This is a genomic window from Nostoc sp. JL31 (genome assembly GCF_017114965.1).
Classification (GTDB): domain Bacteria; phylum Cyanobacteriota; class Cyanobacteriia; order Cyanobacteriales; family Nostocaceae; genus Nostoc; species Nostoc punctiforme_A.
In genome coordinates this window covers 1-57424 of the sequence record NZ_JABXKO010000047.1, presented here as the reverse complement: position 1 = coordinate 57424, position 57424 = coordinate 1, and the positions used below count along the sequence as shown (strand labels likewise).

Annotated in this window: 58 protein-coding genes and 3 pseudogenes (1 of these 61 cut by a window edge); 28 read left to right on the top strand and 33 right to left on the bottom strand. The window is 41.0% G+C overall.

Translation table 11 applies throughout. From position 1 onward, the window contains the following. Together HWQ43_RS11475 and HWQ43_RS11470 are read left to right on the top strand one after the other, a co-directional pair. A protein-coding gene (locus HWQ43_RS11475; RefSeq protein ID WP_292733127.1) for a chlorophyll a/b-binding protein crosses the window boundary here: on the top strand, window positions 1–41 show its end. 175 nt of this gene lie to the left of the window's left edge; only the last 41 of its 216 coding nucleotides appear in the window; its start codon lies off the left edge, out of view; the stop codon is at window positions 39–41. A 146-nt stretch (window positions 42–187) separates the two neighbouring features. Further along, window positions 188–769: a thioredoxin family protein gene (locus HWQ43_RS11470; RefSeq protein ID WP_292733126.1), complete on the top strand. Its 582-nt coding sequence runs from the start codon at window positions 188–190 to the stop codon at window positions 767–769. Between the two features lie 87 nt (window positions 770–856). Here HWQ43_RS11470 and HWQ43_RS11465 read toward each other — a convergent pair whose 3' ends face one another. Further along, entirely contained in the window at window positions 857–1369 is a 513-nt protein-coding gene (locus HWQ43_RS11465; RefSeq protein WP_099101900.1) for a hypothetical protein, read from the bottom strand. Between the two features lie 899 nt (window positions 1370–2268). Here HWQ43_RS11465 and HWQ43_RS11460 point away from each other — a divergent pair. Beyond that, complete coding sequence (locus HWQ43_RS11460; protein WP_292733123.1) at window positions 2269–3480, top strand: type I restriction endonuclease; 1212 nt, start codon at window positions 2269–2271, stop codon at window positions 3478–3480. 179 nt (window positions 3481–3659) lie between these two features. On the opposite strand, the gene acsF is transcribed toward HWQ43_RS11460, so the two are convergent. Then, on the bottom strand, window positions 3660–4736 hold the full coding sequence (gene acsF, locus HWQ43_RS11455) for a magnesium-protoporphyrin IX monomethyl ester (oxidative) cyclase (protein ID WP_292733121.1): 1077 nt from the start codon (window positions 4734–4736) through the stop codon (window positions 3660–3662). Window positions 4737–5481: 745 nt separating this feature from the next. Here acsF and HWQ43_RS11450 point away from each other — a divergent pair. Further along, window positions 5482–5979: an NINE protein gene (locus tag HWQ43_RS11450; protein ID WP_292733119.1), complete on the top strand. Its 498-nt coding sequence runs from the start codon at window positions 5482–5484 to the stop codon at window positions 5977–5979. 77 nt (window positions 5980–6056) lie between these two features. Here HWQ43_RS11450 and HWQ43_RS11445 read toward each other — a convergent pair whose 3' ends face one another. Both HWQ43_RS11445 and HWQ43_RS11440 read right to left on the bottom strand, forming a co-directional pair. Beyond that, window positions 6057–6749 (bottom strand): DUF2996 domain-containing protein, encoded by a 693-nt coding sequence (locus HWQ43_RS11445; RefSeq protein ID WP_292733117.1) that lies wholly within the window; start codon window positions 6747–6749, stop codon window positions 6057–6059. 283 nt (window positions 6750–7032) lie between these two features. Beyond that, entirely contained in the window at window positions 7033–8097 is a 1065-nt protein-coding gene (locus tag HWQ43_RS11440; RefSeq protein WP_292733115.1) for a DMT family transporter, read from the bottom strand. A 256-nt stretch (window positions 8098–8353) separates the two neighbouring features. Between HWQ43_RS11440 and HWQ43_RS11435 the strand changes: the two genes are divergently transcribed. Beyond that, window positions 8354–8716: a hypothetical protein gene (locus tag HWQ43_RS11435; protein ID WP_099101191.1), complete on the top strand. Its 363-nt coding sequence runs from the start codon at window positions 8354–8356 to the stop codon at window positions 8714–8716. A 299-nt stretch (window positions 8717–9015) separates the two neighbouring features. Here the strand turns inward: HWQ43_RS11435 and HWQ43_RS11430 are convergent, their stop codons facing one another. Together HWQ43_RS11430 and HWQ43_RS11425 are read right to left on the bottom strand one after the other, a co-directional pair. Next, the gene (locus HWQ43_RS11430; protein WP_292733112.1) at window positions 9016–9162 is read right to left on the bottom strand and encodes a hypothetical protein; all 147 of its coding nucleotides are present in this window, start codon (window positions 9160–9162) and stop codon (window positions 9016–9018) included. Between the two features lie 63 nt (window positions 9163–9225). Beyond that, complete coding sequence (locus HWQ43_RS11425; protein ID WP_292733110.1) at window positions 9226–10098, bottom strand: D-alanyl-D-alanine carboxypeptidase family protein; 873 nt, start codon at window positions 10096–10098, stop codon at window positions 9226–9228. Window positions 10099–10483: 385 nt separating this feature from the next. Here HWQ43_RS11425 and mnmG point away from each other — a divergent pair, with 385 nt between their 5' ends. The 3 genes from mnmG to HWQ43_RS11410 all read left to right on the top strand — a co-directional run bounded on the left by mnmG (window position 10484) and on the right by HWQ43_RS11410 (window position 14205). Further along, window positions 10484–12406, top strand: a complete 1923-nt coding sequence (gene mnmG, locus HWQ43_RS11420; RefSeq protein ID WP_292733627.1) for a tRNA uridine-5-carboxymethylaminomethyl(34) synthesis enzyme MnmG — start codon at window positions 10484–10486, stop codon at window positions 12404–12406. A gap of 47 nt (window positions 12407–12453) precedes the next feature. Next, window positions 12454–12597 carry a hypothetical protein gene (locus HWQ43_RS11415; RefSeq protein ID WP_292733108.1) on the top strand — a complete coding sequence of 48 codons (144 nt, stop codon included), beginning with the start codon at window positions 12454–12456 and terminating at the stop codon, window positions 12595–12597. 246 nt (window positions 12598–12843) lie between these two features. Further along, window positions 12844–14205 carry a hypothetical protein gene (locus tag HWQ43_RS11410; RefSeq protein WP_292733106.1) on the top strand — a complete coding sequence of 454 codons (1362 nt, stop codon included), beginning with the start codon at window positions 12844–12846 and terminating at the stop codon, window positions 14203–14205. A gap of 5 nt (window positions 14206–14210) precedes the next feature. On the opposite strand, the gene HWQ43_RS11405 is transcribed toward HWQ43_RS11410, so the two are convergent. Beyond that, the gene (locus HWQ43_RS11405; protein WP_292733104.1) at window positions 14211–14339 is read right to left on the bottom strand and encodes a hypothetical protein; all 129 of its coding nucleotides are present in this window, start codon (window positions 14337–14339) and stop codon (window positions 14211–14213) included. 904 nt (window positions 14340–15243) lie between these two features. Here HWQ43_RS11405 and HWQ43_RS11400 point away from each other — a divergent pair. Next, window positions 15244–16221 carry a bestrophin family protein gene (locus HWQ43_RS11400; RefSeq protein WP_094348262.1) on the top strand — a complete coding sequence of 326 codons (978 nt, stop codon included), beginning with the start codon at window positions 15244–15246 and terminating at the stop codon, window positions 16219–16221. Between the two features lie 96 nt (window positions 16222–16317). Here HWQ43_RS11400 and HWQ43_RS11395 read toward each other — a convergent pair whose 3' ends face one another. The 4 genes from HWQ43_RS11395 to HWQ43_RS11380 form a co-directional block, all read right to left on the bottom strand. Continuing rightward, on the bottom strand, window positions 16318–16938 hold the full coding sequence (locus tag HWQ43_RS11395; RefSeq protein WP_292733100.1) for a hypothetical protein: 621 nt from the start codon (window positions 16936–16938) through the stop codon (window positions 16318–16320). Window positions 16939–16967: 29 nt separating this feature from the next. Then, complete coding sequence (gene miaB / locus HWQ43_RS11390; protein WP_292733098.1) at window positions 16968–18332, bottom strand: tRNA (N6-isopentenyl adenosine(37)-C2)-methylthiotransferase MiaB; 1365 nt, start codon at window positions 18330–18332, stop codon at window positions 16968–16970. A gap of 149 nt (window positions 18333–18481) precedes the next feature. Further along, window positions 18482–19045 carry a retropepsin-like aspartic protease gene (locus HWQ43_RS11385; protein WP_292733095.1) on the bottom strand — a complete coding sequence of 188 codons (564 nt, stop codon included), beginning with the start codon at window positions 19043–19045 and terminating at the stop codon, window positions 18482–18484. Between the two features lie 365 nt (window positions 19046–19410). Next, on the bottom strand, window positions 19411–20184 hold the full coding sequence (locus HWQ43_RS11380; RefSeq protein ID WP_292733093.1) for a nucleoside phosphorylase: 774 nt from the start codon (window positions 20182–20184) through the stop codon (window positions 19411–19413). A gap of 113 nt (window positions 20185–20297) precedes the next feature. On the opposite strand from HWQ43_RS11380, the gene HWQ43_RS11375 reads away from it, so the two are divergent. Together HWQ43_RS11375 and HWQ43_RS11370 are read left to right on the top strand one after the other, a co-directional pair. After that, window positions 20298–20603, top strand: a complete 306-nt coding sequence (locus tag HWQ43_RS11375) for a hypothetical protein (protein ID WP_292733091.1) — start codon at window positions 20298–20300, stop codon at window positions 20601–20603. A gap of 15 nt (window positions 20604–20618) precedes the next feature. Continuing rightward, window positions 20619–21245: pseudogene (locus HWQ43_RS11370) on the top strand (protein rep); the annotation flags it as partial. 170 nt (window positions 21246–21415) lie between these two features. On the opposite strand, the gene HWQ43_RS11365 reads toward HWQ43_RS11370, so the two are convergent. After that, the gene (locus HWQ43_RS11365) at window positions 21416–21787 is read right to left on the bottom strand and encodes a hypothetical protein (protein WP_292733089.1); all 372 of its coding nucleotides are present in this window, start codon (window positions 21785–21787) and stop codon (window positions 21416–21418) included. Window positions 21788–22189: 402 nt separating this feature from the next. Continuing rightward, a complete protein-coding gene (locus tag HWQ43_RS11360; protein WP_292733087.1) occupies window positions 22190–22789 on the bottom strand; it encodes a macro domain-containing protein in 600 nt (199 codons plus the stop codon). A gap of 165 nt (window positions 22790–22954) precedes the next feature. Here HWQ43_RS11360 and fusA point away from each other — a divergent pair. The 4 genes and pseudogenes from fusA to HWQ43_RS11340 all read left to right on the top strand — a co-directional run bounded on the left by fusA (window position 22955) and on the right by HWQ43_RS11340 (window position 27752). Further along, window positions 22955–24960: pseudogene (gene fusA / locus HWQ43_RS11355) on the top strand (elongation factor G). A gap of 64 nt (window positions 24961–25024) precedes the next feature. Beyond that, complete coding sequence (locus HWQ43_RS11350; protein WP_292733085.1) at window positions 25025–25897, top strand: GNAT family N-acetyltransferase; 873 nt, start codon at window positions 25025–25027, stop codon at window positions 25895–25897. Between the two features lie 128 nt (window positions 25898–26025). Then, window positions 26026–26901 carry a GNAT family N-acetyltransferase gene (locus tag HWQ43_RS11345; protein WP_292733083.1) on the top strand — a complete coding sequence of 292 codons (876 nt, stop codon included), beginning with the start codon at window positions 26026–26028 and terminating at the stop codon, window positions 26899–26901. Between the two features lie 62 nt (window positions 26902–26963). Further along, a complete protein-coding gene (locus tag HWQ43_RS11340) occupies window positions 26964–27752 on the top strand; it encodes a Uma2 family endonuclease (RefSeq protein WP_292733624.1) in 789 nt (262 codons plus the stop codon). Window positions 27753–27765: 13 nt separating this feature from the next. Here the strand turns inward: HWQ43_RS11340 and HWQ43_RS11335 are convergent, their stop codons facing one another. The 3 genes from HWQ43_RS11335 to rplU form a co-directional block, all read right to left on the bottom strand. Further along, window positions 27766–28485 (bottom strand): molybdopterin-dependent oxidoreductase, encoded by a 720-nt coding sequence (locus tag HWQ43_RS11335; protein ID WP_292733081.1) that lies wholly within the window; start codon window positions 28483–28485, stop codon window positions 27766–27768. Window positions 28486–28855: 370 nt separating this feature from the next. After that, window positions 28856–29152, bottom strand: a complete 297-nt coding sequence (rpmA, locus tag HWQ43_RS11330; RefSeq protein WP_292733079.1) for a 50S ribosomal protein L27 — start codon at window positions 29150–29152, stop codon at window positions 28856–28858. A 29-nt stretch (window positions 29153–29181) separates the two neighbouring features. After that, window positions 29182–29589 carry a 50S ribosomal protein L21 gene (gene rplU, locus HWQ43_RS11325; protein WP_292733077.1) on the bottom strand — a complete coding sequence of 136 codons (408 nt, stop codon included), beginning with the start codon at window positions 29587–29589 and terminating at the stop codon, window positions 29182–29184. Window positions 29590–30145: 556 nt separating this feature from the next. On the opposite strand from rplU, the gene HWQ43_RS11320 reads away from it, so the two are divergent. Next, window positions 30146–30379 carry a Nif11-like leader peptide family natural product precursor gene (locus HWQ43_RS11320; protein WP_099099327.1) on the top strand — a complete coding sequence of 78 codons (234 nt, stop codon included), beginning with the start codon at window positions 30146–30148 and terminating at the stop codon, window positions 30377–30379. A gap of 317 nt (window positions 30380–30696) precedes the next feature. After that, window positions 30697–31791: a nucleotidyltransferase domain-containing protein gene (locus HWQ43_RS11315; protein WP_292733074.1), complete on the top strand. Its 1095-nt coding sequence runs from the start codon at window positions 30697–30699 to the stop codon at window positions 31789–31791. A gap of 68 nt (window positions 31792–31859) precedes the next feature. On the opposite strand, the gene HWQ43_RS11310 is transcribed toward HWQ43_RS11315, so the two are convergent. Next, complete coding sequence (locus HWQ43_RS11310; RefSeq protein WP_292733072.1) at window positions 31860–32156, bottom strand: hypothetical protein; 297 nt, start codon at window positions 32154–32156, stop codon at window positions 31860–31862. A 176-nt stretch (window positions 32157–32332) separates the two neighbouring features. Further along, complete coding sequence (bchI, locus tag HWQ43_RS11305; RefSeq protein ID WP_292733070.1) at window positions 32333–33457, bottom strand: magnesium chelatase ATPase subunit I; 1125 nt, start codon at window positions 33455–33457, stop codon at window positions 32333–32335. Window positions 33458–33839: 382 nt separating this feature from the next. On the opposite strand from bchI, the gene HWQ43_RS11300 reads away from it, so the two are divergent. Then, window positions 33840–35105, top strand: a complete 1266-nt coding sequence (locus HWQ43_RS11300; RefSeq protein WP_292733068.1) for a glycoside hydrolase family 10 protein — start codon at window positions 33840–33842, stop codon at window positions 35103–35105. Window positions 35106–35216: 111 nt separating this feature from the next. On the opposite strand, the gene HWQ43_RS11295 is transcribed toward HWQ43_RS11300, so the two are convergent. Beyond that, window positions 35217–35900: an ATP-dependent Zn protease gene (locus tag HWQ43_RS11295; protein ID WP_292733066.1), complete on the bottom strand. Its 684-nt coding sequence runs from the start codon at window positions 35898–35900 to the stop codon at window positions 35217–35219. A gap of 245 nt (window positions 35901–36145) precedes the next feature. Between HWQ43_RS11295 and HWQ43_RS11290 the strand changes: the two genes are divergently transcribed. The 3 genes from HWQ43_RS11290 (at window position 36146) to HWQ43_RS11280 (ending at window position 37508) form a co-directional block, all read left to right on the top strand. Beyond that, window positions 36146–36361: a DUF2945 domain-containing protein gene (locus tag HWQ43_RS11290; protein ID WP_094348753.1), complete on the top strand. Its 216-nt coding sequence runs from the start codon at window positions 36146–36148 to the stop codon at window positions 36359–36361. 9 nt (window positions 36362–36370) lie between these two features. Beyond that, entirely contained in the window at window positions 36371–36697 is a 327-nt protein-coding gene (locus HWQ43_RS11285; protein WP_292733063.1) for a DUF3140 domain-containing protein, read from the top strand. A gap of 238 nt (window positions 36698–36935) precedes the next feature. After that, window positions 36936–37508, top strand: coding sequence for a hypothetical protein (locus HWQ43_RS11280; RefSeq protein ID WP_292733061.1), 573 nt, complete (start codon window positions 36936–36938; stop codon window positions 37506–37508). A 403-nt stretch (window positions 37509–37911) separates the two neighbouring features. Here HWQ43_RS11280 and purU read toward each other — a convergent pair whose 3' ends face one another. From purU to HWQ43_RS11265, 3 genes are all read right to left on the bottom strand, one after another. Further along, window positions 37912–38766: a formyltetrahydrofolate deformylase gene (gene purU / locus HWQ43_RS11275; RefSeq protein WP_292733059.1), complete on the bottom strand. Its 855-nt coding sequence runs from the start codon at window positions 38764–38766 to the stop codon at window positions 37912–37914. Window positions 38767–38862: 96 nt separating this feature from the next. Beyond that, complete coding sequence (locus tag HWQ43_RS11270; protein ID WP_292733057.1) at window positions 38863–39489, bottom strand: DUF4340 domain-containing protein; 627 nt, start codon at window positions 39487–39489, stop codon at window positions 38863–38865. A 93-nt stretch (window positions 39490–39582) separates the two neighbouring features. Beyond that, on the bottom strand, window positions 39583–41229 hold the full coding sequence (locus HWQ43_RS11265) for a Gldg family protein (RefSeq protein ID WP_292733055.1): 1647 nt from the start codon (window positions 41227–41229) through the stop codon (window positions 39583–39585). Between the two features lie 133 nt (window positions 41230–41362). Between HWQ43_RS11265 and HWQ43_RS11260 the strand changes: the two genes are divergently transcribed. Then, window positions 41363–41737, top strand: coding sequence for a four helix bundle protein (locus tag HWQ43_RS11260; protein WP_292733053.1), 375 nt, complete (start codon window positions 41363–41365; stop codon window positions 41735–41737). A gap of 32 nt (window positions 41738–41769) precedes the next feature. On the opposite strand, the gene HWQ43_RS11255 is transcribed toward HWQ43_RS11260, so the two are convergent. Together HWQ43_RS11255 and HWQ43_RS11250 are read right to left on the bottom strand one after the other, a co-directional pair. Next, complete coding sequence (locus HWQ43_RS11255; RefSeq protein ID WP_292733051.1) at window positions 41770–42582, bottom strand: ABC transporter permease; 813 nt, start codon at window positions 42580–42582, stop codon at window positions 41770–41772. Beyond that, a complete protein-coding gene (locus HWQ43_RS11250) occupies window positions 42583–43587 on the bottom strand; it encodes an ABC transporter ATP-binding protein (protein WP_292733049.1) in 1005 nt (334 codons plus the stop codon). It abuts the gene before it with no gap. 290 nt (window positions 43588–43877) lie between these two features. On the opposite strand from HWQ43_RS11250, the gene HWQ43_RS11245 reads away from it, so the two are divergent. Together HWQ43_RS11245 and HWQ43_RS11240 are read left to right on the top strand one after the other, a co-directional pair. Further along, window positions 43878–44018, top strand: coding sequence for a hypothetical protein (locus HWQ43_RS11245; protein ID WP_292733047.1), 141 nt, complete (start codon window positions 43878–43880; stop codon window positions 44016–44018). A 316-nt stretch (window positions 44019–44334) separates the two neighbouring features. Continuing rightward, window positions 44335–45462, top strand: coding sequence for a succinylglutamate desuccinylase/aspartoacylase family protein (locus HWQ43_RS11240; protein ID WP_292733045.1), 1128 nt, complete (start codon window positions 44335–44337; stop codon window positions 45460–45462). Between the two features lie 255 nt (window positions 45463–45717). Here the strand turns inward: HWQ43_RS11240 and HWQ43_RS11235 are convergent, their stop codons facing one another. After that, the gene (locus HWQ43_RS11235; RefSeq protein ID WP_292733621.1) at window positions 45718–46800 is read right to left on the bottom strand and encodes an ATP-dependent 6-phosphofructokinase; all 1083 of its coding nucleotides are present in this window, start codon (window positions 46798–46800) and stop codon (window positions 45718–45720) included. A gap of 429 nt (window positions 46801–47229) precedes the next feature. On the opposite strand from HWQ43_RS11235, the gene era reads away from it, so the two are divergent. Further along, a complete protein-coding gene (gene era / locus HWQ43_RS11230; RefSeq protein ID WP_292733043.1) occupies window positions 47230–48204 on the top strand; it encodes a GTPase Era in 975 nt (324 codons plus the stop codon). Between the two features lie 104 nt (window positions 48205–48308). Then, the gene (locus HWQ43_RS11225; RefSeq protein ID WP_292733041.1) at window positions 48309–48986 is read left to right on the top strand and encodes a response regulator transcription factor; all 678 of its coding nucleotides are present in this window, start codon (window positions 48309–48311) and stop codon (window positions 48984–48986) included. A 152-nt stretch (window positions 48987–49138) separates the two neighbouring features. Here HWQ43_RS11225 and HWQ43_RS11220 read toward each other — a convergent pair whose 3' ends face one another. The 7 genes from HWQ43_RS11220 to HWQ43_RS11190 form a co-directional block, all read right to left on the bottom strand. Further along, complete coding sequence (locus HWQ43_RS11220; protein ID WP_292733039.1) at window positions 49139–49378, bottom strand: hypothetical protein; 240 nt, start codon at window positions 49376–49378, stop codon at window positions 49139–49141. A 98-nt stretch (window positions 49379–49476) separates the two neighbouring features. Next, entirely contained in the window at window positions 49477–49611 is a 135-nt protein-coding gene (locus HWQ43_RS11215) for a hypothetical protein (RefSeq protein WP_292733037.1), read from the bottom strand. Window positions 49612–49709: 98 nt separating this feature from the next. Further along, the gene (locus tag HWQ43_RS11210; protein WP_292733035.1) at window positions 49710–50450 is read right to left on the bottom strand and encodes a DUF3891 family protein; all 741 of its coding nucleotides are present in this window, start codon (window positions 50448–50450) and stop codon (window positions 49710–49712) included. Window positions 50451–50779: 329 nt separating this feature from the next. Continuing rightward, window positions 50780–51472 carry a manganese catalase family protein gene (locus HWQ43_RS11205; RefSeq protein ID WP_094349865.1) on the bottom strand — a complete coding sequence of 231 codons (693 nt, stop codon included), beginning with the start codon at window positions 51470–51472 and terminating at the stop codon, window positions 50780–50782. 165 nt (window positions 51473–51637) lie between these two features. Next, complete coding sequence (locus HWQ43_RS11200) at window positions 51638–51916, bottom strand: GlsB/YeaQ/YmgE family stress response membrane protein (RefSeq protein WP_094349864.1); 279 nt, start codon at window positions 51914–51916, stop codon at window positions 51638–51640. A gap of 578 nt (window positions 51917–52494) precedes the next feature. Further along, window positions 52495–53877: an oxygen-independent coproporphyrinogen III oxidase gene (gene hemN, locus HWQ43_RS11195; RefSeq protein ID WP_292733033.1), complete on the bottom strand. Its 1383-nt coding sequence runs from the start codon at window positions 53875–53877 to the stop codon at window positions 52495–52497. A 177-nt stretch (window positions 53878–54054) separates the two neighbouring features. Continuing rightward, window positions 54055–54771, bottom strand: a complete 717-nt coding sequence (locus HWQ43_RS11190) for a heme oxygenase (biliverdin-producing) (protein WP_292733031.1) — start codon at window positions 54769–54771, stop codon at window positions 54055–54057. Between the two features lie 1102 nt (window positions 54772–55873). Between HWQ43_RS11190 and HWQ43_RS11185 the strand changes: the two genes are divergently transcribed. Both HWQ43_RS11185 and HWQ43_RS11180 read left to right on the top strand, forming a co-directional pair. After that, window positions 55874–56338, top strand: coding sequence for a CBM20 domain-containing protein (locus HWQ43_RS11185; RefSeq protein ID WP_292733029.1), 465 nt, complete (start codon window positions 55874–55876; stop codon window positions 56336–56338). Beyond that, complete coding sequence (locus tag HWQ43_RS11180) at window positions 56317–57000, top strand: hypothetical protein (protein WP_292733027.1); 684 nt, start codon at window positions 56317–56319, stop codon at window positions 56998–57000. The genes HWQ43_RS11185 and HWQ43_RS11180 overlap by 22 nt, the downstream gene beginning before the upstream one ends. Here the strand turns inward: HWQ43_RS11180 and HWQ43_RS11175 are convergent. Continuing rightward, window positions 56950–57393 (bottom strand): annotated as a pseudogene (locus tag HWQ43_RS11175) (IS701 family transposase); the annotation flags it as partial. The gene HWQ43_RS11180 and the pseudogene HWQ43_RS11175 overlap by 51 nt on opposite strands. Window positions 57394–57424: the final 31 nt, after the last annotated feature.

The window sequence follows — 57424 nt, the reverse complement described above, 5'->3', positions numbered from 1 at the left end:
TCACAGGACACGGTATTGTTGGTGTTTTGGCAAGTCTGTAAAAACTAATTTATTTAAAATAAATCACAAAAAATGTCAGAGATGGTAAATTTGCCATCTCTTATTTTTATGGAAAACTTAGTGCTAGAGTGAAAATATACTGATAACAAAAGCCGTTAGTTATCAGCGTAAAAATATTGGGTGAACTATGGCTTTAGCTACTTCAACTATGTTGCCACTAGGCACTAAAGCGCCAGATTTTAATCTACCAGAAGTAGTATCTGGAAAGGCAACTTCACTTTCTACCTTTGCAGATAAAAAAGCACTATTGGTAATGTTTATTTGTCGGCATTGCCCGTTTGTAAAACACGTCCAAAACGAATTAGTGCAGTTAGGAAGAGATTATTTTACAAGTGATTTAGCGATCGTTGCTATTAGTGCTAACGATGCAAAAAATTACCCAGATGATGCGCCAGAGTCGTTACAAGCATTTTCCACAGAACAAGGGTTAAATTTTACCTTATGTTACGACGAGAGCCAGGAAACGGCAAAGGCTTACACAGCAGCTTGTACACCAGATTTTTTTGTATTTGACGATCAACGCCAACTTGTTTATCGGGGACAATTAGATGATAGCCGCCCCAGTAACGGTAAACCTGTAACAGGTGCAGATTTACGCGCAGCCATTGAAGCAGTGCTAGCGGGTAAACCTGTTACAAGTGAGCAAAAGCCTAGTGTTGGTTGCAATATTAAATGGAAACCTGGAAACCAACCCAGTTATTTTGGTTAAGAAGGATTGGGGATTGGGCATTGGGCATTGGGCATTGGGCATTGGGCATTGTAAAAACTTTTCCCTACTCCCTACTGCCCACATCTATCAATGTTTAATTTCCAAATTCAGTATGTAGCATCCTAATTGGACTTTTTCTGCCCACAATTCATATTCCAGTCGCAAATTTTCCGGCAAGGGATGTCCGTTGAGAGTTAGGCTACGAGTAAAATTTCGTAATCGAATGGGATCGTTAGGTTGCAATGACTCAGTTGGCAACCAATAGCGACTAATGCCATAAACACCCTGTTCCCAAAAGTGACGGTAACTCACTTGAGCGTTACCTTGCATAGTCATGATGACTCGGTAAGGGGAAATCTCCAGCCACAAAATTCTAGGACTGTTAGGGGCATAAGCTTTGCTCTTAGTTTGAGGAAGTGTGTCTTCTGGACTTATGACACTCTCTACTTCGCAGCTAATTAGGGGTGGTGCGGTCATCAGTAAATGGAATCGATCGGTATCTTTTTGATACAATGTCGCGGCAGTTTCGACAACAGACCAGATGGGTAGGTCAGTGGAAATAAGTGATAAGCACACGGGCTTGCGGTGATGGGTCAGCATGGGAGCGATAAGGGCTAAAAGCTATTGAACAAAGTGAAATGAACACTCTAGCTGTCTAATAAGTCGGGTTAAGAAACTAAATAGTAAAGCAGGCTTAATATTAATGAATCCGTTGATTTGTTAATAAGCTACACAAATCTGGATGAAACAGGTAGAATTTCAGCTTACACAGCAAAAACGGTACTTTTATCTAGAGAGTGCTAATTCGTAAGTAAAGCTTGTAAATATTCTAAGGCTATAGCCTCAAAACAGTGGCAGTCGTTTTAGATGCTAAAAACCTTCTTCAGGGAGACTTACCGTAGATTGGAGTAAGTTTCATACAGCCAAAAGCAATAGGATACTAGCAAGGAAGTCACCAGAAGCGACAAACTAAGTCGCTGATGAACTTCCGGTGTATTCAAAAGCCAGTGTATCCTAATGTCGGCTTCTGTTATATCCGTAGAAACTCACGAAAACCTTTCTCAACAAAATATTGCTGAGTAAAAAATAAAATTCATTGACTCAGCAATATTTTGGTCTGCCCATTGCGCGTCTCGCGGAAAAGAAAGAGCAAAGATTTCCATTTCAAAGCAGCAACGGCAAGTTAGCTTGTATTAAAAAGCCCACGGATGAATTCGTGGGCTTTATAGCTTGAGCATTTTTTTGAGAATCGCTATAGGCTGAAGCTTCATAAAAAATCATTCTGATTTATTTTTATTCATTACCGATGCCATTGCACCTGTGAACAAGTCATGAGTGTTACAGGCTGGTACTTATTTGGGAATACTTTTATAGGAGTGATAAAAAAGGCGATTGCACTAACGCTTGCAATTCAAATGTACTACGTCACCTTATAATCACTCTTATTTTACAAAAAAAAAGACCTATCAATACTTACTAATCTACCAGGAGCAAACAAGATGGGATTCGCTGAAGATATTGCTAAGGTGTCTGAACAAGTGCGTAAGCGAGCTGACCAAGTTGTTGGTGAAGAAGCTGCTAAGATGGCACTAATTGTTCCTTTTTTGAGTGCTGTTGGGTACGATGTCTATGACCCTAGTGAAGTAATTCCCGAATACGTAGCGGATTTTGCTACTAGAAAAGCAGGGCAGTTTGAAAAAGTAGATTACGCTTTAGCTATTAACAATAATATAGTCATGCTCGTAGAGGCAAAAGCTCGTGGACAAAAAGCTGATGCACACGATGGGCAATTAAGAAAATATTTTAATGCACTTTTGACAGCAAAAGTAGCTGTCGTCACTAATGGTATTGAATACCGTTTTTTTACTGACTTACGTCACCAAAATATCATGGACAAGGAGCCATTTTTCATTTTTAACATCCTTGAATATGATTCTAAAGATATTGAGAACCTTAAAGTATTCCACCGTGACACTTTTGATGTGGCAGCTATTACTCACCATGCAGAGGAAATGGTATATGTAAAAGGCATGACTCAGCTTGTAGGAAATCTTCTGCGCTCTCCTTCTGAAAAATTTATTCATTTTTTAGTATCTGAACTTCGTGCTTCTGACTCCAAGTATGAATTCTCAGGTAATATTAATACTAAAGTTGTTAATAAATTCAACCCAATTATTAAAAAGTCAATTCAGGAAAGTTTACTAGACTTAATGACAAGCTCACTTAGCAGAGAAATGTCTCAACCTGTCAAAGTTGAAGTAGAACCAGAAATTGAAGAAGAGGAACAACCCCAAGACCCTCAAGAATCCAGAATATTAACAACTGCTGAAGAAATAGCAGCTTTTGAAAAAATTAAAGCGATTACGCAAACTTCAAAGAGCTACAGTTTTGAACTTAAGTACAGAGATACTACTTCATACTTTGGTATCAATCTTGGCAAAACTACTTGGTGGTTTCTGCGGTTATATCTGTCTTCGCAGAAAAAAAGTTTTATTGTTCGGCTAAGTGTAGATGAAGTAAAATCCCTAGCTTCAAACTTTGAAGTGCAGGAAGTATCAGCTTCTCTGGGGGATGCCGCATCAAAAGTAATTATTTCCTCTGTTAGTGATTTAGATAAACTGACATCACTGATTCTCAGATGTTACGAGGCAGAAGCAGCCAAGCATCAAACATTGACTCCAGACTTAATCAGAATGGAAAAATCAGCTTAACTCAAGGTATCTACTACAAACTACACCTAAGCAACTATCTCCGATTTTTGCCTACTAACAAATTAGCGATCGCACTACTAATTGTTTGACATATCAATAATCATTGGCTTGGAAAAAGGACAAAAAAAGTGGCTCTGCAACCAGCAGAACCACCAAAGTTTTCACAAACCTTTTATAAATTAACGAACTGCCCCTTGAGCAGAAACAGTATCAATCGGTTTCATCAGGTACAGCCGCAATAACTGCCAGCCGTTGGAGATGTAAAGCGGCAGTTTTTGGAAGATTTGCAGGAATTTGGGAGTGCTGGAGTTAGCGATCGCACCCAACTTCTCGTTATTGCTTATACAAACATCCAACCGCTCATAAAACTCTGGATTCTCTACATCCAGCATCAGCGGGAACACCCGACCTGCGTTTTCGTTGGTCTTCTTAATTACATGGATATCGTATTCTCGCGCATCCAATCCAAGGGTGGCATAAAAGTCCTTGCGTTGGATGTCATTGAGGTACATGGTCGCAAACACTGATAATAGGAAGAACCGACTCCATAGCCGTGCTTTCCAATCATTCAACATTTGCGGCTGAGATTTCATGATCGCATCAAAGAAATCGCCGTGACGGTTTTCATCCTGACACCAGTTCTCAAAGAACCGGAAGATTGGATAAACCCGATCTTCGGGATGTGTTTCTAAATGGCGATAAATGGTAATATAGCGCCAATAACCGATCTTCTCAGAAAGATAAGTAGCGTAGAAGATGAATTTCGGTTTAAAGAAGGTATAACTGCGACTCTTAGTCAAAAACCCTAAATCTAGGGACATATTAAAGTCGGACAAAGCTTTGTTCAAAAAGCCAGCGTGACGCGCTTCATCCCTTGACATCAGGTTAAAACACTCTGCCAAAACAGGGCTTTTTCCTTTCAAGCGACGACCAAGTTCTTTATACAGCAAAAAGCCGGAAAACTCTGCTGTACAGGAACGTTCTAGAAATTCAACGAACAATCGGCGAGTTTCCCCGTCAATATGATCCCAGGATTGTTCAAACTCGGCATCTCGAACAAAGTGGTGGCGGTTGTAGTCAGTGCGGAACTCTTCGAGAATGGCTTGTAACTCGTCTTCGTTGACGGAGATATCCATCCGTGCCATTTCATCAAAATCGGTAGTATAAAACCGAGGTGTTAACAGGGTTTCTTTTGCCGGGGCTTTAATCCCTGGCCGGATTTCTTCAAAGCCTGGTTTTTTGAGGGAATCTACCATGTCTTGATTTCTCTTTCGTCTTTATTATCTTAAGTAGACCTTTCGGGTGACGCTCTTACGTCCCTACCGCCACGGTAACGGCAGTTCCTCATGGGGAGCCACTGCGGTCTTGGGGTCTCCCCAAGTGGAGCAAGTGGCGTGGAAAACCCTGTTGGTGTGAGCCTCTCCCTTTGGGAGAAGACCGGACTGCTTCACCAGAAATGCTCTGGCAAACCGTAACAGCCCACAATAACCCAATTGTATAAAGTTCAGTCTACCAAGGTGCGGGTGAGAAATTTATAAGCAAAACATTAAGAGTTGCAACAATCATTCAATATTTACGGAATCAAAAATCGCGGATTGGTAGTCAAATAAATATAGTTCAGCAAGCAGCATTATCTCGTTTAAGTGGAGTAGCACTCACCTCTTGATTCTCAAAGCACTACTATCTCAGTAATTTTCTGTGGTTGTTACTACAATAAATTCATGGGGTTCTATTAATACGTTGGGCATCTTAAAATTAACAATCCATGACTAGCATAATTACTGAATAAATCTAAGTACTTTAGTTATTTTTTGCATCTTTATCAATAACTATAGATTAGACAATGCCGACAACTTCAAATAATAACGCATTGTTTATTACGAAAATTGTTAGAAAGCAACTGGTGCAAGAAGTAAGTCTAGTTATTAGAACTTGGTATAAAAAATAGTCCGAAAAAACCATTTTAAACAACAAGAGTAAATCCAAAAGGTTGAAAACAAGATGAATCTTGAAAACAATCAGCAGCATAAAGACCGACTTCTTGTCTCTTATATCTTGTGTGCAGTCGGATTTATGGGGGTGGGAGGATTGCAGCGTTTCTACAATGGCAAGATCGGAACTGGTTTGTTATGGCTGTTGACTGGTGGCGTGTTTGGTATAGGGCAGTTTGTGGATTTGTTCTTTATCCCCAATATGGTTGACGAATACGAACATAACCTGAGATTAAAAGCGGGTGTATCTCCCTTTGGTGTGCCGTTGAATCAAGCAGTAGTTGCTTCTCAAGTCCATCGTCCAACAGGCAACCAACTCATGATGAAACTGATTGAAGCAGCGGAAAGCAAGGGTGGTATTTTAACTGTCACTCAAGGGGTGAAGTTTACAGGAGCCAGCTTTGCTGAAGTGGAAGCTACTCTCAAAGAGATGTACAAATCAGGTTATGTGAAAATTGATAACGACCCCAATACTGGAGCCGTTACCTACCATTTTCACGAACTTTAATTATTAGTCATTTGTCCTTTGTCCTTTGTCATTAGTCATTTGTCCTTTGTTAAAAACTAATGACTAATGACTAATGACTAATTTCTACCTAACCACTTTTGGCCGTCCAAGCGCTGAACTAAGCCAAATACCAACAAATCGAGTGTAATTTTGCGCTCATCGATTAAGAATGACTCAAGAGTGCTAGGTTTTTTGCCTTCATTACAAGAAAATCCCTTTTTTCCTTGAATATCTTCATCGGGGAAATACAGGTTAAATTGACGCTTACCAATTTCTGACCAACTGCCGATAATTTGCCAGCATTCTTCGGCAGATTCAAAACCAGTGATTGGCAACTTCTGCTTGGCAAAAGACACCTGTAAATCTTGCACGCCTTTTTGAGCGATCGCTTTTTGTAAAGCTGGCAAGTAGTCTTGCTCAATGAACTCTACAAATGGCTTATCTTCAACAGATGGGGCTTTTTCCTTTTTGGCGGCTTTAGCTGCGGCGGGTTTTTCTGCTGTTTCGTCGGCGGCGGGTTTTTCTCCTGTTGCGGCTTTAGCTGCGGCTGCGGGTTTTTCTCGCTTGGGTGGTACAGCAGTTGGTTTAGCAGCTTTGGGACTATCTTCGGAGTTTGCAGCTTTAGGATCTGGCGCGTTGGCAGTAGGAATATCTGTGGCTTCGGGTGAGTCTGTACTAGGAGCGTGTTCTTCAGCCACACTGGGAGCTTGCTTGTCAACAGTGCTGGGAGCTACTTCTCCCGCTTGATTGTGATTGGTTGGGTCTGCCATTGCTCAGGTCAATCCTTTAATCTAGCTTTGGGAGCGATCGCTCACCTTGATGTATCGGGTATTTTTATTTTGACATACTACTACCGCTGTGCAGAATTTGTAATTTGTATTTGTAATTTGTAATTTATATACCGCAAGGGTTTCATTTATTTGGGATGGGTGGTTTACTTGCAATACTGTTCGGTTAAGGTAAGAGACGCGATGAATCGCCGTCTCTACAATATTCAGTCTTTTGTCTTGACGGCGATAAATCACATCTTTAGCGATCTAGAATTTTCATCCTTCAAATCCCTTTGAATCCCATACCAGTTTCTACCTGTTGCTGTGCTGGAGTAGAATTTACCTTGCCGCTAGAAGTCTGACGCCTGGTACCAACTTGACTCAAGAATATACCTCCTAAAATCAAGCTACCGCCAATATATTGAGGTCGGGTAGGGGCTTCACCCAAAATTAAATAGGCTGCTATAATTCCCACAATTGGGCCAAATGAGCTAATTAGGGAAGCTGTAGATACAGTGGAAGTTTTCAAGCCTTTAACCCAAAAAGACTGACCTACCACCACAATCAACCCGCCATAAAGAAACATCCACTGCCACAAGAATGGTGAGAGAACATCAGCAAAATGATCCTTGCCATAGAGAACTAAAGCAATGAAGAAAAAGATTACAGTCCCAAGTGCAGTCCGAAAAATGCTATAGATTCCCAAAGGAATCTGCGAAAGGTGTTTCTTACTAATAATCGTAGAAGCGGCTATGGCTACAGATGCTACTGCGGCCAAAAATTCCCCTATGCCTAAACCGAAACCTCCCATATTCATCATGGTTTCTGTTGAAGGCTGAAGGATAATAGTTAGGATAACGCCAACAAAAGCTGCGATCGCACCGATAAATTCCCAAATATTTACCCGTTCTCTTAATAACCAGACTGATAAAGCCAAAGTTAGAGGCGGTTCCAAGCGTCCCACTAAGATGACATTGTTCACCCCTGTGAGTGCCAGTGCCTGGAAAATTAAACCAGGGGCTAATGCTCCTGATAAAATAGCCACTGCTGTGAGACTGACCCAATCCTTCCTTGAGAGTTGCTTCAAAGTAGCTTTGTTCCATTGCCGCCCATAGATTAGGATCAGAAGTATCAAAGCGCAAAGGTTTCCCACAAATAAAACATTACACAAAGAAATCGGATTGCGTAGCTTGCCGCCGTAGGCATTGCTGATAAAATGTTGAGCACCAATTTCTGTTAGTTTTCGGGTAACAGCGCTAGATGCTCCAAAAATTAGCATTGCTAGCCAAAGATATGTTTGTCCTGAAATTCTATAGATTTGGCGATGTGGTCTTTTGGGTCTAGTCACAATAACATCACTGCAATGAAAGCATTGCTCATCATATTAAGTTCCCCTCACGCACTTCAAAATGAGGTTTTGTTGAGAAAATACTTAAATTATCCTGTGACTTTGGGCAGCCATGATTAGCTGAGAAAATGCTGAGAATTAACTAAATTTTCTCCAAGGATAAATTCATGAAAATAGTGGCTTAGTTTCAATAAGCTCTCACTGCCACCTGAGATGCTTGGGATGTTCAGGATAAAACAAAGAAGAGAAATAACAAATGAAACTTGCACCCTTACTTACAAGCGTAGCCTTGGTTGGTTTTTTCACAGTTTGGGACGTACCATTAAAGGCGATCAATCCTTCATTAGTGCAGGCATCAGCAGCCGAAGAAATGTCTGTAGCACAAAAACTAGACTTGCTTACTAAGAGTAAGGGTCAGATTGGTAGTGGCGATCAACTACGTCGTTTCTTCTTTGCTGACTTGGAACCAATCGGTATCCAGGTAGGTGGTGCAGGTCACGTAGTTAACCTTTATAACAAAGCCAATGATGTCACATTTGCTTACTGTTCGCATTATGATGTGATTGTTGCTATTAAGAAAGGTAAGGTAACTAAATTTGAACCTAGCGAAGTGAAGTAATACGTAAATCAACTTTCTAATTAATATTTTGCTAAAACCAGAGGAGCAATTTGATTGCATCTAGGTTGCAATATATAACGACAATACCGGAGCAACAGAAACCTCTCCGGCTTTGTGCTGTGTGTCTACGCCATAGGAAAATTTGGATTTAATCCTCCATAAAAAGTTATTAAGTTTCTGGCATATAACGATGTGCAGTTGAGTGAGATACAAAAACTTTGCTGAAATGATTTTACAGCAAGGACTTTGGTGTTCTCATCCAATCGATAACCGCTATAATTAGGTTAAAGATAAAAATATTAAATATTTCGCAGCATTAAAGCTAAATCATCGTTGAGTTTACTTAAGTTATGTTGCATAATTAGATATACTTCCTGATTTTGATAAGTAGCTCTTAATAAATCAATTAGGAAGTTTTGCTCCTGGTTAGCAGCTTCATTTGGCATAGCTAAATTCCTGACAATACATCTTTTAGGTTAGTATTTCCAAGTTTTCATCCTATTGAAAAATCAAAGTGGCGTCATCCAATAAGTAATGCCTCGAATAGCTTGTTTTTTAAAACCAAACAAAGGTAAATTCTCTTCAGATAGACCGACATAAGTCCAATGTGGAACATCGTTTTCTACAGTTTGAAACCAACCATTTTGATTAAGAGCTTTTCTCTGCTCTTTACTACCTACGCGTAAATCAATGGCTAATCCCCAGAGATGTTGTGAAGTTCCGGGGGGTGCAACTAAACCGAGAATTTTTGTCTCTTTACCTTGTTGAACTTTTGCTAAAACTCGATCGTTAGCATACTTGTGCCAAAATCTTAAATTCGTGTTGAAAGTGCGAGTACAATCACCAGAACCATAACCAGATTTTAGCGGAATTTGTTGCTGAATTCGTGCTTTGTTTAAAGCATCAGCCGCCGATTTTTGTAAATAACAGTCGTTAGTGCCATCAACATGACCCATTGTTAAAGTAGCTTGAAACTCTTCGGTTTCTTGTTCATTAGCAAAGATATCTTTTGGCGGTAGTTTAATCCCAATGTCGGGATTTACGAATACTGCGCCATAGCTTCGCAGCAAAGTATATTCATAAGTACCAGGCTGGGGAATTGTGGGTAATTTTCTAGCGATCGCAGATAAAAAACGCTGTTGAGCATTTAATTTTGGGTCGGGAATAAATGGTTCTGATGTTGTATTTTTAGAGGTATTTATACAAGGTAATGAATTATTACTCAAGCATCCTTGTAAAGGTTGAGCAGTTATAGCAACTTTGTGGTGGGTAATCTCATTACTAGCTACTAATATAAAAATCATCAATATAACTATACTGATGAAACTTGTTTTTCTAATAAATCTAGTAATGTCTTTTTGATTCTTGAGGGTAAATTTCATTTTTAAATAATAGTTTAGTGATTCAAAAATAAAATTAAGAAGATTTTGGAAAATATCTATTATTAATGAATTAAACTCACAGATGAGTTATGGGTGTTGAGCTATAGTTTCATCCAAGTTAGAGATAATATCTACTACATACGATCTCATAAACTAATTTCTGTTGGCTAACGATATGAACAATAGCTGCAATTGACAAACCGGAATGTTGTCACAAATTTTAAAAGAATGATATTTTTCACTTACTAGTAAATTTAAAAAATATAACCTTGCCTTTAATTGAGTACTAGTAATTTTGATAACTTTTTTATCAGAAAGTTACATCCATGAAACCACTGGAACAGTTAAAATTGAAAAGAACTCTAAGCTTGCCGATCCTGTAAGTATGACCATGCACAATTCCGTTGAATTCCAAGACGCTTTTGATGTCATAGTCGTCGGTGCAGGTCACTCCGGTTGCGAAGCAGCTCTCGCCTCTGCACGCCTCGGTTGTCGTACCCTGTTATTGACGCTCAATTTGGATAAAATTGCTTGGCAACCTTGTAACCCAGCAGTAGGTGGCCCAGCCAAATCCCAGTTGACCCATGAGGTAGACGCACTTGGTGGAGAAATTGGTAAAGTAGCAGACCGCACCTACTTGCAAAAACGCATCCTCAACTCTTCACGGGGGCCTGCTGTTTGGGCATTACGCGCCCAGACTGATAAGCGCGAATATGCAGCGGTGATGAAAAATATTGTTGAGAATCAAGAAAACTTGACAATCCGCGAAAGTATGGCAACAGACTTGGTACTGGGTGCTAACGGTGAAGTCATCGGTGTTGAAACTTATTTTGGTGTAGGGTTCCAATGTAAAGCAGTCATCTTAACAACCGGCACCTTCCTGGGAGGCAAAATTTGGGTTGGTAACAAATCAATGCCAGCCGGACGTGCTGGAGAATTTGCAGCGGAAGGATTGACACAAACCCTAAATCGCCTGGGATTTGAAACCGGCAGACTTAAAACTGGAACTCCAGCACGGGTAGACAAGCGATCGGTAGATTACAGTAAAATGCTCATCCAGCCAGGGGATGAAGATGTGCGCTGGTTTAGCTTTGACCCAGATGTGTGGGTAAAACGGGAACAGATGCCTTGCTACATCACTCGCACAACCACAGAAACCCATCGCCTAATTCAAGAAAATTTGCACCTGTCACCAGTTTATGGCGGTTGGGTGGAAGCCAAGGGGCCGCGTTATTGTCCCAGTATTGAAGATAAGATTGTGCGCTTTGCCGATAAGGAAAGCCATCAAATCTTTATTGAACCGGAAGGAAGGGATATACCCGAACTTTATATTCAAGGATTTTCTACAGGGTTGCCAGAAAATTTGCAGTTGCAAATGTTGCGGACTCTCCCCGGTTTGGAAAAATGTGTGATGCTGCGTCCCGCCTATGCAGTGGAATATGACTATTTACCAGCAACTCAGTGTTACCCCACACTGATGACTAAAAAGATTGCGGGGCTGTTTTGTGCTGGGCAAATTAACGGCACTACAGGTTATGAAGAAGCTGCTGCTCAAGGGCTGGTGGCAGGAATTAACGCCGCTCGATTTGTTCGCTCTCAAGAAATGATTGTGTTTGCTCGCGAGCAAAGTTACATTGGGACGCTAATTGATGACCTGTGTACAAAAGACCTACGGGAACCTTACCGGATGCTCACTAGTAGGTCAGAGTACCGATTGCTATTGCGTTCTGACAATGCCGACCAACGCCTGACGCCCTTGGGACGGGAAATTGGTTTAATTGACGATCGCCGCTGGGATATGTTTACTCAAAAACAGGGTAATATCACCACAGAAAAGCAAAGATTGCAAGCCACACGAGTTAAAGAACATGATGAAATTGGAATAGCGATCGCATCTGATACCCAACAAGCAATTAAAGGTTCAATTACCCTCAATGACTTGTTGCGGCGTCCAGGATTACATTACGTTGATCTCGACAGGTTCGGACTGGGAAACCCCAACCTCAACCGGGCTGAGAAAGAAGGCGCAGAAATTGACATCAAGTATTCTGGCTATCTCGCTAGGCAACAAAATCAAATTGACCAAATTGCCCGCCAAGCTCACCGCCAGTTACCTGGCGATTTAGACTACACAACAATTGATACTCTTTCTAAAGAGGCACGGGAAAAGCTGACTCACATAAAACCACTCACCCTTGGTCAAGCTGCACGTATAGGTGGTGTAAACCCAGCGGATATTAACGCCTTATTATTATATCTAGAATTGCGTAGAAGCAAGATCCAGTCAGAGTTTCCAGCGTTAACTTAACACAAGCTTGATAAAGACTGAGTATAGTAGTAGGGAGAGAGATTGGTATGATAGATGACATAACTATTAGTACTGGCATCATCAACAATCCTCAGATGAAAGTTGAGTTTAATACCAACACTCAATCAACTTATCTCAATCAGATGGGGGATTGGATGTTTCATTATTCAGGAGGCAGGAGGCAGGAGTAACCCACGCACAACTGCATAGGATTAAGGCAAGACCGGATGCGGAGTGGCTCCTCTGTTTGGATCTTGCCCGATACATCTCAATACAATTCTTCTTTTTAAACAGGGTAATTACCCAGGACTAAAGTTTTTATTCATACTTATTTCTTTCAGTAAAAACTGCCCTCTACCTGCTGCCTTCTCTGATAATCCTAATTTCCAGGCAGTAGGGGTGGCGTTTCCTCGTCCAAGCAACAACCCAGAACGTCTATGTTACAAGAAGCCAGCACCCGTCTCATAGTACCAGAACCATCAGAAGACTTAATCACCAACGAGCCTTGGTCGATAGAAAACTATGCTGATGGCCTAATGGATGAACTCTTTGCCGATATCGACTACATTCTGGATGCTAGTGGTAATCTCCCTTCTCAAACTGTTAGGCACAGTAATCAGAACAGATCGAGCCACTCTGTTGCTGGAGTTTACACCCAAGGTCAACGCCAATCGCCTCCAGAATACGTACCTCTGCAAACTGTTACGATACCACAGATTATCTTACCGAACACCCTGAATCAACCAGTACAGTCAGTTGCTCAAGATCGCCACAAGCAATTGAGTACCGTTGTATTTGACACCGCCACCGTTAAACCAATTAGTAGAAAGCGTCAGAAAACTAGTTCGGTTTTGGGCAAACTGCTGATTGTAGGAACAACTTTAGGCATGGCGATCGCTAGCACGATCTACTTGGTGCAGTCTGGAGTCGTATATCTTTTAAATACCAAATTGCCCGAATCAGCGCTTCTATTGCCGCAATCGCAGTCACGGTTGCCAGTAAAAACAGAAATAGAGGCAGAGTTAGTTGACTATATGCTCCAAGCGCTGGCTGTTATAGATAAGCAAGGAGCAAAAAGCAATCAAAAATCTTTCAATCCAGGATTCTCCAGTCAGGCAAATACTAACCAAATAGCCCTTGGTCGTGAGCAAGCAACTGGTAATCTACCAGCACTTCCACTTTTAGCTAACAATACACTACCAACCCCCAATCGTTCTGGAAGCGTTGTTGAGCGCATCTACGTCCCCGTTTATCAAGCGCCGTCACCAATGCGTTACGCCCTTCCAGCCATTCCGGGGAATCCCACACTTTTACCACAAGTTGCCAGTGCGTTACGGGTATCTCAACCTAATGTTGTCAAAACTGCCCTGAATACAGTGCGACAAGCTGCCAAGCCTGTAACTGTTAATATGTTAGCTGCGGCTGTACGAGCCGAACTCAAACCGGTGGCAGCAAAAACTGCACCAATTACCGTGCGCCAAACACCCAAACCTTTGCCTGCATTACCAGTAGTTCCATTGCGTGCTGCACTCGCACCAGAGTCAGAACCAACTATTACCCAGGAACAAGTATATCCGGCAACTGCGATCGCAGAAGCTCCGAGTAATACCTTAGAGGGATTACTAGAGTTGGGCAACAAATCTGCCGCTTTATTTAAAATTGATGGTGTGACTCGCCGCATCAATATGGGTGAAAGTATCGGCTCAAGCGGTTGGACACTAGTAGATGTCAGTAATGGCGAAGCAGTCATCCGACGTAATGGCGAAGTGCGATCGATTTATGCAGGCCAGAAATTATAAATTTTTTAACCCAATGCCTGGTTGAGGAGAGTTTGAAGATTAAACTCATCTATCACCATTAATAGTACTGCGATCAGCAATAATTGATTGAAATAATTTGATCGCGTCAAATAGTTCTCTGTCTCTGTCTGCACTGTTAGGATTGCCTGCTGATATAGCAATCCTATTTGAGTTGTGAAAATTAACGAACCGCCAAGACGCCTTCGCGAAGCGTCTCGAAGAGAAGAGCGCCAAGAAAAGAAAGAGAAGTTTTCACAAATGATTTAGGACTGCTATATGTAGCCTAGCTAATGCGATCGCGCCTTAATAGTTTTAATATTATCAGCTTTATTGATAGCAAGATCGCTTTTACCTCCAATAGACTCTAGTAACTATTGAGCGATGATTACTTTTTTGAGAATTTGCCGATTGATTTCGGTAACTTTCATACTTTCAATACAAACTTGTGTAAATACTGTTGCTAAATCTTTATTAAAATAAGTTTAGACTAAATCATCTAGTAATGATATAGTTTTGTCCTTTTAAAAAGTAATTTGCATAACCCTTCACTCAATAATAGTTTTTCTCAAAACGGACAGCTAAAATTGGGTAACTCTCTGGCTTAATATCAAATTTCATTGGGTTTATCTCCTTTTTTAACTTGAGAGTTACGCATTCGCTACACTGTTATTAACCCAAATGCTTAGGTGTAGTCCGTCGTAGACATCGCTCTGTCGGTAAGAAAAAATAAATATTTACTGTAAATAGCTGGAAATTTTGTCTAACTATCTCATAAATCGGTGAAAGACCACAAAGTTTAATCAATATAAGCAGAAAATCAGGTTTGTGGTGAAGAATTGGAAGACAGTATTGAATTTCCCTACCTAAAGATGGTTCACAGAAATAAATTTCAATGTTACAACTATAACTTGTGTTTATTATAGTTACACTATAGTGACTATTTGGAAACCTAGATTTTGCATATATCTTGCTTAAGCAAGATATATTTAGCTAAAACAGTTAGTTTGCTAATTGATGTAATCCTCAAATCTTACCAATATGAAACAACCTAACTATTTTCAAAATAATTCTAAAAACTCTTTAAGAGACAAGTATCATCTTTACAAAGGCGAAAAGCTGAACTGGCTTCAAGTAACTCTTCGGCTTGAAAGGTCAATTATCTCTATTATTCTTCCTTGGGTAATTTTTTGTACTATATATGGTACTTTCATATCATTTTTAGCTCATTTAGGATTACCAATCGCATTTTCAGATTCCAGCAATATTCTTACCAATGCTGTTTTAAGCTTTAATATTGGCTTCACATTACTATTAGTTTTTCGGACGAATACAGCCCATGATAGATTTTGGGAAGGTCGTCAACTATGGGGAGCTTTAGTCAATACATCGCGTAACTTAACTCGTGGAATTGCGATAATAGTTAAAGAGAAAACACCACAAGATAAATTAGAAAAGGAAGCAATGCTTCGGTTAGTAACTGCTTTTGCAGTTGCAATGAAGTTACATCTAAGATCGGTGCCTTTAGACACTCAGTTGGCATCATTAATGTCTGAAAAACAATATTTACACCTCCAAGATAGCGATCATCCTCCACTACAAATTGCTTATTGGATAGGAGATTACTTACAGTATCAGCATGACCGAAATTGTCTAAATGTCTATCAATTAACTACTCTGCATAATTGTGTAGATGATTTAGTCGATATTTTAGGTGGTTGCGAACGCATTTTAAAAACGCCGCTGCCTTTGATATATACTATTAAACTCAGACAACTGTTATTAATTTTTTGTCTTATATTACCTTTGGAAATTGTGAGCTTTTTAAATTGGTGGACTGGTATAGTAATGGCTTTTGTAAGTTTTACATTATTAAGCATTGAACAAATTGGCTCAGAAATCGAAGAACCTTTTGGGTTTGATCCTAATGACTTACCTTTAAATACTATTTGCAATACAATCTCCAACAATGTTGAAGAATTAATCAGGCTTACTTCTAACAATGTTCGTTCTTATTAAATCTATAAATAAGTTTTTCCAGTCAATTTTTGATGAGAACGGAAATGTTTTTTCTTTATTAAACATAGAAAATACTTGGCTGAAAAATGCGATCGCTTAATAAATAGTTCGCCAAGCTTTCACCGTCCCTTTACCAATTTCGCTATCAACAGTTTGACCTCCTTCTAAGACTAGTCTGATATCTAAATTCTCATCGGGAGCATTTTTCAAAGCGGTGGCTAATTCTTTACTGACAGCAAACGTGCCGGTTGAACCGTCTAATTGAAAAACTTTTTCTCTGACCTTGAGTAAAAGCTTATCGACTTTTTTAGTCGTGACAAATCTAAGATAGTCAGGTCTGGGATACACACGACCTGCGGTGTAGAAAGAAGACCTTGCTTGACCCGAATTTACTGTTACGAGTACTCGAATACTCGAAGGTGTCCACAAACTAATAACTTGCGTTGAACCCTCACGGAATAAATAGCCACCTAAAGAATTGCGGTCGAAAACTCCAACAAACTCTCCTTCAAAGGGGTCTACAATTTTTACGGCTTTCGACCAAGGCACATCCATATCGGGGGACAGTCCAGCCGATTTGACCATTGGCAAATCGCTTGATGCTTGAGCAAGAATAGCTATTTCTTGAACAGTGAAAGCAGCACAAAGTTGAGGCGAAATTACAGCCAAGCTAGCCCCAAAAAGAAAAACTGGAATCGTTTGCGGTAACTTCATCATAAGTCAGGGGTATAATCTTCAAATGCTTCTTACTGCAAAACAGTTTGCCTTACTTCAACTGGTTCACCCGTCAAGCTAAAAGGACGAACTTCGGTAATTTTTACCTTTACTAACTGCCCTTTGAGTTCTTTGATGTCACCGCTAAAAAAGGTCAAACGATTACCGCCAGTGCGTCCCATTACCTGGGTTGGATCTTTAGGATTTTGGTCTTCTACTAAAACTTCTTCAATGCGTCCAAAGTAACGTTGCGATCGCTCTGCTACTTTCAAGTTTCCCAGATGATTCAGTCGTTGCAGGCGATCGCTTTTAATTTCTTCACTCAGCTGATTGTCCCACAAAGCTGCGGGTGTCCCTGGACGCGGCGAATATGCTGCTGTATTCAACATATCAAAGCCAATATCTTCTACCAGTTTCAGGGTATTTTCAAACTGTGCTTCTGTTTCCCCAGGAAAACCGACTATTACATCGGCACTGATGGAGGCATCTGGCATATATCGGCGAATGGTATCGATAATCCGGCGATATTTCTCATGGGTATAACCCCGCGCCATCGCCTTTAAAAGTTCGTTATCCCCAGATTGAAAGGGAATGTGGAAATGTTCGCACACTTTGGGTAACTCAGCACAAGCCTGAATTAATCTCTCGGTAAAATAACGAGGATGGCTAGTAGCAAATCTTAATCTTTCAATTCCCGGCACATTATGCACGTAATAAAGCAAATCTGTAAAGTTGTGCAGATGCCGACCTTCTGCTGTCACTCCAGGTAAATCTCTGCCATAAGCATCAATATTTTGACCGAGTAGAGTAATTTCTTTGTAACCTTGCCGTCCTAATTCTTCCATTTCAGCCCGGATAGCTGACGGCGTGCGAGATTGTTCGACACCGCGCACATTAGGAACCACGCAATAGGTGCAGCGTTCGTTACAGCCGTAAATCACATTTACCCAAGCTGTCACTGTACTATCTCGTCGCGGCTGGGTGATATCTTCAATAATGTGAACTGCCTCGGTTGCGACAACTTGGTTGCCTTCAAACACTGACTCCAACAAATCTTTCAGACGGTTGGCGTGTTGTGGCCCCATTACCAAATCTAATTCTGGCACTCGCCGCAACAGTGCTTCTCCTTCTTGTTGGGCAACACAACCAGCAACGATGAGGGTTAAATCAGGCTGCTCATGTTTACGCTTTGCTTGTCTGCCAAGATAGGAATATACCTTTTGTTCAGCATTATCCCGAATTGTGCAGGTATTGTAGAGAATCACATCTGCATGATTCGGATCTTCACACCACTCAAAGCCCATGTCTTCCAAAACGCCAGCCATGCGCTCTGAGTCAGCTTTATTCATCTGACAACCGAAAGTAGTAATGTGGTATTGGCGTTTAGAAGTGGTCATGGGCAATTCTGCTGAATCAGCGTAATGTATGTAAGGTTTATTTCTATTCTATAACGCTCTTAAGCTGCTTCAGGAGTACTGAGTATCTTCCCTCAGATTCCTTTTGATATTTCCATATAAAAACCTCAAGAAGTTACAAGCTGCAAGCATTAGCGGTGATGAAATTCAACCTCTTTCTCCAAAATCTTGATGTCATAGTTGCCAAAGAAATCGTGACCTAGTAGCCCGATGCTTGCTTTTGGTGCGATCGCTACCTGAAGATTATTGGCTGTAACTCCACCTACTGCAATAGATTTTACCTTACTGGTTGAAAATTTTACTTCACTGCCATCAGCAATTTGGGCTTGCATTGTACCTGTAGCCTGTAGTTTCAGTGTATTCGCCATATCTTGAGTGATAATGGTTCCACTAGCACCTGTATCTACAATCATTTCAAAAGTTTTTTTGTCGTTGAAGGTGACATCAATCACAGGAGTTCCGCCAAAACGGCGTTTGATTGAGACTCGAAAAACTTTATTGTCTGAAGGTGCGGCTATGATATTGCCACAAATCCTTCCCAATCCAACGGTTTTCCCAGAGGAAGTTATCATGTAACACGCTCCTGGATCGTCTGCTGTGGCCTGATGAGAGAATGCTAAAAATATCAGCGTCGGCATTAGTGCGATTGCAGCTAGGTTAACGGTCGTCATCCAACGCTTCCAAGCATTCTTCATGTTATACTGCTCTCCAAATTTTGTGATTACTCTTAATAGCTAAACTCGTTATTTCGGTTGTAAAACATGATATTAAAAGCACGGATTTATAATAATATAAAAACTCAGCATTTATTAATTAAAAAATAAAAAGTCAAATTTTTTCTGCTTAAAACGAGATATCTTTAGCCAGTTTTTGTAGTTTTAAGTTAGCTGATAAAGTTATATATATAGCGTTTAAATAAAGATGAATTTGCATTTTACTCAATACATTTTACCTAAAATTACTGATTGATAAATTAAAGATTAGGTAAAGACATGATAAAAATACTTAGAGCAGATTAAATCTGACATACTAAGACATTGGATAAAATAAATTTGTTAGCTTACTCAATGCTTGCGGCTGCATTTATAGCAATTGCGATCGCATTTTTAACAGCAACATCTCTTTGTTCTAAAATGATATTTTCACTATCAGTCCGCGAAGCAACTACACCGCAAATAGCCGCAGCCGCAAAATTATACACTCCTGCCATTTTGAATAATGTGCCGCATTCCATCTCGTAATTCAAGATATTCAAGCGCCGATATTCTTCTGTAATGCCATGCAGCGATCGCATTAAATTTGGATTCGCGGAATCAGTGCGTTCTTGTCCTTCGTAAAAAGTATCAACTGATGCCGTAATTCCTATGTAATATTCAACCTCTAATTCTCGTGCTGCTTTAACTAAAGCGACTGTCAGAAAAGGATCGGCTGCGGCTGGATACTCCACAGGTGCAATATCATTAGCTGCACCTTGGCGACATAATGCTGCACTGCTAATAACAACGCTACCGACTGGTATATAAGGTTGAATGGAACCGCAAGTTCCAATGCGAATAATTTGCCGGATTCCTATTTGTACCAACTCATTGACAACAATACTTAATGAAGGCGCACCCATACCACTAGTAGCTGATAGGATAGTGCGACCATTAGATAAGTATCCTACATAGCTATTGAGTCCGCGATTTTCTGACAACACGCGTACATCTTGTAAATAAGTTTGGGCAATTAAGCGCGATCGCTCTGGGTCGCCAGATAATAGAGCAATGCTGGGAGGCGATGAACCTAAATCATCTTGCCCAAAGCCAATGTGATAAAAGCGTTTATTTGGCATAGGGTGAAAAATTAGCGATCGCTCTAAATATTTACCTAAATACTTTTACTGAGGTTTTACCGTATAAATTACGTTAATTTGGGACGTTGATACCAAACTGACTCAGTGATTCTGTGTTCGCTAAAGCCTTAAAGTCCCAACAAAATCAAAATGTACAAAGCTTATCCGAAGTTTCGCCTATAGGTAAAATCTGGGACAAACATAGAGCTAATACTGATAAAGTTTTCCATTATTACGATAAAGCAGACGAACATTGCTTTCAGCAGTATGCTTGGCGAGTGAGAATGTGTTCCGAGTTGCTGAAGTTTCAATTAGTGCCAGACGACGCGGAAGGTATTCTCAAGTTAAAGCTATTAGATGCCCGATTTTGTAGGGTTCGTCACTGTCCGATTTGTCAGTGGCGGCGATCGCTTATGTGAAAAGCAAGAGCTTATAAAATTCTCCCACAGGTTGTCACTGATTACCCCAAGTACCGTTGGCTATTTGTTACTTTGACTGTAAGGAATTGCCAGATTGAGGAACTCAGGGAAAACTTGGATTCGATGAATAAAGCTTTTAAGCGATTCACTGAATTGAAAGCATGGCCTGCGAAAGGTTGGGTGAAGTCCACAGAAGTAACTAAAGGTAGAGATGGAGTCTCAGCACATCCGCATTTACATATTTTGGCAATGGTGCCACCTTCGTATTTCAGTCATGCCTATCTTTCTCATGCCAAATGGGTAGCGTTCTGGCAGCAGTGCTTACGAATTGATTACCAGCCAATTATTCATACTAGCGCGATCGCTAAACATCATAACCCATCACTACTTATCCCAGAAATTCTCAAGTATCAGGTGAAAGAGTCAGATTTGGTGGGTGATAGAAAATGGTTTTTAGAGTTAACCCGTCAGCTACATAAAAGTAGAGCGATCGCTGTTGGGGGTATACTCAGGCAATATATGCGCGAATTAGAGGAGAAAAACCAAGACCTCATTGATGAAAGTGAAGAGACAGGTGAGGTGAATGGAGAAAGTTTGTATTTCCGATGGGAGCGCAAGTTACAAAGATTTAATATAGAGTGACACCAGCGATATAGGAACAGCCTTATAATCCTTACATGAAAAGGACTACATAAGTTTAGAACCGTAGAGACTGTGACTTAATCCGGCGAAAGGACAAAGACCAGCGATCAGATACAACCGGAATTAGTTCATGGAGAATACTAGAATCAAACTGGATAACCTGACCATCTTCAAGGTGATATTCGTCTTTCCCGATGCGTAAAGTAGCACGTCCAATATTGACTAATCCTACCAGAGTGTTCAAAAACGGGGTGGTCACGGTGTTCTATCATGCCACCACCTGGACGATAATGGCAGAGTAAGGCACAATCCCATCCTGGAAGAATGCGATCGCCAAGTCGATTAACCCTCTCATCCCAATGTCCTTTCTTGATTTTCGCATTAGACTTTAGTAGTATGACCTCGTATCCAAACCATTTATGAGTTCGAGCAAAAGCAACCCGACTAGAAGACATTGACTTCATGCCAAATTGATGATTAGTCCAGTCATGAAGACTTTGAAGATCGGTACGAACGTGTCCAACAGTTTCAACTAAATTCATTATTAACTCCTGAAAATTTTAACTCTGCAAATCAAACTAGTTACACCACCCCTCATACGAAGTGTTAATAAAAAAATATTTAAAGTCTATTCCACTCCACAACTAGTAGAGTAAAACTCTTTATTTATTTTCTTCGTACTTCATATATTTGTAGGCGTTAGCCTATTAACCAATCCTTTCTCTAACTTAAAAATCACAAAAAAATAAATACCAGTCACCTGAAAAGCAGATGGCTGGTATTTATAAATTGCCTTTACTTGAAGCTAGTAAATAACTTCGATAATTAAGTTATTTACTAGCTTTTTACGAATCATTTAAGATTTATCTAGAAGTGTTTAACTGTCATCCAGTTGGAGTAGCGATCGCCCCAGCAATATAATACGCTAGGGCGTTTTTTAAACTTTACCTAAAATCTCCTCCTTCCCATATCTGAAGTTGTCTTTCAGCCGCAACTATGCAATTGAGATGCTTGGGTGGATAGAGAAAATGATTGTAAGCTAATGCCATCTGTCTAGCAGCTTCAGTATATGGCACTCGTCCTATTCCCGTACCCAATCCAGGACAGGCAATGGTGTTAATTTTTTGCCTAGCCTGTTGGTTATGGTGGCGAACTGCCAGCAGCATCGCCCACATCGCAATATAAGGAATATCTGTCCCAGCAATAATCATGGGAACTCGCATCGTAGGTGTATGAGCCAAAAAAGGATGCTTGTGATGATCTGTTTCCACAATCATTGATGTTCCCACAGGCTGTTCACCCAAATAATCCTCAAGAATGCGCTGCTGGACTCTTGCCATTAACGAACGACCGAAAAAACGGATAATTGCCGCATCTATGCCACCATCCATCATTCCGAAAGAGTTAGCAGGGCTGACCATACAATCAAAATCTGGCAACCACTCGAAATAGTTATTCACTATTTCTACATTGGGTAAATAATTAAAATGCTGTTCAAAGGCTGCACACAACAAAGAGTCGGGAGCTACCAATATCAATTTCAAGCTTTCATTTCCTCCGCTTGAATACCTATTTTAAACGTCAGCTAGGGCAAATATCAACGGTTTTTCTTTATTATCAGCCTTGTCTTTTTTTGTAACACATATATAATACAAAATATATCACCACTCAGGTGGTGACTATTTGTCGCTTGAACAAAAGGAAATTTTATGATTCCCCGAACACGCATCCGAAATATTGGTATCTCTGCCCACATCGACTCTGGTAAAACTACGCTGTCAGAGCGAATTCTCTTCTATACGGGCAGAATCCACGCTATTGAGTAAGTGCGGGGAGGCGGTAAGGGTGCAACGATGGATTTTATGCCAGAAGAAAAGCTGCATGGTATAACCATCACTTCCGCTGCTACCACCTGCCAGTGGCACGATACTCAAATTAACCTGATTGATACAGCTGGACACGTAGATTTCACAATTGAAGTGGAACGTGCCCTGTGGGTATTGGATGGGGCAGTGATGGTGCTGTGTGCTGTGGCGGGTGTGCAATCCCAGTCCATTACGGTGGATCGGCAAATGAAGCGCTACCGTGTGCCGCGTTTGGCGTTCATCAACAAAATGGATCGGACGGGGGCAGATCCATTTCGTGTAGTACAGGGAATACGCGATCGCTTGCAACTAAATGCGGTATTGCTCCAGTATCCTATCGGCAGTGAAGACCAATTCCAGGGAGTGATTGACCTGGTAGAAATGACTGCTGACTACTTTGAGGGTGAAAACGGGGAAAACTGGGTGAAAAAGTCAATTCCCGAACCTCTTAGGGATGAGGCGCAACAGGCACGCGACAAACTGCTAGATACTTTGTCGCTGTTCTCAGAACCGATGACCGAGATGCTACTGGCGGGTGAGGAAATTCCTAAAGAGTTAATTTGGGAAACCATCCGACAGGCAACCTTGAGTCTAGAATTCACGCCTGTACTGCTGGGTTCGGCATTAAAAAATAAAGGAGTGCAAAACTTATTGGATGCAGTTGCACTCTATCTACCATCTCCCGTAGATAGAGAAGTGGTCAAAACCGTAGAGTCAGTGAGTGTCTACCCTAACCCCGATGCTTCCTTGGTGGCATTGGCATTTAAGCTCACCGTTGAGTCCTTTGGGCAGTTGACCTATACCCGGATTTACTCTGGGACGATCAAACCCGGCGATACCGTTTACAACTCGCGGACTGAACAGCGAGTGCAAATCGGTCGCTTGGTGAGAATGCACGCCAATAAGCGAGAAGAGGTACAAGTCGCCGTAGCAGGGGATATTGTGGCTCTGTTGGGTGTGGATTGTGCTTCTGGTGATACATTCTGTTCTGGGGAACCACTGGTATCTTTAGAGAAGATGTTTGTGCCGGAACCAGTGATTACGCTGGCAATTACGCCCAAGAAACAGGAAGATAGCGATCGCCTTTCCAAGGCACTCAATCGCTTTCAAAGGGAAGCACCCCACCTTCCGGTTGAGCATCGACCCCGAATCAGGAGCAACTCTGATTTCTGGGATGGGCGAACTCCACTTGGAAATCTACCTCGAACGCATGCAACGGGAATACAATGCCGAGGTCTACGTTGGTACTCCTGCGGTGGCGTACCGGGAAACCATTAGGCAACAAGCTACCTTTGACTACCGATTCAAGAAACAGTCAGGCGGCCCTGGTCAGTAGGCCCATATTACTGGGTGGATTGAACCTACAGATGAGTCGTTTGTCTTTGAGAATCGGGTGGTTGGAGGTGCGATTCCCAAAGAATTATATCCCGGCGTGCGAGAAGGGTTGCCGTGAGGCGATGCAATCAGGACAGCTGAAAGGCTATCCGGTAACTGGGGTGAAAGTCGTTTTGGATGGCGGTTCTTATCATCCAATTGACTCTTCAGAATTGGCTTTCCGGTCAGCTTCCCATCAAGCAATTGAGGGTGCGATCGCCAAAGCAAAACCCTACATCCTCGAACCCATCATGCTTGTAGAGGTGGAAACACCCCACGAGTTTATGGGAAGGATTCAGGGTGACTTATCCTCTCGTCGGGCTTTGTTGTTGGGTTCTGAGACAATGCAGGGATACACGGTGATTCGAGCAGAAGTACCGCTGGCGCGAATGTTTGGGTATTCTACAGAATTGCGATCGCTTACTTCTGGTATGGCTACTTTTTCAATGGAGTTTGCCTGCTATCGCCAGTCCTAGCATCTTGAAGTAGCTTTTAGGGACACAGTTAGGCTGTGTCCCTTTCAATTATTAGGAGGTTTTTGTGCCTATTTTGAGAACTCTCCAACCTGGAGACGAAGTATCGCTGGAAACATTTCTCTTGCAGCACACTGATACTTCTATGTTTTTGCACTCTAATTGGCGAGCTGCGGGACTGCTTGACCAAGGTGCCAGATTTCAAGGAACTTACATAGCAGCCTACATAGATGAAACTATAGTGGCAGTTGCAGCCCATTTTTGGAATGGGATGATCGTAGTCCAAGCCCCTGTACATCTGCCAGAAGTGGTACAAGCAGTTGTGGCACAATCTGGACGTGCCATCTCTGGAATTAGTGGCCCAGCAGCACAAGTCGAAGCGACAAAAAGCATTTTGGGACTTAGCAAGCGACCAACTCAGCTTGATGAGGCTGAGATATTGTTTTCTCTAGCACTGCGAGATTTGCAAATACCTGAAGCCTTAGTATCGGCAAAGGTGCAGTGTCGTTTGCCGCATCCAGATGAGTTGGAGTTACTTAGCGAATGGTGCATTGCTTATAACGTGGAAGCTTTAGGAAAAACCGATACTCCCAGTTTAAGAACTGATTGCGATCGCATAATTGAGGCACGTCAAGCTACAGCTATACATTGGATTTTGGTAGCAGGAGATACCCCAGTTTCTTACTCTACTTTCAATGCCAGCTTACCTGACATTGTGCAAATTGGTGGAGTCTGGACACCGCCAGGGGTGCGGGGTAAAGGCTACGCCAAAAGTGTGGTAGCAGGTTCATTGTTAGATGCGCGATCGCTCTTAGTAAAACGTGCCATCCTGTTTACAGGTAATAATAACCAGGCAGCCCAAGCAGTTTATCGAGGAATTGGCTTTTTGCCTACTAGCGAGAAGTATGGCTTAGTCTTATTTGAAGAGACTCAGGCTTGAGAAATATTCGGTTAAACGTTGGAGACGCAACACGTTACGCCCTTGCTATCCATTTATATTTCACCTGTTTCTGGATTTGCTGGAATTGATTTTGTAGTCTCTACTGAATTGATTGTAATACTTGAACTATGAGCCAGTATCGTTTCAAACAGTCATTCTCTGATGATCCCAGCTTAAGCGATAAGCTTTTTGACTTGATGGAAGTCACATTTCCCGGAATCAGCAGTTTAGCAGAATGTGCAAGAAAACTAGGTGCATCCTGGGAAACAGCTTCAACTCCGTTTATTCGCTTTCATGATCATATAGCTATTACCCATGTGGGAGTGTTAAAAATTCCCATGCAAATTATGGGACAGAGGCTCACTGTCGGAGGAGTTCATGGAGTAGCTACCCGTGCAGAGTATCGCCGGAGAGGGTATTATCGTGAAGTGATGGAGGAAGTGCTAGGATATTGCGATCGCCTTTATGAAACACTAGTACTAACAACACCACAACCAGAGTTTTACTTACCTTTTGGCTTTCGTGTTGTCGAAGAACACATCTTTAAAGTTAAGTGTTACCCCACAAGTAGTACTTATAGCTTCAGAATACTGGATTTTGCAAATATTAAAGATTACACATTGCTACACAGACTTTTAGAAACACGCATTCCTGTCTCTAATATAGTTGGCGTAGTCAACGAAAAACCTGTATTCTGTGTCAATGAAGGAAGTCGTCCTTTATACTATGCAGAAGATTTAGATTTAATCGCCTGTATGGAGATAGAAGATAACCGACTTCATCTTTTCGATTTAGTTACAACGCAGATATGCCCTTTGAAGAATATTCTTAGTAAGATACCTCAATCCATTGAAGAAGTGGTGATTTACTTTAGCCCAGAACTTCTTGATGTCAAAGATGTGCAAGCATTCACCCATACTTTTGATGAAACTGTGCTGATGGTTCGCGGCAAATTTGCGGCAGAGGGCGAGAAATTTATGCTACCCCGTTCTGCAAGGTGTTGAGTCACTCAAAAACAATTGAATCATAATAGAACTGAGAGTTTCATCATTAGGACTGCTTTATGATGTATCAAACTGACCCGCCGCGATCGCCAAAAGATGTATTGCCGACCATGTATGATCTTCCCAGTGAAGATTCTGAGGAGCCTGGTTTGCCCGATCAGTTTCATTTATTGCAACCTCGTCTTTTAGACGAAACCTTTCGTCCCCCGAATTATCCAAGCGACGAGATATTTGTTGCTAGCGATCTGAATCTTTATTATGACCCACGCCATCCACTGTGGCATAAGCGACCAGATTGGTTTGCCGTTTTAGGTGTTTCTCGTCTCTACGAACAACGAGATTTACGCTTAAGTTATGTCCTTTGGCAAGAGGGAGTTCAGCCTTTTATTGTAGTTGAATTGCTGTCTCCAGGTACTGAAAAGGAAGACTTAGGGCAGACATTGCGGGATATAAAACAACCACCAGGAAAATGGGAAGTATATGAGCAGATTCTGCGCGTTCCTTATTATGTAGTATTTGATCGATACAAATATGAGTTCAGGGTATTTAAGTTAGACGGTGGTCGTTATGCTGAGATAGTATTGTCAGAGTCACGTTTCTGGATACCAGAACTAGAATTAGGCTTGGGTGTCTGGCAGGGACGCTATCAAGATGTAGAACAGCCCTGGTTACGCTGGTATGATTGGACAGGCTGCTGGGTATTGACTTCTACAGAACAAGAAAGCCAACGAGCTGAACAAGAAAGCCAACGAGCTGAACAAGAAAGTCAACGGGCTGAACAAGAAAGACAACGGGCTGAAAGGTTGATTGCACAATTGCGATCGCTAGGCGTTGAACCTGATATAGATTAGCTTTTTGCCTGCCTTATAGTCCTGCAAACCACTCATAGCCCTGATCTTCCCAATAGCCTTTTTTAGTAGGTAATAAATTACTGACGAATGTGATTTGAGTTACCCACTTGCTTTGTTTGTAGCCTAGTTTAATTGGAGATGCTAGGCGCATGGGCGCACCATTATCAACTGATAAGGGTTGTCCATTCTTTTGATAAGCCATGAGAGTTTGGGGATGTATGGCAGAAGCAAGATCCCAGCTTTCATAGTAGCCATCAGCAGATTTGAAGTAGACATAGCGGACGCTTGATTTAGGCTGTACCAGTGCTACTAAGTCTCGCAATCGCACACCTCCCCATTGAACAATCGCAGCCCAGCCTTCAACACAGACATGGCGAATTACCATTGAAGTGAAGGGCAGTTTTTGAATATCTGCCATACTCAATTGCATTGCATTATTGACCTCACCATCAATTATTAAGCGAAACTGTGCCGGATCAATTTGTGGGGTGAAGTCAAAAGTATTAACCAGCAATTTATCTGCTTCTATGGCACTGACAGGAAATTCAGGTATAGGTTTTTGAGTTAGCAGAAGTGCTTCAAGACTTTGGTTTAGTGGCTCAGATATTTGCCGCAGATTATCTGAGAACAAATTTGTTCCACAGCCACCAAGAAGAAAGCCTACCCCTGAAAGTCCAGATACTTGCAATAACCGACGACGGGATAGGGTACGTTTGGGAAGAATCAGACTCATAAAACCTCTACAGAAACACAGATTTCATTAAAAATTTATCCCTTGAGAAAATTTAGTTAATTCTTAGCATTTTCTCAGGTATCTATGGTACGTCAAAGCCACAGCCTGATTTAAGTATTCTTTCAGCTAAACCTTATTCTGAAGTGAACGAACGCAACTTAGCATAAACAAATTGATGCCTACGACGGCAAGCTACGCCATCCAATTTCTTTGTGTAATATTTCTATTAATAAATAACCTTTGCGCTTTAATACTTCTGGAACAAAGCGACTTTTGAGCAACTGCTGGGAATATTTGTGCAAATCTGATTATCACATCAGCGCTAACTAGCAATTAGGGTGGGCACTGTTCTGTTACCCACCCTCACACTCTAACTTGCTACTGCCTCAGCAGGAACTGCCTCAGCAGCAGTTATAGGTAAATAAACACTAACTTTTTTACGGGTTTTGCCCTTTCTCTCAAACATTACAACACCATCGATTAAGGCAAACAAAGTGTCATCGCTGCCAATACCAACGTTGTTACCAGGGTGGAATTTAGTACCACGCTGACGCACGAGAATGTTTCCTGCACGCACAACTTGACCGCCATAACGCTTGACACCCAGACGTTGAGCATTAGAATCACGACCGTTACGCGTACTACCTGTTCCTTTCTTATGAGCCATGATTTCCTCTTGTGTATCTACTTCTTTTATTATTCAGCAGCTGTTTCAACTTCTTCAGCAGGAGTTTCATCGACAACGGGGGTTTCCTTCTCCGGTTCTCCTTGGGCAGCAAACACTGCACCGTTAAGGGTGATGGAGTCAATCATAAGTCTGGTAATTTCCTGACGATGCCCCCGTTTTTTGCGGGTTTTCTTTTTCGGCTTCATTTTGTATACCAGGACTTTACGACCTCTGTAATGTCGCATTACAGTCCCTTCTACAGTTGCACCTGTTACTAATGGCTGTCCAATGGTGACTTCGCCATCGTGCTGCACGAGTAATACGGAATCTATTGTAACTTTTTCATCTGGTTCGATCGCAAGCAGTTCAACGTCGTAAAACCGCCCTGGCTCTACTCGTATTTGTTTGCCGCCAGTTTCAATAATCGCGTAGGTCATGGAATTGTCCTTGAGGTTGCCGTACAGGTAGCTGGTTTTTATCTCCTGTAGAGATGCTTTTGCCAGCCTTTGTAATATGTCTACCTGATCCGAGCAGGAATTAGACAGACAATCTAACATACTATTTTATTAACATACGTCAAGTCAAGCTCTAATAGGATTTTTTGCATTTGGCATTGCTGTCTGGTCAGCCTTAAGACGAAAAATCAGCTAATTACTCTGTGCGATCGCTCATTTTCCAAAAGTGGGGAGGAATTAGTTAATAATCGTCATGAGCATCGCCCACCTGCACGAAGGTAAATTATATTTACAAAAAGTCAGAATTAATTCTTTTTAGATAAAAATTGCTAGTATCTGAGGGCTGATTTTGCAAAAAATTAACATTAATATTAGTTTGAAAGTTATATTTTCTTATCAAAACCAACACATTTTTCTTCTTTGTTTTAGGATGAAATATACGGTGTCTCATCTAGAAATCCTTTACAAAAGTTAGTGAATCCTCAAGAGTTAAACTATCACATTCAAACCTGATATTTCAAACAGGAGATTGATTGTCATGACACAACAAAATGCTGCCCGACTTTTTCAAGCTGTCAAAGAAGATCAAGCATTACAGCAAAGACTCAAAGCAACAGCCGATCCAGAAGCCTTCATCAAGATTGCTCAAGAGCGTGGCTATGATTTCACCGCCAAAGAACTGGATAGTGAGATCAGCAAATTATCTGAAGAAGATTTAGCCGCCATTGTTAATCCAGGATGGGGGACTAGACGCCACCTTAATCCTAGATAATTTCTGTTCTAGGAAACCGAAAGTATAGAAACAATTGAATTGACAAGTTTTGCTCCTCAAGGGGATACCGTTGCATCATCTCCTCTAGGGGTATTCCTGTTAAACACAAGGCTCAAATCCCTGATTTCTTAGAGAAGTCGGGGATTTTATTGTTCGCAAATGATTAAGTATATCTGTTATGTATTAATTGTCAGCTTTATTTATGCTGTGACAGTATCTATGTAATATCTGAAGAGAGTTAAAAACCCTTTCTCTACTCTCCATCTCGCCACCTGCTTAACTCATGAGTTAGGATGACTATATTTTAATCAGGTGATATGAAAAGAATAGAAGTTGAGCAAAGAACTATTTTAATTGGTTTGGCTGGTAGCCACGGCTATGGTTTAAATCGTCCTGATTCGGACTTTGATTATCGGGGAGTATTTATCGCACCCAAAAGGTACTATTTGGGATTTGATCGGATAGAACAAAAAGATACTGGTTGGGATGAACCAGGAATATTTCCATTCGTTGATGGTAACAAAGACACAGTTATATATGAATTAAGAAAAATTCTCCAGTTATTAGCGGGCGCAAATCCCAATGTTTTAGAATTGCTCTGGTTAAATAACTATCCTTTTTTAAGTTCAGTCGGACAGCATTTAATTGATCGTAAACAGCTATTTTTGAGTAAGAAGGTAAAACATACTTACACTGGTTATGCTTTTGCCCAAATTAAAAAGATGGAAACTCATCGTAGGTGGTTGTTAAAGCCACCGCAAAAAAAACCAATACCATCTGACTTCGCTATAGAAGACGAAGCACCTCTAAGCAAAGATGAGCTAAATGCTTTTCTGGAGTATCTTTATAACTTAATCAGAGGACGGATTGAGTTTTTGGAAGAAGCGGAACAATTATATCAATTGCTGACAGCAGATATTGATTTTAAAGGAGTTTTAAAACAATATACTTTACCCAATGAAACTTTGGAATATACCCAAAAGTTAACCAATAGCCGTAAAGATTTTATCCGTCTGCTTCAGAAAAGCCAAAGCTATCAAATAGCTTTAAGAGAATGGAAAGCTTACTTATCTTGGCAGGAAAATAGAAATCCGGCTAGGGCAGAAATGGAAAGAAAGTCGGATTTTGATCTTAAACATGGAATGCACTGCATTAGATTATTACGCAGTGGAGTAGAAATATTGCGGCGAGGTGAAGTGATTGTAGATAGAAGAATAGCTGGTGATGTTGAGGATTTAAAAGCTATTTTAAAAGGTGAGTATTCTTATGAACAGGTGATGAAAATGGCAGAAGATTTAGTTGCCGAAATGGAAATTGTTTACGAACAATCTGTCCTACCTCATAAACCTGATTTGGAGCAAATTAATGAGTTGTGTATGGAATTAGTGGAAATGGAAAAATGGAGTCATTAGTCATTGGTCATTAGTCATTAGTCATTGGTGCTTACAACTAACAAAAAACAAATGACTAATGACAAATTTTAAAGAGTGTACATTAAATCAGCAAAGCCATAGAGGCTGATGATGAGTAATAGTGATGCTGTTAGTTGGGTAATTCGTCTCTGGGGTGAGGGGGCGATCGCTTCCCGCACTAAGATGGAAATAGATGCCCCAACTACTAAGCTCAAGCCTAAGATTAAATAGGGCATGTCGGGTAAAATACTGGCTATTGCCAACATTGCGATCGCTAATAAGAGCATCAATAATTCTACAAACCTGGGCGGGTTGTATTGGCTAGATAAAACAAAGCTGTTGAACCAAAAAGACCAAAATCTCATATTTTAGTACTGAGTTAGGAGTTAGGAGTTAGGAGTTAGGAGTTAGGAGTTATATATAGTCAGTGCTGAGTGAGGAATTAAATAAAATTGTGAGATATGAAGCAGCTTTCCATTCAAAACTCTTAACTATTAATTCTTCACCGGAGGCGGAGCGTTTCCGGCTCCGCTCCTAACTTTTAACCCCTAGCCCCTAATTTTTGACCTGTGCCGTTTTTTTGTGCCGTATCACTTTCTGGTAGTTCAACGCCAAAGACGCGGCTAAAAACTTTGGCAACTTTGTAGCCAGAATCAATCGATTCTAAAGGGTCTTTCCGCAGTCTGTGACGCAAACATAGCGTAATTACGCGATGGATATCATCAACTGTAACTTCAGTACGTCCTTCATAAGCTGTTAAGGCTTTGGCGGCGCGGTTACTAACAATGTCACCCCGCAAACCATCTACATCCAGTTCTGAGCAGACTTCAGAAATTTTCACCCGCAGATCGTAGTCAATTTTTACTTCTGGCAAAAGCTCTTGAGCATTGACAATTTGCTGTTGTAATGCTTCTTGCTGGGGTTTGTAGTTTTCGAGAAATACTGGAGGATTTTGATCAAAATCCGCCCGTTGTTCCACGATTTGCACCCGCAAAGCTGGTTCTTTGACTGTGTGAATTTCTGCGTGCATCCCAAAGCGATCAAGTAATTGGGGGCGTAGTTCGCCTTCTTCTGGGTTTCCAGAACCCACAAGCACGAAACGCGCTGGGTGACGAATAGAAATACCTTCTCGTTCTACAGTGTTCCATCCGCTGGCAGCGGAGTCGAGTAATACGTCTACAAGGTGGTCATCTAGTAAGTTGACTTCATCCACATAGAGAATGCCCCGATTAGCCTTTGCCAGCAGTCCCGGTTCAAAAGCTTTGACACCTTCAGATAAAGCTTTCTCGATGTCGATTGTGCCACAAACTCGGTCTTCTGTAGCTCCTAGCGGCAGGTCTACCATTTGGACTTTTTTGTGAGCTACAGGAATTTCCGCTCCTTGTTCTAACAGTTGGCGGACTTCATCGCTCATCAAGTCGGGGTCGCTAGGATCGCTACTGAATGGGTCATTAGCAACCACAGAAATTTCTGGTAGCAGATCCGCCAGCGCCCGGATAGTTGTGGATTTCCCGGTGCCGCGATCGCCCATAATCATTACACCCCCAATTTTGGGGTCAATCACGTTCAATAGCAGCGCCAGTTTCATTTCTTCCTGGCCCACAATTGCCGTAAAAGGAAATACTACGCGACGCGCACTTGCCGTCGATTGAGCAGTTGGACTCACTAAATTACCTTAACAATATTTTTCTTATTACAGTTCTTTATTGTGACACAGGTGGGGCATGGGGGAATGTGAAGATCGGGAGCAAGGGGGCAGGGGAGCAGGGGAGACAAGGAAGACAAGGAAGACAAGGGGGAATTATTGAACAAGTCTCTCCCTTGTCTCCCCCTCTTTTTCGTCTATCTTGTCTCTTCTCCATGCCCCATGCTCAATGCCCAATGCCCCATTCCCTATACCAATATCTATTGGGCACAAATGCTTATTAGCTGCGTCAACTATTTTAATTTGTCTGCTTTAGTTTTTCTGGTGCAAAAGTTCCATAAGCAGGGAACGAACAACTACCAACTAATCAATCCTGTAGTAAGCATAAATACTTGTAAACTAGATGGTTAGTAGATTCAATTATAAAAACAAGCAATGGCGTGTGTGGGTAGCTAATGCATCATTCAAATCTATGAAATCATCTTTTATTATCCAAAGTTGGCGGCGACTACTCAAGTCTCTTTTTCCCATTGTCATTTTAATATCCTTTGTTACGGTATTGCTGGTGGACAGTTTTACCCCTGCGATCGCACAGATACCCCGTCAGGAAATTCGCGGGGTTTGGATGACCACTAATGATTTTGACACCCTCAAAAATCGAGACAAAGTGCAGGATGCAGTGAGTCAACTGCGGCGGATGAACTTCAACACAATCTATCCTGTGGTGTGGAATTCTGGCTATGTGATGTATCCTAGTGCCCTAGCACAACGTGCAGGTATTCAACCTTTTGTCTACAAAGGTTCAGATGGACATGATATTCTGGCAGACCTCATTACTCAAGCCCATCGCCAAGGATTGCTAGTGATTCCCTGGTTTGAATTTGGTTTCATGGCTCCCCCAACCTCAGAACTAGCAATTAATTACCCGGATTGGTTCACACAAAAGCGAGATGGTAGCCAAACTTCAAACAGTGCTGCTGGTGAGGTGATGTGGCTAAATCCGTTCCTTCCACAAGTGCAACAGTTTATCACCAATCTTGTGCTAGAAACTGTTACCCAATATGATGCTGATGGGATTCAGTTTGACGATCACATGAGTTTGCCCCATGAGTTTGGTTACGACCAATATACAGTTGCTTTGTACACCAAAGAAACCAAAAATGCTCCTCCAAAGAATCCTCAAGATGCAGCATGGGTAAAGTGGCGGGCAGATAAAATTACAGCGTTCATGGTAAAACTTAATCAAGCTGTGAAGCAGAGAAGACCCCAGGCGATTTTCTCTGTTTCTCCTAATTACTATGATTTTGCTTACAAGTTTCACCTGCAAGATTGGCTAGGTTGGATGCGACAGAATATTGTGGACGAGTTAATTGTGCAAATTTATCGTCCGGATCTGAAAAGTTTTGTGGACAATATTTCTCGCGCAGAAATTCAAGAAGCGCAACAAATAATTCCAACTGGAGTTGGCATTATGACAGGGTTACGAAATAACCCAGTTCCCATGCAGCAAATTAAGTCTCAGGTGCGGGCTGCCCAAGAACGCGGTCTAGGCGTAACCTTCTTTTATTATGAAAGTCTTTGGAACGATGCTCTAGAATCTTTAACTGAGCGACAAGCTGGATTTGAAAATCTTTTTCCATCTCCTGCACTCCGCGCCAGAGTTGAATAAATTTTCTGTTTAAGATGATGTTAATGAGTTCGTAGTAAGGACTTTAGTCCTTCTTTTTTAAGCACTTTAGTGCTTACTACCAACTCTTCATTACTAACTTGATATAACTTCCTACTTCCCACTCCCTACTCCTAACTCAGCATGACAATCTTCTACCGAAGTACGTTGTCGCATGGCACTAACTAAAGTCTCGTAGCTAGACCAATTTTCTTGCAGTAGAGTTTTTGCCTGGAGAGCATGAAACCGCAGTTTCTGCTGATAAACTGATTCAGAAAAGCCTAACATTGTCAAGACTCCTATCAGCTTACTTTTATCATCAGTTCCACCCTCAGCATTATCAAAAACCAGGGTTTCAGCAGCAATACCCGCCATCCAAACAGTGCAGTAGCGGTCTAGCATTTGGGCGCTGATTTTACCCACTTCTAATTGAGATGCTAATTCGCCATCATCAAAGCTAACGCCACCTTGCCCAGGTTGCCCCTGTTTCCAGGCTTCCCAAGCGCTGAGTGTGTAGCCAGTAACGGGAATACCCAATAGGTAAGCAACCAAGAAATGTCCTGCTTCGTGATGGACGATGCGATCGCGGTGTTCTTTTGAAAAACCAGCAATCCAATCTACAAAGATAGTACCACCCTTGCCTTGTAAGCTGAAGCTATCTAACGTAGCTATGCCTAAGATGGTGAAGGTAGCAAGTGCTGGGACTGCCGGTGATAAGTTGAAGAATGGCCCCACCAGTACCGATAGGGTCATGAGAAAGATAGATATTGCAACTAAATTTAGGCTAGTTTGGCTCATTGAGAGTTTTCTGAGTATCTGCTTAATCTTTCTTTATTATGAGGCAATGTCTACGACGGGCGTAGATGCAGCACAGCTTATGTATCAAACTAGTTATAGCGATCGCCTAATTTTTTCATCTCACACCTAATTAAATTACTGACTTAATAACGGATGTTTTCTCTATCACTAGAATGATGGCTGCTTTTCCAGTCGCAGACATAATGTGACTTTAGTAGGTATAAAACATCAAATAGGGGATGAATGTGGCTGAACAATTCAAAAAAGGCGATCGGGTTGAATGGAACACTTCACAAGGTAAGACAACTGGCAAAGTAGTAAAGAAGCTCACTTCACCTACAGATATTAAAGAACACCATATTGCTGCAAGTGAAGATAACCCCGAATATTTAGTTGAAAGTGATAAGACAGGAAAACAAGCTGCTCACAAGCCTGATGCTCTGAAGAAAGTAGAGGAGTAATGCTTAGTCATGAGTAAAGATGTTAAAGCGGTGATTGACGAGTTTCATCAAGTTGTCAATATGACACCTAAAGAACTAGAGTCTTGGCTAGATACGGATGAGTCACAAACTGTTGGGCAAAAGGATGGCGACGATGAGTCAATCGGTCATAAATCTGGACGGCGTATCATCCAGCTATTGCAGAGAAAGGATGATTATACCAACGACGATCTTTCGCACATGAAGAAAGTTATTAGTTACGTCCATCGTCACATGGCACAGAAGCCATCGGGTGATTTGAAACACACGCGCTGGTGCTATTCTTTGAAGAATTGGGGACACGATCCAATCAAGTAAAGTACTTTGTAGCCCGCCATTTAGGTGGGCAAATTTCCGCGATCGCAGCCCTTATTAAGAACTGAAGCCTGTAAGGAAGGCGATTAAACAATAGTGCATTTACTGAGAATGATTTCTAGCCCATTCTGTACCTGCTCAAGTTCTTCGCGCTTTTGGTAAATCCACATTTTTTCAGCCTCGCGTTGTTCCAGAGTTTCGTTGTGAGCTTTTTCCTGCTGTTCTAGGAGGTTTTCGTAAAGTGCGATCGCTTCTGCAATTACAGCAAGACAATAACTCTACTACGAAACGCCCTACTTCTTCATGCTCTTATTTTGACAACGGTATTGATGTGATAACAGAAATAAGACGAAAGCTGCAATTTTTGCTCAGAGTATGGAGAAGTGCATATAAGCTAAAAGCACTCTCGTCTCTTCCGACAGAATTGAAAGCAACTCATACACCGAATCCTGTACAAGCACACACAGGCGAATTAAGTGGTTATCAATACACTTGGGTATATGCCACTACAATTGAGTCATTAGTTGGAGCAGTTGTTATTGAAGAATTTGGTGCTTTTAGTTGGGTTGGAGGGCAATGGTACTTCACAAACTTCACAGCTAAACCCTTTACTCGTAATGATTTTATTGAATGGTATTCCTGCCCTAGAGGAATGATATTACCTAATTGTCAGTACACTGATTTTCAAAATTGGAGTGGTAGTGCCAAATTAATTAACACAAAAACCAAGTGGTATTTTATTGGACGAAATGAAAGTGGTAGACGTATTAAGGGTGAAGCTGAGATTGAAGAACTTGGTGAGCTTATTGAGTAAATTCCACGATGCGTTTACTCTCCTTGTAACCGTTCATGGGGGTAATGAGTTGCTGAAATCGGGCAAATGCTAAAAGATAAGTAACCTGAGTTCGGGATAAGAAATCCTCAAAAGCCTTGAATTATCGTTGTTCGGTCTAAAGCTCTGTTTTCATCTATTGTCAATAAGACATATTGCTGAGATTAGTTTCATTTGTGAACCTTATTGACAAAATGATTCCACTTTTATCCCTGCTTTGATCAATTCCAGTTTTATTCAATCCTGACAGAATAAGCTTTTTAGCTTCTGGCTTAACCCGAACTCAGGTTAAGTAATAATTGCAACTAATGTGTCTTGTTGTTGAACAGCTTTTATGGCTAAAATGACTCGCTGTTCTCTTGTATTCCTTTGGGTATAAGAGCAATCACTCGAATACTACTGTTCTATTTCCATAGACTAATACACGATTTTGTAAGTGCGATCGCACCGCTCTTGCTAATACAACTCTCTCCAAATCTTTGCCTTTTCTCACCAAATCATCAACCTCATCACGGTGACTCACTCGCACCACATCTTGTTCAATAATTGGGCCTGCATCTAAATCAGCAGTGGCATAATGCGCCGTTGCACCAATAATTTTCACACCACGTTCAAAAGCTCGGTGATAAGGATTTGCTCCGATAAATGCTGGTAAAAATGAGTGGTGTATATTAATAATTTGTGGAAATTGATTAATAAAATCTGCACTAACAATCTGCATATATTTTGCCAATACAACTAAATCAATCTTGTACTGACGGAGTAATTCTAGTTGTTGGGCTTCTCGTTCTGATTTATTATCTTTATTGATGGGAATGTGGTGAAAGTCAATATTAAATTGTTCTGCTACTACCTTTAAATTAGAATGATTACTAATAATTAAAGGAATTTCAGCAACAAATTCTTTAGCGTGTTGTCGCCAAATTAAATCAAATAGACAATGGTCTTGCCGACTTACCCAAATAGCAATGCGTGGTACTGTATCAGAAAAACGTAATTCCCACTTAGCGCCTAAAGGTTGTGCGATCGCATTAAATGCAGGGGCAATAAATTCTCGCGGTAAATTGAACCCATCTAACTGCCATTCAATGCGCGTGAGGAATAACTCAGCAGCAAAATCTGTGTGCTGATCTGCATGGATAATATTACCACCATTAGAATAGATGAAATTGGCAAACTTAGCCACCAGTCCCCTTCGATCGGGGCAGGAAATCAGCAATGTTGCTGTCGGATTTGTCATAGTAACTTAGAAAAACTAGTGAGATTTGAAGTAGAGTAGCACAGATGTGCTAATCCATTGTGCGTTACCGAAACATACCACAGAAACCGTAATTGCTTATTTACTATTTGTCGGAGTTGGTAAAGGGGTGCTGAGTCCAGGTAGCTTCTGACTATTATCTACAGGTTGTTTCCACTCTGATAGTTCCCGATTTACGGCATTTGCAAAATCTGTAGATACCAACAGCACATTTATATTACCATCAGGTTTAGCAGCAGGGTCAGCTTGAGCATACAAGAAACGTCCGTTAAAGTTAGATTTACCCAAAAGCAACTGATGGCTTTGTCGGTTTTTCAGAGTGATATTAATAGTTGCTTGGGGTTGATCTAGGGCGAATTCTTTAAGCTCTTTTGCTGGAGTTGATAAAGTACGTTCGCTATTACCTTTGACTAACAAATCCATTAAATAAGAAACAATAGCGTCATTTGCTGGGCCCGATATCGGAGATTTGATTAACCACTTGGGGTTGCTAGAAAATTCAGGGTTACGTTCCAGAGTCAAGGTAAGTTTTTTTATCTTGACTATTAAAGCCTGCACATCATCTTCTGCAAAAGAGAAAATTTTCTGCTTTTGCTCCTTCATTTCTTCTCGCTGAATTGCACCCCGAATTTCATAGAAGTAAACAAAACCACCTAAACCCAGCGCTAGCAGTATCAAAATTAAAGTCGTTCGTGGCAATTTCATTTTTTAATCATTTGTCATTTGTCATTCGTCATTGGGCATAGAAAAAACTCTTCTCCAGTCTCTACTTGTCACTCCTAACTCCTAACTCACTTATTACCGTCGTTTCCACCAAATAATAACTGCGCTCGCAAATCCAATTAAGGGTAAAACCAACAGAGATGACAATATTAAAAGATTAGCTTGTGTGTTTGTCAGGGTTATCCGGCGATTTTTCGGTTCTTTGGGACGAATGGAAAGGGGTTGCTGATCCTCTTGACTCAGCCAAGTAACTGAGTTGAGGAATACATCTCCATTTAATTGCTGTTGAAACAAACCATCGGTGGCGAAATCGGAATTTCCTAAAACTACTAACCGAGACTCGGTGGCTGTTTGAGATGAGAGAGCAGAGGGAGCAGGGGAGGCAGGGGGAGTGGGGGAAGCTTTGCTTTGAGTGGTTGGTGATGGTAGAGGTGAAGGTTGGGGAGTGGAAGTAGATTTGGGTGTTTGTTTTCTTGTTAAGGCAACACCCAAGTTTAGGGGCCCTTTCAGGTCTTTATCTGCATTAAACTCCAATTTTTCGCTTTGGAGGTCGCTTTCTGCCCAACTGTTGGGGTAGGGTTTGGTTCGTAGTAGTGGAGTAGCCTGAACACCAGGCACAGAGGTAATTTCTAGTGGTCGGGCAATAGGATAAAAGGAATTACCGTTACCGAAATCTTTGGTAATTGGATGTTGACCGTATTCTGTGACTAAGGGCGCAGCAGGGCCAAGTCCGACGACGCTTTCGCCAGAGACATCGACAGCTAAACGATTATCTAGACGAACACCCCACTCTTGTAGCAAGCTGTTAAGTTTGGGATCGGTATTAGGATCGATCATCAGCAGTAAATTACCGCCGCGATTAAGATATTCTTGCAAGGCTTTGACTTCACCCTCAAACAGTCCTCGTTTGGGGCCAGCTACTATCACTACAGCCGCATCTTGAGGAACTTTGGAAGTTTCTCCTAAATTCAACGGTGATGTTGTAAAGTTTTTATCGCCTAATACTTGAACTGCTTGTGATATTGCACCTTTACCAGCCGAAAGTTGGCGTTCGCCATGACCTTGTAATAAGTAAACTTTAGCTGTGGTTGAATTTGTTAGTTGTTGCAGGCGACTAGTTAATCTAATTTCTGATAATCGCTCATTTTCATTTACCGTCTGTACTAATTGCCGTTTATCACCAGATTCTAAATAAACTTCTCCATAATCTTTGACACCAAACTTTTCTGCAAGTCCTGGTCTAGCTTGGGGGTCAATATACTCATATTTAAATTTTGAGCTTTGCCTTTGATAATTTTCTAGTAGTTCTCGGTCTTGGGGATTTTGGTTAATATCAAATACCCACACTTTAACTGGCTGTGGTAAAACTCTTACTAATTCGCGTGACTGGGGAGCAAGGGTAAACAATTGAGCTTCTGTTAAGTCTGCCCGCAAGTGATAGCGAGTTCCCAAAAAGTTAATCAATCCCAAAATTGCCAATACTGCCAGAGTCGCCACTAAGGCATTAGTCCCAGCTTGGGTAGAACGACGGTTCCACCAGTTACTCTGGTAGCTTTGCCATATTATCCCCAATCCACTGATGACAATTCCTGTAATTATAAATGCTAATGGAATTAATCCCCATTGTTCAGAGACTAATCCAACTGTTAAGCCGACAGCAATTAGGAATGGGCCCAACCAAAACAGATATTTCCACAGTTTCTTTTTTGCAACTATTTTCATAATTTGTCATTTGTCATTTGTCGTTGGTCATTGGTCATTTGTCATTGAGCGTTAGTCTAAAAATAGTGACAAGTAAAAATATATGGACGAAAATTGAGTAATTAAAAAGAAGATAAGCAATGCAACTGAATAAATGGCGACAAAGCGTTGCCAAGAATTACAGGTTTATCAATTATCAGAAAAGTTGGCAGATGACATTTGGAAAATTATTGAGGGATGGAATTTTTTTGCGAAAGATACGATAGGTAAACAGATTGTACGTTCGGCAGATAGTATCGGTGCCAATATAGCAGAAGGTGTAGGAAGAGGTAGTTTTCAAGAAAATAGACGTTTTATAAAAATAGCGAGAGGCTCTTGGAATGAAACTCAACATTGGTTAAAACGGGCTTACACTCGTAACCTTTTAACTACCGAACAGAAAAATGCAATCAAAACAATCATTAACGAACTAGCACCAAAATTAAACTCCTACCTAAACTCAATTGGCAATGTCCCGGATGACTCATAACAAATGACTAAGGACAAATGACCAATGAATGACTATTGCCTTTGAAAACGCAGTGCATCAATTGATTGAGATGTGAGAAAGATGCCCAAAAAAATGTAACTGGCAAATAAAATTAAAGCGCTAGTATCAAAAATGCCTTGGATTAAAGTGTTGTAATGTTTCAGCAACGATAGATAACCTAAAGCTTCGCCCACAGGACCAGGAACAATTTTGGCGATTAAATCAATCAATAACAATAATAAGATTACTGCAAAGGTAAGAACGGCAGACAAAATTGTGCTGTCTGTTAATGAAGAAATAAACATCCCTACAGATAAAATTGCCGCTGCTAGTAAGATTAATCCAAAATGACCCAGCAAGGGAATTGAAGGTGTCATTGGTGGATTTGAACCGCTGATGGCGATCGCTTCTAACACTAGCATGGGTACAACCATTGTGATAAAAAATGTTATCACGCCTAATAATTTACCTACAGCTACCGCCCAATTGGTGATTGGTGAGGTGGCTAACAGTTCTAAAGTGCCCCGCTTCCGTTCTTCGGCATAGAGTCCCATTGAGAGTATGGGCAGGATAAACAACAATAGCCATCCCATACGATCCAAAAATGCTCGGACAAATTCGTAGGGGACATCTATTGGTGGGACTGGTACTCCCAGCTGTTGCCCTTGTGCATCTATTGCCGCAACTCCTACCAAAATGCCGTCTGGCCCTAGCAAAATCATCACGAAGAATAACCCGGCGATGAACCAAAATATGCCTGCGATCGCATAAGCTAAGGGCGATACAAAATAACTCTGTAACTCTCGGCGATAAATGGCAATAATATTACTCAGCACTATACCCATTTACGCTGCTTCTCCTTCGTTGTCTGCTGCTAAGTCTACATCAGGATCGAAATTCTTTTCTTCTGTGGTTAGTTGCAAGAATACGTCTTCTAAGGTGGCGTTAACCCGCCGCAGTTCGTGTAAACCGAATCCCGCACGCACTAATGTTGTGGCAATATCCTTTCCTGGCTCTTTTCCTGGTTGCGATATTACCCGCAAATAAGCGCGGTTTTCCTGGGGTTGATGACCTCCGGCTGTGGGAATTGATTCTATCAGGCTCACACCCGCGACTTTTTGCAATACCTGTTTTGCTAAGGCAGCTTCTCCTTCTATTTCCAACTCATACCCAGAACCACCTGTCAATTGAGTCATCAGGTTTTCTGGTGTATTAGTTGCCACAACTTTACCGCGATTAATTATAGCGACGCGGCTACAAGTCATGCTTACTTCTGGCAGAATATGTGTGGAAAGAATAATTGTGTGAGTACCAGCGAGGCTTTTAATTAAATTCCGCACCTCAATTATTTGTCGGGGATCGAGTCCGACAGTGGGTTCATCGAGAATAATCGCTGGTGGATCGTGGACGATCGCTTGAGCAATTCCTACCCTTTGGCGGTATCCTTTAGAGAGTTTGCGAATAATTACCCGCCGTTTATCTTCTAAGTTGCAGCGTTCGATGGCGGCTGTCACCTTATTGGGGCGATCGCCTGCTGGAACTCCCTTAATTCGGGCGACAAAATGCAAAAATCCCTCCACCGTCATGTCTGGATATAATGGCGGTGTTTCGGGTAAATAACCAATGCGTTGGCGCACAGCCAGGGAATTTTCATGGACATCATAACCAGCAATCCGGGCATTTCCATTGGTTGCCGGTAAATAACCAGCCAGAATCCGCATGGTTGTGGTTTTTCCAGCGCCATTGGGACCCAACAACCCTAAAATTTCCCCAGGCTCGACGCTAAAGGTGACATCAGTAATCGCTGGGGTAGAGCCGTATATTTTACTCAGATGTTCAACTTCAATCATCCGTATAGTGGCGATCGCAATTTATAGAATACCCAACAATCTTAGATCGCAATATTGAGTATGGGGGACTGGCACAAAGATTAGCTGACAAGGGGTAAAGTTCCTGAAAAAGCTCTTTAGGGACTTCCAAATAAAAAAACATCCCAAATTTTCTTGTGGGATGGTTGTCAATACGGTTCGGGTAAGCACTTTTCATATCCGTTGTGGTTTGGGAAAAGGAGAAAGGCTAAGGGGTAAAGGTTTGAATTCACCTTTTTCCCTTTTCCCTTTAACCGAACCGTATTGGCTCAGTGACTATCGTAGACATCGCACTTCTGAATAACTACCTTGTCGTGACCAAAACGATCGCTTTGGTGATGAAAATGATCGCTTTGGTTATAAAAAGAATCGTTTTTGTGGCAAACACTTATGCGATCGCAAACAATACTTAAATAAAACTTATGAATTGTTTGATGTTGGCAATAAATCTTGCACTGAACTTACGACTCTGTTTCTAGCCTGTCTCGCACTGTCCAAATTGCCTCGCGCACCTCTCCCGCGCACTCTTCACCCGTCGTCTCGCGCCAAAAGTTACGGAATAACGTAGACGCTTCTCTACGAGACGCTACGCGAACGGCTTGCCGCAGGCTACCACAGAGGCACAGAGGGCACGGAGAAATCAGAGTTTGAGAGATAATTTGCGTAAGTCCTATTTTAATTCACTACAGATACAGCGATAATTTACTCAAATCATCACTGAGTTATTTCATGCAGCCAGTTATTGAAACTATTGCTTTACGTAAAATGGCTTCGGGCGATCGCCTATCTTTACAACTATACAAATTCATCGGCGCTAAACCTGGTAAAAAGGTTTACATTCAATCTAATCTGCACGGTGCAGAAATTGCTGGCAATGCCGTTATTCACCAGTTAATTGAGTTTTTGCTAACAATAAATGATACAGATTTAACTGGAGAAATTTGGCTAGTTCCCGTTTGTAACCCAATGGGGACAAATGAACGCGCTCATCATTTTTCCCCTGGACGTTACTGCATTTACGAGGCCAAAGACTGGAATCGCATATTTTGGGACTACGAGAAAGAAGCTGATGATTTAGTAGCTTTTACTAAATCTCAACTTCATAGCGATCTAAAGGTCATTCGACAAAATTATCTAACTATAATTAAGCAACAATTTGCGAAAATTTTAGAAAAAATTAATTCTCCTAGTGCAGTGCCATACACTGAGCTTTTTGCTTACAAACTACAAACTTTGAGTCTAGATGCAGATTACTTAATTGATTTACATAGTTCTACAAATCAAGCATTAGACTACGTTTATTACTTCCAAAATCGAGAAGACAGTGCAAAATACTTCCTACTAGATTTTGGAATATTGCTTAATAAATATGATGGTGATGCTTTTGATGAAGCTTTTATCAAACCTTGGTTAGCACTAGAAGCTTGTTTTAAAGAGTTGGGTAGAGATATCAAGTTTGATGTGGAAGCTTGGACACTGGAATTAGGCTCAGGAATGCAAATGAACCGTGATTCAGTTGCTAAAGGTGTACGGGGTGTGAAAAACTATTTAGCGCAGAAAGGTGTAATACAAGTTTCTAATTTATCAGAAGACACCAAAACTCATACAATGACTTTTGCATCTAGCAGCAACCGGAAAAAATATTATGCGATCGCAGGTGGTATGATTCAATCCAGAATCGAATTAGGTAGCACAGTCAAAGCTGGAGAAAAACTGTATCAGATTCTCAGTTTTAATAAAGAAGGTCAACTACCTACTGTAATTGATGTCTGCGCTCAACATGATGGATTAGTTTATGATGTCGCAACTAATCAGGCTGTGAATGAAGGCGAGTTTGTACTAGGAATTGTGAGTTAGAGCATGGGGCATTGGGCATAGATATTCATGTAATTGTCATCACATACTAAACATGAAAATTTCTTTCCCTATTCTCATTCTCCAGTCAGTTTAGTCTCAAAACGGTTCGGTTAAGGTTTTTTAATGAAAATTCCAGATCACAAAAATGCGATAAATCATCACAAAGACGCGATAAATCGCCGTCTCTACAATAATTAGTCTTTTGTAGAGACGGCGATTCATCGCGTCTCTTGCCTTAACCCAACAGCACTGATTTCAGTCTCCCAAATAAATACTCATACCACGAGCAGTTTTAACTAAAGTACCATTGGGATCGACAGCGCTATATTGAGCGATCGCTTCTGTAATTGGTACACTTAATACTTGGCGATTTTGCCAAGTCACCATGCGATCATATTTATCCTCTGCAATTAGATTAACTGCCGCAACACCAAAAGCAGTTGCAACTAATCTATCTAGTGGTGAAGCAGTTCCACCCCGTTGAATGTGTCCTAAAACTGTGACTCGCGTTTCTACACCGATGTGCTGAATAATTTCATCGGCTAAATATTCGCCAATCCCACCGTATCGAGATTGACCTAAGCGATTGGTAATCGTCACATTTTCACCATCTTGGGTACGAACTGCTTCAGAAACAATAATCAAACAATAGTTTTTGCCTTTTTCTTGGCGTTCTTTGATTTTGTGGCAAATATGCTCAACTGTATAAGGAATTTCGGGAATTAAAATTACATTTGCTCCCCCCGCAATTCCCGCAGCTATGGCTATGTGTCCGGCATCACGACCCATTACTTCTAAAATCATGACTCGGCTATGACTTGCAGCAGTAAAATGTAACCGATCTAGTGCTTCTGTGGCAATATTTACTGCTGTATCAAACCCAATAGCGTGTTCAGTAACGCCAATATCGTTATCAATGGTTTTGGGAATACCTACTAGATTAATACCGCCTTGTTGAGCGAGGCGACGCAAAATTGCCAAGCTACCATCACCGCCAACACCAATCAAAGCGTCTAAACGTAGTTCATGATAACCTGCAATAATTTCTTCAGAGCGATCGCATAAACTTCCATCCGCCATCGGAAAGGCAAAAGGGTCGCCTTTATTGGTTGTCCCCAACATTGTGCCACCCGCAGTTAACAATGAGTCAACTTGGTCAACTTCCAACTTGGTGAATTGTGGCGGACGTGCCATTAATCCTAGAGTCGCTTGACGGATTCCCAAAACCTCCCAGCCGTAGGTATTTACAGCACAATTTACTACAGCCCTAATCACAGCATTTAAGCCAGAACAATCACCTCCACTCGTAAGAATTCCTATGCGTTTGGGTTCTCCCACATCTTTTATTGACATTTTGATCCAAATGTATACGTTAAAAAGTTGATGAAACTTAAGCTAAAGTTAGCAGCAGATTAAACCTAAGCAAAAGTCCTACCTGTTAATGCCAAAGTAATTTTATGTTTCTTTTGTATCTAAAAACAAAACTAAGTCTAAAAATTCAGCAACTCTTGAGCCAGAAGTCAGAAGTTATGTGAGTTTGGTATGATTGCCGATAAAATGAGGTAAACTTGGAGTTTAATTTTTTTAATATTCTGACTACTGAATTCTGACTTTTGAATACTACAACTAAGGTTATCTCAGCTGTAAAATATAAGTGTAGAGTCGGTAGTAGATTAAACCTCGGCAAAAGCAATCCCTAAAAATGCCAGGGTAATTTTATGCCTATTTTGTGTCTAAGAAAAAACCAAGTTATCCCAGCTATAAAATATGAGGGTGGAGCCAAAGGTGACTAGTATTGAAAATTACACTTTCTCTTTTTCAGGAGAAGTAACAATTCCCCAGGCTCCTCCTGAGTTTAAATCAGGTTTTATCGGCATTGTTGGTCGTCCAAATGTCGGTAAATCTACTTTGATGAATCAATTAGTAGGACAAAAAATTGCCATTACATCACCAGTAGCACAAACTACACGTAACCGTTTGCGCGGTGTATTAACTACACCAGAAGCGCAGTTAATATTTGTAGATACGCCAGGAATTCATAAGCCCCATCATCAATTGGGCGAAGTATTGGTGCAAAATGCCAAAATTGCCATTGAATCGGTTGATGTAGTCTTATTTGTGGTAGATGGAGCAGTGGCTTGTGGAGCCGGCGATCGCTACATTGCTGAATTGCTCAGTCGCAGCAAAACACCAGTAATTCTGGGTGTGAACAAAACCGACCAACAACCGGCTGATTCGCAGTTTCTAGATGATAGTTACGCTCAGATGGCCCAGTCTCATGAATGGGAAATCGTGAAATTTTCTGCCAAGACTAGTACAGGATTACCGCAACTTCAAGAGTTATTAATTGAACATTTAGAAATTGGGCCATTATATTATCCTCCAGACTTGGTAACTGACCAGCCAGAACGCTTTATTATGGGTGAATTAATCCGAGAACAAATTTTATTGTTGACTCGTGAAGAAGTACCCCATTCGGTTGCGATCGCCATTGACTTAGTAGAAGAAACTCCCAGCATTACCCGTGTACTTGCTACCATCAACGTCGAGCGTGATTCCCAAAAAGGCATACTCATTGGCAAAGGTGGAGCAATGCTCAAAGCAATTGGTAGTGAAGCCCGCGAACAAATTCAAAAATTAATCGCTGGCAAAGTTTATCTAGAATTGTTTGTGAAAGTCCAGCCAAAATGGCGACAGTCGCGGATTAGTTTAGCAGAGTTAGGCTATCGGGTGGAAGAATAATAATTGGTCATTTGTCATTAGTTATTAGTCATTGGCAAGCAAAGGACAAATGACAAAGGACAAAGGACAAATGACAAATGACAAATGACTCTTAATTAATAAAAATGTCTTTAGATACTCGCTATCCCTTAAATTTACCGGTCAATGCTCCGCCATTGCGCGTGTTAATTGTCGAAGACGATCCGATGATGCAACTGGGATTAGAACAATCGTTAATGGCTCATCCTCAGTTGGAGATTGTTGGACAAGCTGAAGATGGTTATTTGGGAGTTCAAGCCGCACTGCAACTGAAACCTGATTTGGTGGTTATGGATATTGGATTGCCGCGATTGGATGGTATTGCGGCAACACAGCAAATTAAGGCGGCGTTGCCAGCAACTCATGTAGTAATGCTGACATCTCATCAAACGGAGACAGAAATTATTGCGGCATTGTCTAGCGGTGCAGATGCCTATTGTATCAAAGGTGCAAGTGTGGAACGATTGTTAAGTGCGATCGCAGCCGCAGTTGATGGCGCAGCCTATCTCGATCCCCAAATTGCACGGCGAGTAATTGATAATCTCAAACCGCCTTCACCCACCACCAACAACGCCAACTTATCTGGGCGCGAGTTAGAAGTGTTAAAGCTGATGGTAGACGGGTTGAGTAATCCCGAAATTGCCGAAAAACTCTATCTCAGTCCCAACACCATCAAAACTCACGTCCGGGGAATTATGAATAAATTAGCAGTGGACGATCGCGTGCAAGCAGCAGTTGTGGCACTGCGTTCTGGATTGGTTTGATTATCTTATCTGGCGATCGCCACACCTTTTGCTTTCAAGTTAGCACGAATTTTAATCCCATTTACAACTAGAGACGTACATATATATGTACGCCTCTATAGCTGATTAATTTGTTGCCAAGATGTTTGAAAAATAGTCGATCTCAATGCATTTCAGTTAAAAGAGTTTGAGAATTCATTAGGGTCTACATTAGCAGGAAATAACAAAATTTCCTTGCCTTCTAAACTTGCCTTATGGTGAAGCAAAATTGCTTTTTCCAAAGAACAATATTTAATTGGAACCCATCTGTCGCTATAAAAGTAGACAGTTACTCGGCTCATTGCATACTCTTTCAACAGCAGTGGAAGAGACCAGGACGATTCCACAGTTTGAACCTTACCTGTTGAGTCCATGCTTTGAACCTCAGTTATTAAGTATATTTACTTTCACTGATTGGAATGATTTAAAGGAACTATCATAAGTAATAACAATCTGGCTTAACAGTATATCTTTAGATAAAAGTTAAAATCATTAAAACTGCTCTCACGCTCTTGGCACGAAATGCGATCGCTACTTCTTGTGTCTTTGCAGCTTGGGTTATATCCACAGCATCACCCCCTGGAATAGTGGTTACTGAGATTGCCATTGGAAAAATATAAGTAGGGCTTTAATTGAAGAGTGCGATCGCATAAGCTAGTTTTTTGTACAGCTATTTTCAGCTAAATAGCTGTAAGCTTTATGCATCTAACTCTTAACGAATGTCCACTCCAGTATCTTAATCGGGGCTTCTTGTAGGGCTTTAGTTAATTCGCTGCTACTCTCAAATTTCACCTGGGAGAGGTCGCAAGCTTCAACGTTGACTGTGAATTTATTATCCTGGAAGGGCCAGGGTTTGACAACAACCAACTTATCACTGCGCTGCATGATGTCATAGCGCTCACCTTCAGGCCCCTTGCTAATTTCTAAAAACCGTTCATCGTCAGGTAGTTCTTGCTGACATAAAATGAGAGAAAGGCGATCGCACCATTGCATAAATGCATAGGCTGCATCAACTTCTTCCTTTTTTATGCCCAATTCTTTGCGCCAACGTTGCTGATTTTGAAGTTGCTCGTCTAAAAGTTTGTCTAATTTTGAAGACTTACCCCGGCTTGACTCATTTAAACGGCTGATGTGCATAGAAATTAATAGAGCCACCCATCGTCCACGGTAAAGGGCATTCTTTGCCAAATTAGCCAATTTATCGACACCTGCATCTAAATCGGCATTTGTGGAGAGCATGAAGTCCTTTGGCGCACCCGCTTCAGTCAGAATATCTTCTTCCCACTCTTTTTCTAGATCATCGTGATGAGAAATTGCAGTTATAGTTTCATATAACCTTGCTGGAGCATCTTTGCGTCGCCACTGTCCCGCCAGTTGAGCTGCTAATAAAGCATGGGCACGATGATAAATGACTTCCCAACCATTTGACGTAGCGTTGACAATCACAAGTTAATCTCCTGATTTTGAGTTTTGATTTTGAGTTGAATTAATTTTTGAAGTCAGAAATGTTGGGGTAGTAATTGAAGCAGCGATCGCTCTAACTTTTTCAGTGTTGCGGAATATTTATAGCTATAGCTATTTCCAATTGAATGTAATAGCCAAATACTCAGCAAAAATCCCCGGCTTCATTAGAAAAGTCGGGAATATTGTTTGCTTGCTAAACGTAGCTAAACAGCCCAAAAATTGCTAAATAAGGTGGGTAAATAACCCACTTGATGATTGGGATTTTTTCACAATTTCCCAATCATCTGTTTGCTCAAAATCAACCTATGCAATTAAGAGTGGCTTTCGAGCGGATTAGCAATATATTTGAATGTTGGCTCAGAATTCCAAGGGCCACGCTCATCCTTACCATCTCCGTTTGTAGATAGATTGTAGTAAAGAGCAACAGTTTCATCTGGCTTAATATTACCAAAGAATGGATCTGTCAACTTACCTAGTGAATCTAGAGCTTTCATAAACATCTGAGTATGAGAAATTTCTCGTGTTAACAGATGCACTAAAGTCTCTTGGGTTCCTTTATCGGTTGCCAACTTAATCAATTCTTCGTAAGTTTGACGAGCGCCAGCTTCAGCTGCAACGTTAGCTCTTAAATCACGCACTACATCTCCGCCCTCATTCAAGTAATTTGCAGTCCAAGCATTACCTTGGCTATCTAGAAAATGAGGACCAATTCCTCGGACTGCAAAAAGAGTACTCTTGTAAGCCTCTGTTTGATCTACATTTTTAGTATGAGCCTCAATGAGTTTACCAACCATTTCTAAATGGCTAAATTCCTCAATGGCAATGTCTTGGAGCATATCTTTAATGCCAGCATTTTCGACATGGAATGATTGAACCCAATATTGAAGTGCTGCGCTAAGTTCTCCAGTAGCTCCGCCAAACTGCTCTAGTAGCAACTGAGCAAAACGAGGGTTTGGTTCACTAACGTTAACTGCATGAATAGGCTCTTTTTTGTGGAAAAACATAGATTTACACTTCCCAAAATTTGGTGTTACACAATGAATCAATTTATCTTTTAGTTTTTTCCAGATAGAGCTAATTTGATGTTTGATAGCTTCTTAAGCTGGTGAACTAGAAGATTGAATAAAATACAGTAGTTATCTCAGGGTTAGATAACTGCCAATCAGCGGTTATACATTGCTGCTTCTTCTGATTAATCCCCATAGGTAAATAGCAACAATTGCACCAAGCACAGCCACTAAAATACCAGGAAGAGTTAAACCAGCGCCAGCCGCAGTAATTTGCAGAGTTCCTGTTCTTAACAAGGTAAATAAACTTCCACCGACGAAAGCACCAATGATACCCAAAATCATTGTGGAGAGAATTCCGCCGCCTTGATAACCAGGATAAATAGCTTTAGCAATCGCACCTGCCAAAAGTCCTAAAACTATCCAAGCAATAATACTCATAACCGCCTCAACAATCTCACTCACTTAATATCTAAGTTATCAAGTTTAATTCCAAATTCTTTCTACCAGATGGGGTAAATGCTAAATCCGAAAGTCATACAAAATAATTTATATCCAGATTGGATGATAATTGGCATATTTTACATTTTCATATTAAACGAAATTTTTCTAGAAGTTATTATAAACATTTATTTATTGTCTGCAAAATCAAGTATTAACTGACTGAATCAATCTATCATCTTTTATCTCTGCCTTAAGGCATAAAGTTTATATCTAACTTTTTGGGGATGTATTAAAAATATTTATCTCTAAATTTTTTGAAAATTTTCGTTATAGTTGATCATGAATTAGCTATATAAATAATTAACCAAGCTTTTTGCATATTTTTTATTTAATAAATTTACTCCAATTGTCTTCTGACTGCCTATCATGCTTTTGCTTTGCTTCATGCACCACGCAAATAAGTTCAAAAATAAAATCGGATTGCTATAGTCTTAATAATATCCCCTCAACTTTTATTCTTAAGGTAGATTGAGGGGATAATATGTGGTAAACATTTGCAGCTTGCAGAAGTGATATCAAATAGCGCGAGAGAACTTTGTCTCTTGCGTTCTTGTGTGAGTATCAAATATGACGACAATGTTTCTTACTAGTAATCTACCAATGTCGGTAATCTGAATTTGATTTTTTGATAAACTGACTAGACCATCGGCTTCTAGTGGTTTTAACGCCTCTAGTTCCTCAGAGAAATATTCATCAAAACTGATATGATATTTGTTTTCAATATCTTGCTTATGAAGTTGAAAATGAGACATAATACCCATAATCACATCCCGTCTAATAATGTCATTCTGAGTGAGCTTGATACCTTTACTAACAGGTAAGCTACCTGCTGCTAGTGTCTGATAATAATCCTTTAACTCCTTGTGGTTTTGAGCATAAGCATCTTCTAACATACTGATGGATGTAGCACCAAAACCAAATAATTCTGTCTCGGCGTGGGTAGTATAGCCCTGAAAATTGCGTTTGAGAGTGCCATCACGTTGAGCGATCGCTAATTCGTCATTAGTTTTGGCAAAATGATCCATCCCAATAAATAGATATTCGTTATTCGTCAATTCTTCAATGGTCATTTTCAGAATCTCTAACTTTTCCTCTGCTGGGGGTAGTGCCTCTTGGGGAATATTTTTTTGCGTGGGTTTGAGCCACGGTACATAAGCAAAGTTAAAGACAACAATTCGGTCAGGATCTAATTCAATCGTCTTTTTCAGCGTCTCATGAAATGTCTCGCGGGTTTGATAGGGTAAACCATAAATTAGGTCTACATTCACACTTTCAAACTTAGCTTCTTTGATCCAACTCATGACATCAAAAAGCATTTCTTCTGGCTGGACACGATTGACAGCTACTTGAACTTGGCTATTAAAATCCTGAATGCCAAAACTAATGCGGTTAAATCCAATCTGTCTCAGAAAAAAAATGTAGTCTTTATCGATATAGCGGGGATTAATCTCAATTGAGATTTCTGCTTGGGAATCGATGTTGAAATAGCGATTGATGTTTTTCCATAAAAATTCAACTTGGTGAGGCTCCAAGTAATTAGGAGTACCACCACCCCAGTGGATTTGCAGCACTTTTCTATCAGAATCGATTAAAGCTGCGGTGTTTTTAATGTCTTGAACCAAAGACTCCACGTAAGGTTTAGCAATATTCTTGTTGTTGGAAATTACTGTATTACAGCCGCAGAAGTAGCAAGCACTTTGGCAAAAAGGGATATGGAAATACAAAGAAAGAGGAGTTTTGCGTTGATTTGATGCTGCGATCGCGGCCTTAAAATCAGTTTCAGTGAATGTTTCGCTTAACTCTGTAGCGGGCGGGTAACTGGTATATCTAGGTGCGCGAGTGTCGTACTTTTGAATCAGATCCAGATCAAACTTGACACCAGGTAATAGAAAAACCATTGAGTTGCTTTCCAATGAATGAAGGGAGTATTTAATGGGGAGCAGGGAGGACAAGGGAGACAAGGGAGACAAGGGGAATTATTGAACAAGTTTTTCCCTTGTCTACCTTGTCTCTTCCCATGCCCCATGCCCAATGCCCAATGCCCAATGCCCAATGACAAATGACAAATGACAAAATTAATTAGCCGCAGCTACTTCAGTGCTACCTGAATTTTGAGAACGAGTGAGGCTATTAAAGAGAACTTGGCCGAGTGCTTTAATTAAACTTCCCTCTAACTCTTGAGTCATCTTTAAATTGAACCCAAAGGCATTATTGGCTTCTGCAACAATCCGTTCTGCTGTTATATCATCAACGGGCAATGCATTTAATGCCTGACGATACTTATCCTTAAATGCCTTTTTGTCAGGAATTTGCTCAAAGTTGTAAAAGGATGTGCCTTCATAGCCAGAAAGCTTCAGGGCTGACTGAGCAACTTTTTGTAGCATTTGACCCCCAGAAAGATCGCCCATGTAGCGAGTGTAGGCATGACCTAGCAATAAGGCTGGTTCACTAGCAGAAATTTCCCGAATGCGGTTAATGTAGCTCTGGGTAGCAGGTGAGGCTGTAACTTGCTCTCTCCAATTATCCCCATAATAGAACACCATATCTTTTTCGAGCGAGGATTGGCGATTAAGTTCCAGAAAGTAAACTGCACTAACCACAGGATGCTCTCTATGGCTCTCTAATGCGGCTTCTAGTTCGCTGTAGACGTAATACAAGTTGCTTAAGAATTTGGCGAAGCAGTCTCTATCCACGACTCCTTGCAAAAAACATTTCATGAATGCCACATTTTCCGCTGATGTGTGGGCTTGTTGAGTTCCAGAGCGAAGTTTGATGGCTAGATTGCTACTCATTGTTGCTTCCTTCATGTTTAAGCGCAAGGTTTCTCGGCAGCCACCGACTCACGATGCCTGCCACAGCCAACTAAAAAATTGTTATTCTAGGTTGAGAAAGGATTTGCATCACTCTATCCAACAAGTACAACTGCCGATGCAAATCCCAGCTATTTTTATTTATCCTAAGATTATTTAACTATTCATTCATATATAACTATTAAGATATTAATATTTATTTATGTTTTTCTGATGCTCATGTTCAGACACATCCCAGTAGAAGCGCAAGGACTTGCGCCTCTACCGCGTAGTCTATTTACCTGAAAAGCGATGCCCACGGCGGCAAGCTATTTGAACTCATTGTAAAATTCTGCCAAAAATTACCCTTGATAGTCTCCACTATTGGGTATTCATTGCAGACTTACCTAATCAAACCCGTCGATATTGAATCATTGAGACGGACAATTTACTGGACATCTGCTGACAAAGAATGTAGAGATGAGTTAGCGCAGTTAGGTGAAGCCTAGTACCGCAAGGCGGAATTAAAAATTAAAAATTAAAAATGAATACAGCATAAGCATTTCATTGATTTGGAATGGTGAAGCAGTCCGGTCTTCTCCCATAGCGCCAAGGGGGTTCCCTCCATGAGGAACTGCCGTTAGCGTAGCGTAAAGCCTTCTCTTCGAGAGGCTGCGCCAACGGCATGGCTTCGCTTAGAGCGAGCCTGCGTTCGCTTTTAGCGTCTCGTAGAGAGCGTCACCCGAAGGGGTGGTTTATTTCCGCCGTGTTGTACTAGTAGTCTAACTTTGCATTTCTACAAGGATTTCAATGCTACTGAAGGACAAATTTAACTTAATCTTATCCTTTTTTTGATTTGTTCTTAGTTGTGCTAAGACTTTTAATACAATAAATTCTATTTAATCAGTATAAAATTCTTCTATAAAAATCCGATTTAATTTTTGAAAAGCTTGCCTTCTATAGCTTTTAGTGATGTAAATAGAGCTTCAGTATACTTAAGAAGATTAATACCGGATTCTTAAGAATTCTATGTGATATTCTCAAAACAGATTTAAGGATTCCGCTGACTGTTTGGTATTGTCCTCACTAAATCAGGATAAATTCTATGTATCGATTCCAGATCAGTGCATACACTCAAACGGGCGAATCCATTGGTCTGGTGGGTTCTACTCCAGAGTTGGGATTGTGGGACATTAGCAAATGTGTTCATCTGCGTACAAGTGGCGATCGCTATCCTTTATGGTGGACATATATAGAAATTGATATTCAAGAGTCAGGCGATCGCCAGAAAGTTGAATACAAGTATGTGCGTCTCGATGCAAACGGTAATGCCCGATGGGAGAGCTTACTAGATACAAATCGCTGGATTCCCATTGATTCTAACAATGACGCCAACACAATTATTGTGGATGATGGCGCATTCGGTTATTTACAACCTTATCCGTTCGGATATATTGAGAACCCTGCTGTCCGAATACCCCTAGATGAAGAGTCTGAAGGGTTAAAAATCGTAGTCATTGGCAGTTCCGTTGCATTAGGTCATAAAGCTTGGTTTGGGTCTGGCTGTTAGCACAGGCTTTACAGCAAAAATATGGGCATAAACTCGTGAATGTGTCAGAGGTGGGGGCGAATGTCAGCAGAACGATCGCTCCCTATTGGCAAGAACTACAAACTGTACTGCAAAGTAAAGCTGGATTTATATCAGGTATTTACATTACGAAGTCTGTCAAGCCGGGGATGCTCCCTTTCTTGGCTGTAGAGGATGGCGTGATCGCAACTACAATAAACATCCCCCCAAATACTGATCTAGAATATAGTACCGCCTTCAATCTCTTTTCGCCGAACAACGTTTTATTCTATGACGGACATTTGGGGATTTTGCAAGCGGATGAACGCCACCTCTGGATAATCAACGAATCAGAAAGCGAGTACAACATCCAGCCGATGTGGACGGAGGTTTGTAACGCACTTCAAGCGATGCCATCGGGTGTTTATGAAGATCCGCTTTATCCCGATGTCCCTTTTCGCACGATGATGATTGGTAAAGATGGGCTAGAAAGCCGGGTGGAAGCACCACCTAAGTCTGCGGTGTTGTTCCAATACAAATGTGAGTTATCGGATATCAGTCGTGTGGCGATTCTTCCCCTTGGCGATCGCTATCAGCAAAATAGCTCAACCACCGTCGTTTTTGAAACTTTTCCTAAATACTTTCACTTGTCCAAACTTTTTTAGATGTACTATTAAACCAGTATCGGGAATTTCTAGATTTTGAACTTGGGTAAAATTTTTACCATCGACTGAACATGAGCGATTTTTCGCTATCCCAGTTAAAAACCTCAATTCCCTGTATTTAAAGAATTTTATGTTGTCTTTGCTGGAATACCAAGCGTCAGTAGTTACTGTCTCAGGCTCTAACCCCCAACCTAAAACCTCAGTAATCATTTCTCGCAAATAATCATTCTTTGTCTTACCTTCTTGTTTGTTATAAATGCGTAAGTTCTAAGGTACAGACTTACCAGATACGTCAGTATAATACAAAGTAATTAACTGAATACCTTTGACTGTACGGTGATGTCTTCCCGAATAATAGTAACTAATTACCCCTCTTTTATCACTCTCGACAAAGTATAATTAGGGGCGATCGCAAAAACACCAG

Bases quoted from the DNA above. Each gene is read 5' to 3' on its own strand.
- HWQ43_RS11470 (WP_292733126.1), top strand. From the start codon at position 188: ATGGCTTTAGCTACTTCAACTATGTTGCCACTAGGCACTAAAGCGCCA.
- HWQ43_RS11465 (WP_099101900.1), bottom strand. From the start codon at position 1,369: ATGCTGACCCATCACCGCAAGCCCGTGTGCTTATCACTTATTTCCACT.
- HWQ43_RS11460 (WP_292733123.1), top strand. From the start codon at position 2,269: ATGGGATTCGCTGAAGATATTGCTAAGGTGTCTGAACAAGTGCGTAAG.
- acsF (WP_292733121.1), bottom strand. From the start codon at position 4,736: ATGGTAGATTCCCTCAAAAAACCAGGCTTTGAAGAAATCCGGCCAGGG.
- HWQ43_RS11450 (WP_292733119.1), top strand. From the start codon at position 5,482: ATGAATCTTGAAAACAATCAGCAGCATAAAGACCGACTTCTTGTCTCT.
- HWQ43_RS11445 (WP_292733117.1), bottom strand. From the start codon at position 6,749: ATGGCAGACCCAACCAATCACAATCAAGCGGGAGAAGTAGCTCCCAGC.
- HWQ43_RS11435 (WP_099101191.1), top strand. From the start codon at position 8,354: ATGAAACTTGCACCCTTACTTACAAGCGTAGCCTTGGTTGGTTTTTTC.
- HWQ43_RS11430 (WP_292733112.1), bottom strand. From the start codon at position 9,162: ATGCCAAATGAAGCTGCTAACCAGGAGCAAAACTTCCTAATTGATTTA.
- HWQ43_RS11425 (WP_292733110.1), bottom strand. From the start codon at position 10,098: ATGAAATTTACCCTCAAGAATCAAAAAGACATTACTAGATTTATTAGA.
- mnmG (WP_292733627.1), top strand. From the start codon at position 10,484: ATGACCATGCACAATTCCGTTGAATTCCAAGACGCTTTTGATGTCATA.
- HWQ43_RS11415 (WP_292733108.1), top strand. From the start codon at position 12,454: ATGATAGATGACATAACTATTAGTACTGGCATCATCAACAATCCTCAG.
- HWQ43_RS11410 (WP_292733106.1), top strand. From the start codon at position 12,844: ATGTTACAAGAAGCCAGCACCCGTCTCATAGTACCAGAACCATCAGAA.
- HWQ43_RS11400 (WP_094348262.1), top strand. From the start codon at position 15,244: ATGAAACAACCTAACTATTTTCAAAATAATTCTAAAAACTCTTTAAGA.
- HWQ43_RS11395 (WP_292733100.1), bottom strand. From the start codon at position 16,938: ATGATGAAGTTACCGCAAACGATTCCAGTTTTTCTTTTTGGGGCTAGC.
- miaB (WP_292733098.1), bottom strand. From the start codon at position 18,332: ATGACCACTTCTAAACGCCAATACCACATTACTACTTTCGGTTGTCAG.
- HWQ43_RS11385 (WP_292733095.1), bottom strand. From the start codon at position 19,045: ATGAAGAATGCTTGGAAGCGTTGGATGACGACCGTTAACCTAGCTGCA.
- HWQ43_RS11380 (WP_292733093.1), bottom strand. From the start codon at position 20,184: ATGCCAAATAAACGCTTTTATCACATTGGCTTTGGGCAAGATGATTTA.
- HWQ43_RS11365 (WP_292733089.1), bottom strand. From the start codon at position 21,787: ATGAATTTAGTTGAAACTGTTGGACACGTTCGTACCGATCTTCAAAGT.
- HWQ43_RS11345 (WP_292733083.1), top strand. From the start codon at position 26,026: ATGAGCCAGTATCGTTTCAAACAGTCATTCTCTGATGATCCCAGCTTA.
- HWQ43_RS11340 (WP_292733624.1), top strand. From the start codon at position 26,964: ATGTATCAAACTGACCCGCCGCGATCGCCAAAAGATGTATTGCCGACC.
- HWQ43_RS11335 (WP_292733081.1), bottom strand. From the start codon at position 28,485: ATGAGTCTGATTCTTCCCAAACGTACCCTATCCCGTCGTCGGTTATTG.
- rpmA (WP_292733079.1), bottom strand. From the start codon at position 29,152: ATGGCTCATAAGAAAGGAACAGGTAGTACGCGTAACGGTCGTGATTCT.
- rplU (WP_292733077.1), bottom strand. From the start codon at position 29,589: ATGACCTACGCGATTATTGAAACTGGCGGCAAACAAATACGAGTAGAG.
- HWQ43_RS11320 (WP_099099327.1), top strand. From the start codon at position 30,146: ATGACACAACAAAATGCTGCCCGACTTTTTCAAGCTGTCAAAGAAGAT.
- HWQ43_RS11315 (WP_292733074.1), top strand. From the start codon at position 30,697: ATGAAAAGAATAGAAGTTGAGCAAAGAACTATTTTAATTGGTTTGGCT.
- HWQ43_RS11310 (WP_292733072.1), bottom strand. From the start codon at position 32,156: ATGAGATTTTGGTCTTTTTGGTTCAACAGCTTTGTTTTATCTAGCCAA.
- HWQ43_RS11300 (WP_292733068.1), top strand. From the start codon at position 33,840: ATGGTTAGTAGATTCAATTATAAAAACAAGCAATGGCGTGTGTGGGTA.
- HWQ43_RS11295 (WP_292733066.1), bottom strand. From the start codon at position 35,900: ATGAGCCAAACTAGCCTAAATTTAGTTGCAATATCTATCTTTCTCATG.
- HWQ43_RS11285 (WP_292733063.1), top strand. From the start codon at position 36,371: ATGAGTAAAGATGTTAAAGCGGTGATTGACGAGTTTCATCAAGTTGTC.
- purU (WP_292733059.1), bottom strand. From the start codon at position 38,766: ATGACAAATCCGACAGCAACATTGCTGATTTCCTGCCCCGATCGAAGG.
- HWQ43_RS11270 (WP_292733057.1), bottom strand. From the start codon at position 39,489: ATGAAATTGCCACGAACGACTTTAATTTTGATACTGCTAGCGCTGGGT.
- HWQ43_RS11265 (WP_292733055.1), bottom strand. From the start codon at position 41,229: ATGAAAATAGTTGCAAAAAAGAAACTGTGGAAATATCTGTTTTGGTTG.
- HWQ43_RS11260 (WP_292733053.1), top strand. From the start codon at position 41,363: ATGGCGACAAAGCGTTGCCAAGAATTACAGGTTTATCAATTATCAGAA.
- HWQ43_RS11255 (WP_292733051.1), bottom strand. From the start codon at position 42,582: ATGGGTATAGTGCTGAGTAATATTATTGCCATTTATCGCCGAGAGTTA.
- HWQ43_RS11250 (WP_292733049.1), bottom strand. From the start codon at position 43,587: ATGATTGAAGTTGAACATCTGAGTAAAATATACGGCTCTACCCCAGCG.
- HWQ43_RS11240 (WP_292733045.1), top strand. From the start codon at position 44,335: ATGCAGCCAGTTATTGAAACTATTGCTTTACGTAAAATGGCTTCGGGC.
- era (WP_292733043.1), top strand. From the start codon at position 47,230: ATGAGGGTGGAGCCAAAGGTGACTAGTATTGAAAATTACACTTTCTCT.
- HWQ43_RS11225 (WP_292733041.1), top strand. From the start codon at position 48,309: ATGTCTTTAGATACTCGCTATCCCTTAAATTTACCGGTCAATGCTCCG.
- HWQ43_RS11220 (WP_292733039.1), bottom strand. From the start codon at position 49,378: ATGGACTCAACAGGTAAGGTTCAAACTGTGGAATCGTCCTGGTCTCTT.
- HWQ43_RS11215 (WP_292733037.1), bottom strand. From the start codon at position 49,611: ATGGCAATCTCAGTAACCACTATTCCAGGGGGTGATGCTGTGGATATA.
- HWQ43_RS11205 (WP_094349865.1), bottom strand. From the start codon at position 51,472: ATGTTTTTCCACAAAAAAGAGCCTATTCATGCAGTTAACGTTAGTGAA.
- HWQ43_RS11200 (WP_094349864.1), bottom strand. From the start codon at position 51,916: ATGAGTATTATTGCTTGGATAGTTTTAGGACTTTTGGCAGGTGCGATT.
- hemN (WP_292733033.1), bottom strand. From the start codon at position 53,877: ATGGTTTTTCTATTACCTGGTGTCAAGTTTGATCTGGATCTGATTCAA.
- HWQ43_RS11190 (WP_292733031.1), bottom strand. From the start codon at position 54,771: ATGAGTAGCAATCTAGCCATCAAACTTCGCTCTGGAACTCAACAAGCC.
- HWQ43_RS11185 (WP_292733029.1), top strand. From the start codon at position 55,874: ATGTATCGATTCCAGATCAGTGCATACACTCAAACGGGCGAATCCATT.